The sequence below is a fragment of the Cellvibrio sp. genome (assembly GCF_046347455.1).
GTDB lineage: Bacteria > Pseudomonadota > Gammaproteobacteria > Pseudomonadales > Cellvibrionaceae > Cellvibrio.
Genome location: NZ_JAXMGC010000008.1, coordinates 57,672 through 104,008, shown reverse-complemented (window position 1 = coordinate 104,008; position 46,337 = coordinate 57,672). Strand labels below are relative to the sequence as shown.

Genomic DNA, 46,337 nt, shown 5'->3' with positions numbered 1-46,337 from the left:
TCTTTTGGATTGCTTTGGAAATCTCTGAAGGCATCGGCAACTAAGTTCAGCCCGAGTGCGGATATTTGGCCGGATGAAAGTAGATGTGAAACGTAGGTTAAAATCGATGTGAACCCTGTTAACCAACTCTCCATATACATACGTTGCGGAGGTGCTTCTCCAAACCAAACTAGAAAGCCTGCGTTGAATAATGTGTAGTCATCAATCGTTGTATAAGGTGCACCAATACCTATAAGCGACAGCTTAAAATACAGAGATATGCCAAGGGCGGTTGCTACCAAGACCAAGGCTAAATATTTATCCAGAAAACTTTGCTGCATGCTTATGCGCGCCTTTTGTTTAAACAATATTTATTGAATGTAACTGCTATTAATGTCTTCCTTGCGACGAGCCAAGGTCCATTTGAAGTAGAAGAAATTTTTATTCGCTGCAAGACGGCCGATTTTAAAAAGTGATGTCTTTTTTATTGTCGCGTTTCGTCCCATAAGACCATAGGTGTAACCAAGATTCTGTGCTATTTGTATGACGCCTTGGTTAATATCCTCAGGTCTTCCATTCGGATAACAAATTCCCATTGGCAATATTCCTAGATGTTGGCGGATAGCCTCGGCTGAAATGCCTAATTCGTAATTTAAGTCTTCCTGATTCAATGAGCTCAAAATAGGATGGCTGACAGTGTGGCTGCCGACATCCAGTCCATCTCTAGCCATTTCATTAAGTTGAGTCCAGGTTATCGAATGAAACGGTGGCTGCGGAGATGTCGGCAAATCGACGTGTGCTTGATTGGCAAGGGCTCGTAAAAATTGGTTGCGCTCATCCGTTTTGAGTGTGAGACAGTAATCCCCAAGCTTGTGCCAGCTTTTGTAGAGATCGTCTTTTTGGGTTGAAATAGTTCCTAGATGTGAAGCGTTCGCGCATTCCAAATTCAATTGGGGAGCTCTACTGTTTATCAATATATGTTTCAGTAGGTCTGGCCATAACCATGTTGTGCCATCGACAAACCCGGTTGTGACGTAAATGCTTGCAGGTAAGTTGTATTTTTTTAAAATCGGCCAAGCGTTTGCGTAAAAGTCGTAATGGCCATCGTCAAAAGTAAGCGCGAGACTGTAGGGCTGAAGGCTGCCCTGAACAAGGTCATTGATCAGTTGTTGAAGGGGCACAACCTTGAAGTGCTTATTTATATAAATTATCTGACGTTCGAACTCTTCAGGGGTTAGCCCGCTGACAAAAGGATGATCGATAATTCGGTGATACATGAGTACCACCGGTTCATTTTTTTTGAGCAAGCGCATGATATAAAAGCCGCCAAGGAGCTCAATAAAATGGAGTAATAAGGCCTTTATGGCTCTCATGTTTAGCATCTACCCAGAAAAAGTTTAACCAAGACTTTCCAGCCATATAATTTGCCCGGGTCTAGCGCTAAACCGTGTAGTATTTTTTTGAGCGGTTTAAAAAATTGCTTTTCATTTCTGGCGTAGACGGCTGCTTCCCGCATATACATATCAGCCCATGCTTTGCGGACGTATTTATGGTCCAGTTTATTACCATGTTGGCTAACAAATTTTTTTAGAATACGATTTGCATGATCGTATCTTCCGCGATAGTTGTTTGACATCTGCCCTGACCAAACGCGATAAACATAGGTTTGTTGCGGAACATATACAAATTCCCATTCGAGCGAATAACGAAGCCATAAATCCCAATCTATGCCCATACGGAATTCTTCGTCAAAGATTCCATTTTGGTTGATGCACTCACGACGTATGACCGAGGTTCCGAAAGGGACAAAATTTTCGATAAGCATTTGGTTGGTGACTTTGCCAGAGTACCGCACTTCGTGGTCGTCTTTGGTATATCGGTTATTATGCTCATCGATAAAACTTACTTCGCTATAAACCACGCCAACTTTGGGGTTTGCGAATTGGGGTATTTGTAGTTCTAATTTATTTTTTTCCCAAAAATCATCTGCATCACAAAAAGCAATAAAATCGCCCTTGGTATTTTTAATGCCGCAATTTTTGGCCTTTGGTTGACCTTGATTCTCATTTTTAATGTAAATCACTTTAGTGTTGTCGCGGTACTGCGCCATAACTTCTTCTGTGCTATCGGTTGATCCATCGTCTACCACGATAACTTCAAGATTCTTCCATGTTTGTTGCAAGATAGAGTCTATAGCCAGACTAAGGTATTGCCCCATGTTGTAAGTGGCAATAACGACACTGACAAGAGGTTGGGTGGATGTTAGATCTTGCATATGGAAAACCTGTATTTGCCTGACTTTTCTTGGGGTATTTTTCTAACGTCGTTAATTATGAAATTCACATCGCTACCGAACACCCGTTGAAATTCTGCGACGAGCTCGTTATCGGTGGCGAGGGTATATTCAGGTCCTTTTACTCTGTTGATAATGATTTCGTAGAGTTTTTCCTGCACTAATTGCATTTGTTCGATTCCTGCAATTTTTGTTAGCGTGCGCTCTACTAAAGAAACTCCGGCGACTTGTCCGCCATCAGGCTTTTTGAGGAAATCTGCAACGCGTCCCTCCAAGCGCTCCAGCAGCGGTGTAGTACGACCGCAACTGCATTGGCGGTTGCTTAAAACGCCTACGTCCTCGACTCTGTAGCGAATGAGCGGCATTCCCATATTGTTTAAATCGGTAATGACTAACTTGCCGGGCTGCCCCGCAGCGACGGGTTGGTTATTTTCATCAAGACATTCAAGAATAATATGAGAGCTGTTGATATGCATGCCTTCGTGCTTCTCACATTCAACGGCAATTAAGCCCACTTCCTCACAACCATAGCGGTTGCTCACTTTGCATTGAAATGCGGATTCGATTATTTCTCTTTCATGATCCAGTAGCATCATAGAGGTTGCGACTATTCCGCGAGGACGAAGATCAGTGATTTTATTGTCTCTGATGTATTTCGCGAAAATGTAAATCGAGTGCGAATGTCCAAAAATCATCTCTGGTTCAAAGCTTCGCCATCTCTCAACAAATGCACCCATGGATTGCTCATTTAAATCCATGGTGTCCAGATATATCATCCGCTCGAGCAAGAATGATCTTAATTTGGCTTTAAATGTTTTGGGTACTGGCGGATTTCCCCAGACCGCAGCAACACGAATGCCGGGTGTCCAACCGCTAAATGAATCCGCGAACATCTGGGCTCCGTTACGCAGTTTTTGACAGTTCTCATCAAAAAATAAATTCAAAGATACGCCTGTTGAGCCGCCAGTTTTAGCCTTAGGCATTTTATCAGCGTTGTAACTGCTACTAATGAAGGAATTCAGGTTCTCGCGAATGTCGATTTTGGTTGTAATTGGAAAGCGCGCCAGATCTTCCAGCGTAACGGGTCTGTTTATGTCGAGACCAATTTTTTCTATGACCTTCTTATACCACTCACTGGTAGTGTAGGCGTGCCTGACTAAGTTATTAAATCGCTGAGATTGCAGTGCTTTTATACGCTCTTGCGGCCAGTACTGTTGTTGTTTGAGTTTGGAGAATTCACTTAGCCGGACACTACCTTCTTTGGCGTCCCATAAAATGTAAGCAATTTTGCCAATTATCGAATCAAGTAATTTCAAGTGCAGTCTCCTTTGTAATTGTCGAATATGTTGTTAATTAACCAACACGTGGTTTCCACAGTACAATTTTTTCGCCCTTGATGAATTTTAAAAACGCCATTGCAGAAGCAATGTTGATAAGACAAAAATAATTTGCAAGACCGAGCCAGCGATTGTTTGTGCCATCATTCAAGGATACGAATGCGGCGCCGACGTAAAAAATAATTTGAATTAAAAAGGTAAAAGAGTAAAAGCCGTTGTAGGTCAGGAATCCATTGCTTAAGAAGGCCAAAATAAGCGGGATAAACGCAAGGTAGCGCAAAAGTTTATGCGAAGTTAATTGAAGCGAAAAAAGTCCGTATTTAAAAGGATTAAACAAATGTTTCATATCCTTCATCGCCCAGTAGGCGCGCAAAGAAACACGCACGCGCATGCGGAACTCGGATTGTGAGTTGCTGAGAGACTCTTCGTTGAGTAGGGCAGATTCGCAATAAATGACACGTTTGCCTTGTGTGACGACTTTTAACGGCAGAACGAAGTCTGGTAATTGATCTGAATTCATGGGTTGATATAGTTCTTTGCGAATAGCGTCAATGCCACCATCGACTCCCACTACTGAGTCCACTTGGGTCTCCAGCGCGCGCATGTAGTTTTCATATTTCATGTAAGCGCTGCACCCGTCGCCAATCAAGCTTCCGTCACTGTTAACGTAAACCATTTTGCCTGTGACATAACCTACCTGCGGATCGCTAAAACAATTGACGAGCTCTCTGAGTCCTTGGGTTTCGTAATGACTGTTTGCATCAGAAAAAACGATAATTTCTCCCTGTGCATGCTGCATTGCCAAATTTAGACCCGCAGTTTTGCCTTGGCGAGGTACTTGGCGTATAAGCTTTAAGCGAGGTTCTGTTGCAGCGAGCTGCGTAACTATTTCATCTGTGCCATCTTCTGATTCGTCAGAAATAACGATGACCTCTAGCAATTCTGCCGGATAATCTTGCGAGAATTTATTCTTAATAGTTCCTTCAATAACCTTTGATTCATTGAATGCGGGAATGAGAACGGTAACCTTGGGTAAATTGCTCTGATGGCTAAAATGGAGCGGCTTTTTTGGTAGATAGCGCAGAAGAATTGGATAGCCTATGTAAATATAAAAAATAATTAAAGCGCTTAGCCAAAATAAAAGTGTCATGGATCGTCTCGGACTTTTTGGGCAATTTCTATTGCAGGGTTGAGTTCGCAAAAACATCCGTTGCGTTATCTATTAATTGCTTACCAGTGGATGAGCAGTCTATTTGTACACAAAGGCTTTGTAAGGTAACAATACGGAAGGAATTTGCACCCTTTAGTAATGCAGGTATTTGTAAGAATTTAGCTGTGGTTACTGATGTTGCATTATAGCCACCAACCTCCAGCCATTGGAGCTGGATAACTCTAATGTCAGAAGCTTTTCTTTTGAACGTGGACAGTTTCACTTTTTTTGCGGACAAGTTTTCTATGGATGAATCAACCAAAAGCCACTCATCTGAATTATAGAGCTTTGGTATATAGGGCACTAGCTTGTCATTTGCTGTGGCACGTTGATATTGATCGACTTGTGCGTATATCTGAAAGTTGTCTCGATCGAATAAGACGTTTTCCTTAAAGCTGCCCTCTGGAACCAGAACACTCATTGGCATTTTTCGTTCAGGGATAAGTTCAGATTTTGACGAGAGGACTTTCGTGAAATTGTGCTGGGTTGGTGTGCTGGAAAGCAGTAGGTTTAGTAATGGACCTATTGCTAATACGCATATAGGGATTATTAGTCGCGGTTTTAGCGAGGTCTCTTGATTGTTGGATAGGCTGATAGCGGATTTATTGACGGGGGCCAAGTAGATAGTGGGTAAGCACATTACTCCAAATAACATCCAGCCAAAATATTCGTGGTTGGCCATGAGTGAGCTTGTCATTTTGGATTCGTAACCAATAAGAACGAGAATAAAAATACGAATCCAGTTTGCAATTAGTCCGAGAGCGCCCGCGATGACGAGGGCAATTAAAAGTTTTCCTTCTTTATAATTGTTTAGCAGGCTGATGATGTAGGCGAGTGCCAATGCAATCTCGAGGTAGCGTAACCCTGAGCAGCCATCTGCAATGACAATTTGTCCGTAGGGAATAAAAATGCTGTTGCCTTCAATAACAGCGGGTAATGCGGTAAGCTGAATTAATTTGCCAACTACTAAGCCGCTCAGATTGACTAAGGGGGTTGTCAGTTGATCCCAAACGGGAATGGTAAAAATCGGGAGCAACAATAAAAGTCGCAGAGAAAACGCCGTCTTTAATCCATAAACTGCGGCATAAAGACCAAAAAGCAGAGCAAGCAATAAAGTTTGTTCCAATACGGAAATGCTTGCAGTGCGGAAAAAAAACCAACTGATGGAGCAGAGCCCAAGCCCTAAGAGAACAACAGCTGAAACTGCTTTTGAATTTTGGTGAACCTTGAATGTAGTGCTTTTGAAGATCAAATAGACAAAAAATGCATTGACTAATAGTCCATGGGAAAGTGATTCATCCCACTTAATCCAGCGTTGAAATAAGCTCTGAAAAGACGGAAAAAAAAAGGCTACCAACAGCGCAATTAATAAAACGGGCAGATAGGAAACGTAGCGTTTATTGTTGTTCACCGCGGGTCTTTCGATAACTTCCATTCGCCAGCATCCGAGCAAAAAAATTCTGTGAAGTCTACCCGATCTAGGGTGTATTTAATAGATTGATCTGTTTTTGCTGAGCAACAAAAAAGCCGACCAAGGTCGGCTTTTTTTCTGGAGCTTAACTAGCTAATTAAGCTTTGATGCGACGACGAGCAGCGCCCAAACCTAACAAGCCCAAGCCCATCAATAGGATTGAGCCTGGCTCTGGAACAGAACCAACGGTGATATCGTCGATACCCCAGCCGTCATTAGAGTCACTTGCTTTAAACGTGAAGGTGCCACCAACGATAGAAGAATCACTCAATACGGTTACATAACGAACGTTGCCGTTAGCGGTTCTATTGGTTGTGATAGTTTCAAGATCGAAGTCTGCTGTTGAAGCATCTTTAAACTTAAGGGTTAATTTACCAGAGATGTCTTGTGCATCGAACAAGTAAAAGCCAAATGCATTGTAACTGCCGCTAAGAGGTGCGCCCAAGGTCCAAGTTACTAATTTCGCATCATTGCTATCCAGCCACTGATCGTCTATTGACTTGAAAGATTCTCTACCGAACTCACCGGTATTACCGTTTTCAATCATTAACAAATTGTTGGCAGCGTTGGTGCCATTGTTCCATGCAGTACCGCCTTGACCTGGGGTGGTCAGTGCAAAAGTACCCACTGCTGTGTTAAAGCTGCTGCTTGCTGAAACCCATTTTGTGTTTTGGTTGGTGCCAGCAGGATTTGGATTAACAACCGGGATTGACTGAAAATTCTCGGCAACGCTTGGGCCATTCAGAGAACTCAAAAAAGAAGCTTCTGCCGCTTGAGCTGCTACACGTGTAGCGGTGAGATCAACTGTTGAGCCACTAGAGTAAATAAGGTCGCTAATTTGTAAATTGATGGTCGCAGCGCTAGCTGCAGTGGAAGCGAAAATGGCAGAAGCCAAGAGCGCTGAAGATAATAAACGTTTCATAAAATAATCCTTTCATGAGTTCTGGTTGCAGTTAGAAAAGGCTGATTGTACCTACCAGAACTGACAAGCAGATTGCATGCCAATAAAAAAACGTGTTATTTTTCAATAAGTTAATTATTGTTTGTATTGATAAAAAGTGGTTGCTGTAAAAAAAACCGACATAAAAACGAGGATTGCTTCTCATTTTTTTTGAGAATCAATCCTCAATCTTGGCTGTTATGTGGATCAATGCGGAGGAAGGTCCACAAATTTGCTGAACAATTTGTCCTTATCATAAGCAGCTATTTGGAAGTCGTAATCGCCCAAAAGGTTGGGAATGATATATGAAGTTGCTGTTCCGTCAGTGACGTATAAAGACAAGTAAGTGGTGCTGGTTTTAAGCTTATAGCGAATCACATACCCGCCTAAATCGGTGCTCATTAGTGTTGAATCGTCTTCTCTTTGCGTTGGCGCAACCCAATAGAATGTGACATCTCCATTGGTTGAGGCCGAAGGGGTAGAAACGTTGAGGGTTTTGCGCGTTAAGGACACATTCCCTGCGCCATCCACCGTTTCTATGGCATACACGTAAGCTTTGTTCGGGATTACATTGGTATCCGAGTAGCTAAGAACGGTTGACTTCACAGACGCTTGGAGCAGGTCGTCGCGATAAATGCGGTAGGCTGCTACCGACTGGTTATCGGTTCCTTCAGTCCATTCTAAATCCACTTGAGAGGAGGCCAAAGCTTTGGTTGTAAGGCTCAGTGGTGCTTGCGGCGGTGTGGTGTCAGGGGCTGCAGATGATGAGGTCGACGAGGTTAGGCTGCTAGCTTGGCTCGATGAAGACGCAACGCTGCTTGCAGCGTTAGAAGTAGAGGATGAGCCTAGGCTGCTAGCCTGCGTTGAGCTTGCTGATGATAGAAGGCTGGATGAGGTGCTTGCGCTAGATAGTGAGCTGACTGTCGAGGTGCTGCTAGATGAGCCGGGGTAGACCGGCGCTGACGGCGTACGCACGGATAGAGTTTGCAGCGGAGAGGTATTGCCAACGGCATCCACCGCAGCAATACCGTATGTATAGTTTCTGTCGGGTGCGACATCAAAATCCAGATAGGTGAAATCTACTTCACCTGCGTCGCCAATTTGGACGTTGTCTCGGTAGATTTTGTAGGACACCACTGCGACATTGTCAGTCGCGGCTACCCAATTCAATCCAATTGCATCGTAAATTTTAAGTCCTACTTCGAAGTTCTGCGGTGCCGTAGGTGCAGTAAAGTCTGGCGTACGCACCGAGCTGCTGGATCCATTTGCGGGTATGCTACTTAATGAAATGCTTGTTGAACTAGCCGCTACACTGCTGGCGCTGTTAGCACTAACCGAGCTCTGTGATTTTATAATAGGCGTGCTGGAGGTAAACCCGCCACCGTCGGTTCCACCTCCGCTTCCTCCGCCACCGCACGCAGTAAGCACATTTATAACAAGCGCTATAAATAATGTGGATTTTAATGGAGGGGTTAGTTTAATCATTGATAATCAACCTACTGCGTGCTGCATTAGAAGCGTTCGATCTGAGCTGCCCAGACCACGCTTTTCGTTATTTGTAGCAGTGTTATAAACATTGGGGCGACTTTGCTAGGGCAAAATTGCAATTTGGAGAGCCAATGCGCGAATTTTGTGATGAGTAGTTTTACCCGAACATAAAAGATATAGCATATTTTGTTATAAGTGTATTTAGGCGACGAGAGATTACCAGATTAACTTTCGTCGAAGTTCGATATGCCGATTTGCATGTCATACTTCTTGATCAAATCGTAAAAGGTGGGGCGTGTGATGCCCAGCAGTTTTGCTGCTGCAGAGACATTATGATCCGTCATGCTTAATGCGCGTAACATGGCACTTTTCTCAGCTTCCTGGCGGACATGGCGTAAGTTGAGTGAAAGCTCACCCGCCTCAGCTAAGCCCAAATCCTCGCGCGTAATGTATTTTCCTTCTGCCATGATGACAGCGCGTTTTACTTTGTTTTCCATCTCCCTGATATTCCCCGGCCAGTTGTATCCTTCGATGGCTTCAATGGCATCAGGCGTAAAGCCGGTCACGTTTTGGCTATGCTCTTTTGCGAATTTCAATTGGAAATGGCGAGCTAATAGAGCTTTGTCGCCTTGCCGGTCGCGGAGCGGCGGGATATTGACTGTCATTTCGCAAATGCGATAGAACAAGTCCTCTCGGAATGTTCCTTCGCGAGACATCTTTTCCAAATCTTTATTGGTGGCGCAAATCACACGCACGTCCACGGGGATTTCTGCGCGTCCGCCAACGCGCTCAATAACGCGTTCCTGTAAAAAACGAAGTAGTTTTGCCTGCAAATTCAAAGGCATATCGCCGATTTCATCGAGGAAGAGTGTACCTTCGTTGGCGGTCTCCACCTTGCCTAGAGTGAGTTTGTTCGCACCCGTAAAGGCACCTTTTTCATAACCGAAAAGTTCACTTTCAATGAGGTTTTCCGGCACAGCGGCACAGTTAATGGCGACGAAGCGTTTGTTTTTGCGCGGGCTCAACTGATGAATAGCACGTGCCATGACCTCTTTACCTGTTCCGCTTTCACCCAGAAGGGTGCATGTCACGGTGGTAGGAGAAATTTTTTCCAGCTGTCGGCAGATCTTCAGCATTTGCGGATCGTTGCTGATTAGCCCCTCTAGGGGCGCTTGGTTGGTTATGGTGAGGCGGCGATTGTCAGCTTCGAGGTCGAAAATATGGAAGGCGCGTTGAACGATTAGGTCGAGCGTCGTTGGATCAACGGGTTTGTGGTAGAAATCGTAAGCGCCCATGCCGACAGCGCGAATGGCGTTTTCGTGGTCGGTTTTACCCGTCATCACAATAATTTTGCTGGAAGGCGCTATGCGCAAAATATCTTGGATGCACTTAAAGCCTTCATCCACACCATCTTCATCGGGTGGTAAGCCTAGGTCCTGAATAACGACGGAAGCCTCATGAAGTCGCAGTGCTGCAACTGCGTCTGCGCGGTTTTCGGCGAAGATGGTTTCGTATTGATCAAAATGCCAGCGTAGTTGGCTTTGCAATCCCAAGTCGTCTTCAACAATTAACAGGATGGGCTTTTGATTTACAGGTTTGTTCATGCGGGTGGCTTAGTCCATCTTATTCATTGGAAGGGAGATGGTGATTGTGGTGCCTTCGCCTACGGTACTCATCACGTTGAGCGAACCGCCCAATTCGCTGATGTACTCACGCGACAGGTAAACCCCTATACCCATTCCCTTGCCGGATTTTGTGGTTTCGAACGGTTTGAATAAGCGGTTGTGGATGAAATCCCAATCCATGCCGGAACCGTTGTCTTCGATAGTGATGACCGCCCGATTGTTGTTGTAGGTGAGTGTAACATGAACTCTGCCGCCGGTTGGTGTGGCTTCCAGTGCGTTTTTGATGAAATTCGTGATGGTCATCACCAAACGAACTTGGTCGGCATTCAGGGTATAGTCCCCCTTTTCGATGCTGCTGGTTAGCTGCGGATTGTTGCGACGACATTCAGAAACTGCCGTTTCGACAATCTCGGTCATGCTCAGACATTTCACCAGATCAGACTCATCGCGGCGTAGCTTTTTCAGCAAGTTGTTCATGCGGTCAACCGAGTTGCTAATGGTTTTGATGGCGTCTTCTACAAAAGCAGGGTTGTCTTTGTGCTTCTCGGCGTTTTTCACCATGAGTGCTTGCTGAGCAATCAGGTTGTTCAAATCGTGGATGATAAAGGCGACCAGCTTATTGTATGTGTCGAATTGTTTACCTTCCGCCAGCTGATCCGCTTGGTGGTGGCGCTTAAGATAGCTGGCAATTTGGCGGCCAATGGTTTTCAGAAGATCCAAGTCTTCCCAAGTAAGAGCTGTGTCATCAGCGGGCTTGGTAAGCGCCATGAATCCCACCAGTTCTTCACCCACGATCAGCGGGAATATCAGCCAAAGGTTTGGAAAATTTCGCGCCCAATAGGGCAAAAGATGGTTATTTTGGCTCAGCGCTTCGTTGTCACCGCTATCGGGGAAATATACCCATTCCAAATCCAAAAAGGCTTGGCAGAAGAGGCTGTCTGCAGGCTCTTCCTCCAAATCGACAAGTCTGGGTAAATTGACTTGGTATACAGGTTCGTAAAATCCTTGTTTGAGCAACCAGATAGCCCCGCCCGGTGCCTTGGTGGTCGAAGCCACGGCGAAAAAGGCCCGCTGGTTTACTTCGCTTGCCTCTGCTGGTTGCGCCAGATAGTTAATGATGCGGAGCCATTCGCTACGGTAATCATATTTATGGCGGAACAGATGTTTGTTGATCAATACCGAAAGTTTTGAGCGCAGGCTGTTTGACACGAAAACCATAGCGATAATCAATACCGCCGCTACCAAGACGAAGCTATAAATCACCGTGCCCCAGTTGCCGCCATACAAACGTACGTAATATCCACCGAGCGAAAGAGAAGTGATAAGAAGTCCGACACCTATCAATGAGGTCGTGTAAAAAGCGATTGGACGAGAGATATTAAAGTTTGCAGCCCGCTGGGATTGTTGAAGGGGAACCAATCCACCCAACGCCATAAACAGGCAGGTAGCTATGGCGACTGCCGCACGAGATTGCCATAGCTGCGGATCAACACCCTGAAAAATGAGGCCTTGTGTATAAAGGTATATGTCGTAAATAAAAACCGCGCCCAGATTCATGCACAGTAATTTGATTTGGCGATCATTGCTCGCGGCATAACGATAAAGTTGCTCCACACTGACCAAACTGATAACAGCAAGTCCAAGAGCAAACCAAGGAGTGAAGGCAAAAATAGTGCTGTTGTTTGTTAAGGCTAAAGCCAGAATCAAGCCGGTGAGGGGCCAGCCAATTCCAAATAGAATCTGAAGGCTGCGCGGGAACTGCTGCTTTTGACTGTGTTTACGTAAGCTGAGTGCAATTGCCAAAACCCAAATGTTGTAGTGCAAACACTCAATAAATAGCAGCCAATTGGTTGTTAAATGGCGATCCGTGTAGGAAAGTGCGATAGCTGCCAAATGCAGGGTATTTATGGCTGCCGCAACCGCAAAAGCACTCCCGCGTTGCTGATGCCAAAATTGGTATAGATAGGTAACGGTTAGTAAGGTGGAAACGATGGCGGCGCTAAGGTAAGCCGTAAAAGTGACTTCTGCGTATTCCATATGGCGATGATTTCCGAAGTTATTATTGACCTAAGCATAACATTGAGGCGATCCAGATCAAAACGACGCGGCGAAAGCCCTGCTAGACTGCAATTAAGCTCGAAACAGGGGTAAGCAATAAACGAGGCTTTTCGCTATAATGGCTGGGAGCCGCTGGATGTCAGCAGCAATTACAAATGCGCTTCAGTCGCGTAAAGATATCGATGAGGAAAAAACCGTGATCCCAATGAAGAAATTGTTAGGAATGTTGATGGTTGCCGGCTTGGTGGCTGCATCTGGAGTTGCCTACAGCGAGAGCAAAGCCGTCGATACGGTTAAAGAGCGTATTGCACCCGTAGGTAAGGTTTGTATGTCTGGCGAGCCGTGTGCTGCCGCGCCAGCTGCTCCCGCATCCGCTGGGCCGAAATCGGGTAAAGACTTGTACTCAAGTGTATGTACTAACTGCCATGGCACCGGTGTTTTAGGTGCGCCAAAGTTTGGGAATGCAGGTGACTGGGGGCCACGTGTGGCCAAGGGGCTGGATACACTTTATACCCACGCGATTGGTGGTTTCAACAGTATGCCACCAAAAGGTACTTGTGCGGCCTGTACCGATGATGAAATCAAAGGTGCTGTTAAATATATGGTGGACGGAAGCAAATAACCTTCCTCCGTTCGTAGAAAGGAGCCAGCCATGCGCTGGCTTTTTTTATGGCTCGAATGAGGTTAATCGAAAAGGTTTAACAGGCTGGATATAGTTTCCTTGCCCTGAGCTGTGTTTTTTTCCACGCTGCTTTCGCCGAAGCCCTCGTATTCAACATCTTCCTTTGGCAGCTCATCCAAGAATCGGCTCGGGGTGGTTTCGCTGAATTCGCCAAACTGTTTGCGTTTGCCGGCAAGTGTCATGGTTAGGGTTTTTTGGGCGCGGGTGATGCCTACGTAGGTTAAGCGGCGTTCTTCTTCTATATTGTTGTCGTCGATGCTATTGCGATGAGGCAGCAGATCTTCCTCCATGCCCACCATAAACACGTGCGGAAATTCCAGCCCTTTAGAGGCATGCAACGTCATAAGCTGAACTTGGTCGCTCTCGTCTTCCTCCTCTTGGCGCTCGAGTAAATCCCGCAGTACAAGTTTGGCAATCGCGTCTTGGATGCGTTTTTCGTCATCTTCATCCTCGTCCACTGTTTTATCCAAACTTTTCTGCAGTGATTCCACAAGGTAAAACACGTTTTCTATGCGCTTTTCTGCCGCCTTGCTGCTGGGGGAGTTCTGATGCATCCAGCCGACGTAATCAATATCGTCAATCATCTCGCGCACGCCGCCGATGGGGTCGCGGGTTGTGCAGTTGATTGCCACTTGCTTCATCCAATGGGAAAAGCGTAGTAAGCGTTCTAGGTTCTTTTCGGGGATATGGCTCTGCAACCCCACTTCATCTAGCGCAGCAAATAAGCTGATGTGGCGTTGGCTGGCGTAGCTGCCCAGAGCTTCCAAGGTGCTTGTGCCTATTTGGCGGCGAGGTGTGTTGACGATGCGCAAGAAGGCGTTGTCATCGTCAGGGTTCACCAGCAAACGCAGATAGGCCATGATGTCTTTAATTTCGGTCTTGGCGAAAAAAGACGAGCCGCCGCTGATTTTGTACGGGATCTGGTGCTGTTGAAGCTTCATTTCCAGCAAGCGCGACTGGTGGTTGCCGCGGTAGAGTACGGCGTAATCGCGGAATTTATTCTGTTTGCGCAAGCGCTGGGTAAGGATTTCTGTAGCGACGCGTTCGGCTTCGGCGTCTTCGTTTGCACAACGCACCACGCGGATTGGGTCGCCTAACCCCATTTCACTCCAGAGCGCTTTATCAAACTCGTGCGGGTTATTGGCGATCAAATGGTTGGCGACGCGCAAAATGCGGCTCGTTGAACGGTAGTTTTGCTCGAGCTTAATCACGCGCAGTTGGGGGTAATCAACTTTGAGTTGTGCCATGTTTTCTGGCCGCGCGCCGCGCCATGCATAAATAGACTGATCATCGTCGCCTACCACAGTGAGTGCGCCGCGATTGCCCACTAACAACTGAACCAAAAGGTATTGGCTTGAGTTGGTGTCCTGATACTCGTCCACCAATAAATAACGGATTTTTTTCTGCCAGCGTGAAAGAATTTCAGCGTGCTGCCGAAACAAGTCCACGGGAATCAGGATGAGATCATCAAAGTCCACGGCGTTGTAAGCGCGTAAGGCTTGGTTGTATTGCTGGTAAACCAAGGCGATGGTTTGCTCGCCGGGGCTTTGCGCCAGTTCCAGTGCGCGTTTGGGGGTGATGAGATCGTTCTTCCAATTTGAGATTTGGTTTTGCACCAGATTCAGATGATCACTATCGAGATCGCCATCTTTCAGCATCAATTCCTTGAGCAAGGAGCGAGCATCCTCGGCGTCAAAGATCGAAAAGCCGGGCTTAAATCCCAGGCTTTTGTACTCCCGGCGAATGATATTCAGCCCCAAATTGTGGAAAGTCGAAACGGTTAGGCCTTTGGCCGCGCTACCGCGTACCAGATTGCTTACACGCTCTTTCATCTCGCGGGCGGCCTTGTTAGTAAAGGTCAGCGCCGCTATATGGCGCGCGGGGATTTCACATTTTTGAATGAGGTAGGCAATCTTGCGGGTAATTACACTGGTTTTACCGCTTCCCGCACCAGCCAATACGAGGCATGGGCCGTCGATATAAAGTACGGCTTCTTGTTGGCGGGCGTTTAATTGAGTCACGTTTGTAGCTGTCAGATGCGCGAGAGGGAGGCTATTGTAACAACGAAGGTAATCGATGCAATTGTTCGTTTTTAATAATCTATACTTTTAAAAATAACGACATCCTCTTGATTTGTTATATGTAACGGAATGTTATTTATTATCGTCGAGGCAGCGTGTAGAGTCTTTGGCAATAACCCTATAAAACACCCGAGAATAAGCTTCAACCTGCCGTCAGGTTGCTAAGCCACTGAGGTTATAGTCAGCCAGTTTATGGAAAGAACCATCAAAATTTTATTTATTGACCGTGAACACGGCGAGTATTTGCTGATTGCAGATATTTTGTCGCACGTGCGCAACGTCAACTATGAACTGGTTTGGTGTGACCAGCTGGACACGGCTGCCTCAAAAATTCTATCGGGTGAATATGATGTTGTGTTGCTGGACTTTTATTGGGGTGATTTGAGTGCGCGTGATCTGCTCAATAGCGTAAAAGTGCAAGCCAATAAAACACCTATCGTCATTATGACGGATGAAATGGAGATTGAAGTTGACCGCGATGTGATTCGCACAGGCGCTTCAGATTACCTCATTAAAGGCCAAATCGATCATCAGTTGCTTGAACGCACCTTGCGCTACGCCATTGAGCGCAAACAAACCGAAATGTATTTGGCTCGCCTTGCACATTACGATCAGCTCACCGACATTCCCAACCGCATTTTATTTCGTGATCGCTTGGAACATTTAATTCATTTGGCGAATCGCGATAAAACATCCTTCGCGTTGTTGTTTATTGATCTTAATGGCTTCAAACAAGTTAATGATAATTTTGGTCACGATGCGGGCGATGCCATCATCCGCATTTGCGCTGAGCGTTTAAGCGCGTGCATGCGCCGCAGCGATTCCGTTGCGCGTATGGGTGGTGATGAATTTACCTTGCTGTTATCGCATATTGATAATCACACCGACGTTGCGCACATTGCGGAAAAAATTATTGCGCTCTTGTCGGAACCCGCAGAAATTAACGGTTATGAAGTTGTGGTCGGTTGCAGTATTGGGATTGCGATTTATCCGCAAGCTGGGCGCGATGCAGACAGTCTTTTAAAAAATGCTGACATGGCGATGTACAAAGCTAAGCAAGAAGATGGCAGCAGTTTTTGTTTCTTTACCGATGCGATGAACAAAAATGTTCGCCGCCAATTGCGTATGGAAGCCAACTTGCGCAAGGCGTTAAAGAAAAATCAATTTTTTTTGCAATACCAGCCGCGTGTGGATGTTGAAACGCAAAAAGTCGTCGCAGTGGAATCTTTACTGCGTTGGGATAGTCCTGATTTAGGTTTGCTCAATGCCAGTGATTTTATCGCCGCAGCGGAAGATACAGGTTTAATTACCGCCATCGGTTATTGGGCTATTCGCCAAGCGTGCAATGATTTAAAAGTGATTCATGCGCGCTTTGGCAACACCATCACCATGTCCATAAATATTTCCATGCGCCAATTTAAGGATGAGCGTTTGGTGCAGGAAATTGCGAGTATTTTTGAAGATTTTGATATCCAAGCGGGAGATGTTGAATTTGAACTCACCGAATCTTCTTTTATGGAAAATATCGATTTGGTGAGTTTGTGTATGCGCCCGTTGGCATTTTTCGGTATTAATTTCGCGCTAGATAATTTTGGTACTGGCAGTTCTTCTTTCTTGCATTTGCAACGCTTACCCATTAGCTCCGTGAAACTGGCATCGCGTCTGATGACGGAGCTGCAGCGTAATTCCAGTGATCGTCGCTTGGTGGCCGCTATGATTAATCTCGCGCACAATCTTGGCAAAATTGTTGTTGCAGAAGGCGTCGAAACGGTGGAGCAAAAACGTTGGCTGCAAGAGACTGGCTGCAATCAAATGCAAGGTTTTTATTTCGCTCCACCGCAATCGCTGGAAGATGTTTGCGCTACGCTCGAGCGCTACCAGACCGATGATGCCGAATCTTCATTTATTGACGATCAAGCGTGCGATAGCTCAATGCTTCGCTGATATTTTCGGTATCGGGATGCGATTTGTTTTGCATGTCGGCGAGTGTTCTCGCTACTTTTAATACGCGATGATAAGCGCGGGTTGATAAACCCATTCTATGAATCGCATGTTCAAGTAAAGCTTTGTCCGCGTCTTTTAATTCACAATATTTTTCCAATTCAGGTGCGCTTAACAGATTATTCGCTTTTCCTTGTCGAGCGATTTGGCGTGCACGACTTTCTTCAACGCGAACTCGAATGTCTGTACTACTTTCACCATCACTTTTTCCATGCAATTCACCTTGCTTGAGTGCGCGAACGGGAACGTGCATGTCGATCCTATCTAACATGGGGCCCGAAATTCGATCGCGGTAACGGCGTACTTGATCGAGTGTACAGCGACAGCGATCATCGTTGTTGCCGTAATAGCCGCACGGACACGGATTCATCGCTGCGATCAGCTGAAAACGTGCAGGAAAGGTTGCTTGAGTTTTTGCGCGCGAAATTCTTACTTCGCCACTCTCCAAAGGTTCGCGCAATACCTCCAAGACTTGTCGATGAAATTCGGGAAGCTCGTCGAGGAAAAGTACACCGCAATGCGCGAGCGAAATTTCCCCCGGTTTGGGATTACTTCCTCCACCTACCAATGCAATTGCCGACGCGGTGTGGTGCGGCGCTCGAAAAGGGCGGGTGCGCCATGATTGATGATGACTTTGCGCTGCAACCGAATAGACGGCAGCTACTTCCAACATTTCACGTTCGCTCAAGCGCGGCAAAATTGCAGGAAGTCGGCTAGCGAGCATGGTTTTTCCGGTACCTGGAGGGCCAAAAAATAGGAGGTTGTGTCCACCGCTCGCCGCAATTTCCAATGCGCGTTTGGCTTGGGCTTGGCCTTTTACATCCTGCATGTCGGTGAGGTGTTCTAAATCCAGAGCTTCTACGGGCTGTGCTTGGAACAAGTGTTCACGGTCGTGCAAATGCGCGCAAACCTGCAAAAGACTTTGCGCTCCGAAAACGCGGGAGCTCGTGCTCAGCGCGGCTTCGCTGGCACTTTGATTGGCGATAATTAATTCACGTTTTTGCTCTGCACACGCAAGCGCTGCAGGTAGGGCACCGCTGACAGAGCGTAACTCTCCGGAAAGCGCCAATTCGCCTAAAAATTCGTAGTGTTTTAAGGCGGCAACGGGAATCTGCCCCGAGGCGGCGAGAATGCCTAAAGCAATCGCCAAATCGAATCGGCCGCCTTCTTTTGGTAAGTCAGCGGGGGCTAGATTGACCGTGATCCGGCGCGCGGGAAATTCGAGGTGGCTGTTCAGGATGGCGCTGCGCACACGATCCTTACTTTCTTTTACTGCGGCTTCGGGCAAGCCGACAATCGAAAGACTTGGTAAACCGGCAGAAAGGTGGACTTCAACGGTGACGAGCGGTGCATTAACGCCTAATTTTGCGCGTGTGAAGACAATAGCGAGTGACATGCGTATTCCTTTACAGAGTGAGCGGCTCCTAGCCACTTAGGTTTATTAAATCAGGGGTGAAATATAACCAACTTGATTAGCGAAAGCAAAGTAGCAGCTTATTCAGCCGATTTGTTTAAGCTTTGCTCCATTTCGGCGCAGCGCAACTCCAAGGCTTCCAATTTTTGGCGGGTGCGTTGGAGTACTGCGGTTTGCGCATCAAATTCTTCTCGGGTAACTAGATTCATTTTGGATAAGGCCGCCTGTAAGCCTATTTGTAGTTCTTTTTTTGGGATGAGTCCGCTAATAAAGGGGATCGCATCTTGCAATTCTTGGCTTAAACGCTGGGCTAGTTGGCTAATCATGGGAATTTCCTCGGCGCGGATCGGCGTAGTTTGGTGCAGTTTAACGGCTGATCGGTGTTAGCGTCACTGAGTTTTCAAAGTCCACGATCTGAGCTCTTCATAAAGGCTTGATTCTGATGATTTAGGTGACATCACCTTCGTTCTATTGCGATCCATATCGCATTTATCTTTCGCTAACACCAATTTGGTGCTGTGCGCACGGGGTGATGCATTAAGTTGGTGCGATTTGTTTAAAAAGAGATCATCGAACATAGGCTACAAGCGCTATGGTGTTGTATAGGTTATTGAATTTTAAGGGTAAGTTGCAATTGGCCTGCAATATGCAAAACCGTCTCTGAATATAAAGGCGTATTCCAAACTGAGTCCGACGGGGCTTGATGGTGCGGCTTTTGTGGATTCCATCTTTAAATAAAGTGGTATTTCCGGTGCTTTCTGCCCTATGGGTGCAGGATTTTTTGAGGAGTACAAGAATGAAGTTAGTAACAGCAGTCATTAAGCCGTTCAAGCTCGATGCAGTGCGTGAAGCATTGTCCGAGATTGGGGTCCATGGGATGACAGTAACAGAAGTGAAGGGTTTTGGTCGTCAGAAGGGACATTCTGAACTCTACCGCGGTGCAGAGTATGTGGTGGACTTTTTGCCAAAAACCAAAGTGGAAATTGCTGTATCCAGTGCTGAAGTTGATCGCGTGGTTGAAGCAATTACCAAAGCCGCCAACAGCAGCAAAATTGGCGATGGGAAAATCTTTGTGTCGAGTCTGGAGCAGGTAGTACGTATCCGTACCGGCGAGACTGGCGAAGAAGCACTTTAAAACCAATAACAGATGCAAACCGGGGCAACCCGCTGTATCAGATAATCACTTAGGAGTATTCCCGTGAATAAAATTGTTGAAATGAGCCGTAAGCTCGTCGTGATATTGGGCATTTTCGCCCTCGTATTGGGGGCGGGTAGCGTATTCGCTCAAGATGCAGCATCCGCCAGCAGTACAGCCGCTGAAGTTGCAGCTCCCGCTGCTGAAGCCGCCGCTCCGGCCGCTGACGCTGCTGCAGCTCCGGCTGAAGCCGCTGCGCCTGCCGCTGCTGCACCTGAGTTTAACAAGGGTGACATCGCTTGGATGCTGACCAGTACCTTGTTGGTGTTGTTCATGGTGCTTCCAGGTTTGGCACTTTTCTACGGCGGTATGGTGCGTGCGAAGAACGTATTGTCACTGTCGATGCAAATTTTTGTAACCTTCTGCTTGATTGCGATTCTATGGGCAATCTACGGCTACTCTTTGGCGTTTACTTCCGGCAGCCCTTTTATCGGTGGTTTGGATCGCTTGTTCCTGAAGGGGATGCTGGACGCAGCTGGTAATTTGACGGCCGCGGCTACATTCAGCAAAGGCGTTTACATTCCTGAGTACCTTTACGCTGCATTCCAAATGACTTTTGCCGCTCTAACTCCTTGCTTGATCGTAGGTGCTTTCGCTGAGCGTATGAAGTTCTCCGCAGTGTTGGTGTTCATGGTGTTGTGGTTCACCTTCGCCTACTTGCCTATTGCGCACATGGTTTGGTTCTGGGCGGGTCCAGATGCTTACACCACTAAAGAAGCTGCTGATGCTGCAACTGCCGGTGCTGGTTACTTGTTTGCAATGGGTGCCTTGGACTTTGCGGGTGGTACCGTAGTGCACATCAACGCTGGTATTGCAGGTTTGGTAGGCTGTTTGATGTTAGGCAAGCGTAAAGGTTACGGAACTCAATCTCTTGCTCCGCACAGTGTGCCTTTCACTATGATCGGTGCAGCATTACTGTGGGTAGGTTGGTTCGGCTTTAACGTAGGTTCTAACCTCGAAGCTAACGCATTTGCTGCTCAAGTGTTCATCAACACCTTCCTGGCAACTGCCGCTGCTGTATTGGCATGGGCCTTCGGTGAATGGGCAATTCGTGGTAAACCAACCATGTTAGGCGCTGCTTCTGGTGCTGTTGCCGGTTTGGTTGCCATCACTCCAGCCTGTGGTTGGGTGGGTCCAATGGGTAGTATCGTAATTGGTTTGATCGGTGGTTTCGTCTGTATGCTCGCCGTGTTGAAGCTCAAAGCAATGTTGGGTTACGACGATAGCTTGGATGTGTTCGGTGTACACTGTATCGGCGGTATCCTGGGTGCACTCTTGACTGGTGTGTTCAACAGCCCAGATCTTGGTGGTACAGACGTATTTGACTATGTTGCAGGTACATGGAATGCATCACCAGGTATTGCTTCTCAAGTTTGGATTCAAGCCAAAGCAGTTGCAATCACCGTCATCTGGTCTGGTTTTGTATCTTTTGTCGCCTACAAATTGGTTGATGTAATCATCGGTCTGCGTGTGACAGAAGAAGTTGAGACTGAAGGTTTGGATACTGCTGAGCACGGTGAGCGTGCTTACCACTCATAATCCTTTGAGTTGACTGTATGAAAAAAAGCTCCTTGTGATTTAACCAAGGGGCTTTTTTTAACCCTTCAGGATGTAATTTGCGATTAATAGAGGATTCAAAAAGACGGTACATTATCCCTGTCGTTGCTTAGTGAGGTTAGGGACAGGTGCTTTTCCTAAAGCTAAGGTGTATCTTAGGTTTTTTTGAATTAGTTGAAGAAGACAATTTGGGCGTTCTTTTAACAAAAAGCGCTACACTCATGAGACCATAAACAAAGGAACAAACAATGAAACTAATAACCGCTGTTGTTAAACCTTTTAAATTAGATGATGTCCGCACGGCACTTTCAGAAGTTGGCGTGACTGGCATGACCGTGACAGAGGTAAAAGGCTTCGGGCGTCAGAAAGGCCACACCGAGTTATACCGCGGCGCTGAATATGTTGTAGATTTTCTGCCAAAAGTAAAATTGGAATTGGCGGTAGACGATTCAATGGTTGAGCAAGCCGTAGAAGCTATTAGCAAAGCTGCACATACTGGCAAGATTGGCGACGGTAAAATTTTCATCGCGCCGCTGGAAGAAATTATTCGTATTCGCACGGGTGAAACAGGCCCGGAAGCGATTTAAGATCGCAGACCTAAAACGCGCACTTTGTAGTGCGCTTTTTTTTGCCTGCAATTTACGTGTTGGCGCAAAAGTGTGTGTTTTTGGGGTGGTTCTGTGTAAAAAGCGAGCACCATTAGGTCATTAAAAACAGATTTTTATTTTAATTTTGCTTTTTAGCTTAAGTTTTACAAGAGCGTGATTGCGCTTGGCAATTGGAACAGTAAAATGCGGCGTTCAGCGGGCGACAGAGCTAAGCGTTGCACTGGTTGACCTAAAGAGAAAAAAAGACTAAAAATTGACTGTGGTATCCGTGACGTTTTACAAAGTCTGGACTATATACTAGAGCAAAAGATCAGGATTAAGAGTTGGCACCAAGCTCAAGTCCTTTGGCTGATCTAATCGTGTCGATGTAACTAGTGAAAATGAACATGCAGGTGAAAGTATGAGCGATGATCTCATTAACGAAGAAGACGAAATCGAAGAGCCCATTGAAGATGGTGAAGCCGAAGATACCGATGATGAGCCATTAGACAGTGATGAAGCGAGCTACACCGCAAGTAGTAAAGCGGCCGCGGTAGAAGCGCTTGAAGATTTCAGTATCGCATCACGTCAAAAGATTCGCGATGAATTGGAAGATCAAATTGCAGCCTTTTTAGCGCGTGGTGGCAAGATTAACGAAGTGCCTGCAAATGTCACCGCAGATCCACCAAAAAAGCCAAGCCCTGATTACGGCGGTCGCCCCATTTAAGAACATTTAAAAGAGCAACCGCTCCGCATTTGACCCCGCTTTTCGGGGTCAAATTGTTTTTATTCCCTTATTTTTTTCCGTTGATTGATTTCTCGGCGCAATGCTGGATTTTGCCGGGTAAAACTCTTTAAAATGCCGCGTCTTAAGCGCTTGGGAATTTTTCACCAACTGAGTTCACGTTGGTAAATTTTTTGCAAATAAGTCCAATAATAAGCGCGTTGTCCCTTCGTTCTGAAGGAAGGCTTTTCTCCCGTTCATAGTTGTATCGCAAATGTCTCGCACTCGCGATGACGTGCCCTTGAGATGGAGAGCGGTCAAGTTGCAGCGCTTTATCCACGAAATTTAATTTCCGGAGGTTTGATTTCATCATGCTACTAGGCTTGGTTTTTCTTTATCTGCTGGTCACTATCGCTATAGGTTTGTGGGCTGCGAAGCGCGTAAAAAATACGGCGGACTTCGCTATTGCGGGTCGTCACTTGCCGTTGATTATGGTGGTTACCACTACTTTCGCAACTTGGTTTGGCTCGGAGACGGTGCTGGGGATTCCTGCGCGTTTTGTAGAGTCAGGTTTAAACGGTATTGTTGAAGATCCCTTTGGTGCGGGCACTTGTTTGATTTTGGTGGGATTATTCTTTGCTGCCAAGCTCTACAAAATGACGCTGCTCACCATCAGTGATTATTACCGCGAACGTTACGGCCGCACGGTGGAAATTGTTTGCTCCATCGCCATTATTTTGAGTTACCTCGGCTGGGTATCTGCACAAGTAACTGCCTTGGGCTTGGTATTTAATTTGTTATCAGCGGGCGCAATTAGTGTATCGCTCGGTATGGTAATTGGAACGGTATCTATTCTTGCTTACACTTTATTTGGTGGTATGTGGTCAGTAGCAGTTACCGATTTTGTGCAAATGATTATTTTGGTTGTGGGCTTATCGATCATTGCATTTGTGGCAGCAGATTTGGCAGGCGGTGCGGGCAAAGTGATTGAGCTTGCGCAAAGCAAAGATTTATTCCGCTTCTTGCCAGAACCAAACGCAAGCGATGTTATGTTCTTTGTGGCAGCTGCCATTACCATGATGTTTGGTTCAATTCCGCAACAAGATGTATTCCAGCGTGTGATGTCAGCGAAAGACCAAAAAGCGGCGACTCGCGGACCGATCATCGGTGGTGTTAGTTATATCTTATTTGCGTTTGTCCCTATGTTTTTGGTGACCAGTGCTTTAATTATCATGCCTGAAAAAGCGCAAGAATTAATTTCGGAAGATCCACAAAAAGTTATTCCAACATTGGTATTGGAGCACATGCCGTTTGTAATGCAAGTCGTATTTTTTGGAGCGCTTTTATCTGCTCTCAAGTCAACTGCATCTGCAACTTTGCTCGCGCCTTCGGTGACGTTTGTCGAAAACATTTGGCGACAATTTGTTCCGCGTATTAGCGATAAAGAAGAACTGCTTACTATGCGCATTGCTGTATTACTGTTCAGTGTTGCGGTGTGTACTTACGCAATTGCCTTAGAAGGTACGTCCATTTATGAAATGGTATCCAGCGCTTATCAAGTTACTTTAGTGGCGGCCTTTGTTCCGCTCGTATTTGGTTTGTATTGGAAGCGCGCTACCACCCAAGGTGCCATCTTCTCCATCGCGCTTGGGTTGATTTTCTGGATAGGTGTTATGGTGGCCGGTTATGGCGAAGTATTTCCAGCGCAGTTGGCGGGTTTGGTCGCCGCTTTGGTGGGGATGTTGGTGGGGTCTTTGATGAAGCAAATTATTGTCAATCGCCATGGTCAGCATTACAAATTGGCTGGGCAAGCCTAGATCTCTTGAGAGATATGTCGATCTTAAAACGCCAGGCTGAGTCCTGGCGTTTTTTTTTGAGGCTCATCCAGTTTTTATTTCATCAGCAAGGTGGCTCTGCGGCCTCATTGGTTGCTGATCTCCGCTCTGGTATGATTCGCCACAATTCTGTTGTTAGCGAAGTTTATTATGTCCGCCTCACCCGCCCGCCTGCGCATCGCCACCCGTAAAAGCCTGCTCGCCCTGTGGCAAGCCGAATATGTAAAGGCAGAACTTCTTAAGCATCACCCCGACTTGAGTATTGAATTGGTGCCGCTAACCAGTCGCGGCGACAAAATTTTGGATGTGCCACTCGCCAAAGTGGGTGGTAAGGGCTTGTTTGTGAAGGAGTTGGAGCAGGCGTTATTGGATGGCCAGGCCGACATAGCGGTGCACTCCATGAAAGATGTTCCCATGGAATTCCCCGAAGGTTTGGGCTTGTGTGTGATTTGCCCACGTGAAGACGCGCGCGATGCCTTTGTCTCCAATCGATACAACAACTTTGATGAGCTTCCCACCGGTAGCGTTGTGGGTACCTCAAGTTTGCGCCGCCAGTGCCAACTTTTGGCCGCACGCCCGGATTTAACCGTAAAGTTCCTGCGCGGCAACGTGCAAACCCGTTTACAAAAACTGGATGACGGCGAATACGATGCAATTATCCTCGCCGCTGCGGGGCTGATTCGACTTGAACTGAGCGAGCGGATTCGTTCGTATATTAGCGTGGAATTTTCCCTCCCAGCAGGTGGGCAAGGTGCGGTTGGTATTGAATGCCGTATGGATGACGATGCAACTCAGGAGTTATTGTCCCCCTTACACCATGAATTAACCGCACAACAAGTGATTGCCGAACGCGCTATGAACAGACGTTTGCAGGGCGGCTGTCAGGTGCCCATTGCGTGTTATGCCGTTCACACCGATGAAGGCTTATGGCTGCGTGGGTTAGTCGGCTCACCAGACGGCAAGCAAATGCTCAGCGATGAAATTCGCGGCAAGGCAACCGACGGTGAAGCTATGGGAATTGCATTGGCAGATCGTTTGCTCGCTGCTGGCGCAGACAAAATTCTCGCCGAGGTTTACGCCACGGGCGTCGCCAATTAGCCCCGTGAAATTCTACGGTTTAACGCATGGGTGAATTAACCGGATTACATATCCTTGTCACACGACCTCGCGCTCAAGCTGAACCTTGGGCTGAACGTTTGCGTGCGCAGGGAGCGACCACCAGCATCATTTCTCTTTTGGAAATTGTGCCGGTGAGCGACGAATCGCAAGTGCAAGCCATTAAAAATCGCATTCTGGATTTTGATCTTTATCGCAAAGCCATATTTGTTAGCCAAAATGCGGTGGAACATGGTGTAGATTGGTTGGAAAATTACTGGCCGCAAATTCCTTACGGAATAGAATTTTTTGCTGTGGGGGAAACCACGGCCAAGCAGTTGCAAGAACGTGGATTTAAGGTAACCGATTTGGCGCAGTCGCAAACAGGCGCCATGACGAGTGAAACTTTGCTCCAATCGCCAGCTTTGCAATCTGTTGCGGGCGAAAAGATTTTAATTTTTCGCGGCCTTGGCGGCCGGCCACATATAGGTGAGGTACTGAGCGAGCGCGGTGCTCAGGTAGATTATTGCGAGCTTTACGAGCGCGTTTTACCCAGCGAGTCTGCTGCGGAATTTACTCAGTTACTATCACAAAATATCGCCAATCTAGTAGTGGTAATACATAGCGGAGAAGCGCTGGAAAATTTACAAAAGATTGTTCGCCAGATGACGGTTTCGCCTGAGCAAATCATGCTAAAGATGCATGTGCTGGTGCCAAGCCAACGCATTCTGGAGCTGGCAAAAGCGGCTGGGTTTTCCAAAGTGGCTGCCGCGCAAAATGCAACGGAAGCCAGCATGCTGCAAGGATTACTCGATATAAAACGGGAATATGCGCTGGTTTAACACGCCTCTAATCCCATCTGTAAAAAATGAATAATCGATATTTTTAAACGCACGTTAAAAAAGGTATACAACTGTGAGTGACCTGAATACTTCGGCACCAGCTGATGAAACGCGATCAATTTCAACTCAAGTCAAAATGAAACCTGCGAAATCGCGCATTGGCCAATGGATTATGTTGGTGTTGTTAATGTTGGTAGTGGCTGTTGGTGTGCTCATGTGGTACCAGCATCAAGCTATCAAAAAACTAACTAGCGACATGCGCGAGCAGAACCAGTCTTTTGAATTAAAACGCAAAGCGCTGGAAAGCAAAGTTGCTGAAGATTTGGCAGCTCAAAATAAACAAGTGCAAGGCGATGTCACCGAACTAACCCAGCGTTTGGATAGTACCTCCTCCAAGGTTCTTGCTCTCACCAACATGAGTCATGACGATTGGAAGTTGGCTGAGGTTGATTTCCTGTTGCGCATGGCAAACCAACGCATATTGATGGAGCACGAGGCCACCAATTCATTGGCGCTTGCGCAATCTGCCAATAGCGTTTTGGCAGAAATGCAAAATGCGGATTTGTTTCCTGCGCGCAAAAAACTGAGTGAAGAAATCGAAGCATTAAAACTTGCGAGTAAAGTAGACCGCGAAGGTATTTATTTGCAATTGTTAGCGCTCACGCAACAAATTGAAGCTATTCCCCTTATTGAACCTCTGGTTGAAGAAGATGAAGAAGCGCTTGCTGCTATGGAGCAAGGTGAAGAATCCGCTAACACCAGCATGTTGCAAAGCGTGAAAAATATGGGTAAGCGCGTGTGGCATAAATTAAGTGCTTATGTACGTGTTCGCGACCAAGGTCGTCGTGTGGATGCAATTCTTCCGCCTGAAGATCAAATGTACTTAAAACAAAATTTGCGCTTGATGTTAGAGCAAGCACAAATTGGTTTGTTGCGCGAAGAACAACATGTTTATCAAGCCAGTTTAGACAAAGCTCAGAATTGGATTCGCGATTACTATCCGCTCAACGACCAAGCACAAATCGTATTGAATGATTTGGAGCAGCTTAAGAAAAATAACGTGCAGCAACCGCTGCCAGATTTTTCTGGCGCAGCTGCACTCGTTAAAGAATATTTGCGTCAAAAAGATCGCTTGGCATTTAGCCGTCACGGAGGCAGTCAATGAAAAAACTGATTGTCCTCTTTATTGCTTTAATTTTTTTAGCGCTCTGGGGTTTTGGGGTAATTTTGCCTGATGCGGGCTATGTGCTCGTTATCCTCGGACAAAAAACCGTTGAAACCAGTTTGTGGTTTGCCTGCTTTGCTGTTTTAGCCATTGCGGTAATCTGGTGGTTGGCAACGCGTTTTATTCACGTCAGCTGGTCAATCGCACAACGTCTCACCGACTTTTTTGTGTTTGGCACTACCGAGCGTGCGAGCAAGCGTGCTGCGAGTGGCATGATTGATTTTCTATCTGGCGATTGGGTTCATGCGCGCAAAAAATTATTGCGTACCGCCACCAAAGTAGAATCGCCTTTGGTGAATTACTTGGCGGCTGCGCGCGCCAGTTATGAAATGGGTGATCACGAAGAAGCGGTAAAAATCTTGCAAGAAGCGCAAAAGAAATACACGACTTTCGCTGTGCCTATTGGCGTCGCTCAAGCCAAAATGGAAATTCGTGATGGCCGTTATGAGCAGGCAAAAATTATTTTGCTAGGCCTACAGCAACGTGCTCCCAAAAATCCGCTGGTAATAAATTGCTTGCGTGAATTGTATGAGTTACGCAATGACTGGTTGGCATTGAGCGAACTTGCGCCTCTTGTTAAAAAATACAAGGTATGTTCTGTCGCAGATACCTTTGCAATGGAGTCGCTGATTGCAATCGGCCAATTAAAACAAGCGAGTGATTCAGCGGAGCGCTTAGCTATTTCTGAACGTGTTTATGAATTGCGTAAAGCCTGGGGCAAGGTGCCCAGCTTTTTGCAGCGCAACCCACGTGTCGTTGGCGCTTATGCGCAAGCCTTGATTCACAACTTGCAAGATCACGAAGCTGAAGTTGTATTGCGCAAAACCTTATCGAAAACTTGGGATGATGCTTTGATTGATCTCTACGGCATTCTGCGTGTCGTCGACGTCGCTGGTGCAATTAGCACCGCAGAAAGCTGGCTGAAATACTATCCGCAAAATCCTTATCTCCTACGCGCATTAGGTCGTTTGAATTTACGCAATCAACTCTGGGGTTTGGCGCGCGATTATTTCCAGCGCAGCCTGGTTGTGCAAAAAAATGCCGAAACCTATGCTGAATTGGCGCGCTTGTTAAATAGTTTGGGTGACGTGCAAAAAAGCACTGAGGTTTACCAAGCCGCTTTGCAACTCACTGTTCCTTCGTTGCCGGATTTACCGCAACCGAGCAAGTCTTACTAGTTGGATAAGAGTTACATCCTTGTTGCGTGGGATGTAACTCCGAAGATTGTCCCGCAAATTCCCCCACGCATAGCAATATGTACATTTAGCCAGTAAAATCCCGCTATCTCATTCTTCTCGTGTAAATACCATGGAACTCTCACATCTCCTCCAAGGGCTGAACGATGCCCAGCGCGAAGCGGTTTCGGCGCCCGCGTGTAATCAACTCATTCTTGCGGGAGCGGGTAGTGGGAAGACGCGTGTACTCGTGCATCGCATTGCCTGGTTGATACAAGTGGAGCAGCTGTCGCCTTATTCGATAATGGCGGTGACCTTTACCAACAAAGCGGCGCGTGAAATGCGCGCGCGCTTGGATGAACTCTTCTCCGAAAATCACACCCATGTAAACACCCGCGCCATGTGGGTGGGCACTTTCCATGGTATTGCGCACCGCATCCTAAAAGCCCATTGGCAAGATGCCGGACTACCGCAGAATTTCCAGATTCTGGATAGCGATGATCAGCTGCGCATGATCAAACGCGTGAGCCAAAACCTGAATATTGACGAAGACAAATGGCCGCCGAAGCAAGCGCAGTGGTATATCAATGCGCAGAAGGACGAAGGTTTGCGCCCGCAGCATATTCAGGAAACGGGCGATCCGTTTATTCGCACCATGTTGCAGATTTATCGCGCCTATGAAGCTGACTGTGAGCGCACCGGCACCGTCGATTTTGCCGAGATATTGCTACGCGCCCACGAGCTCTGGTTGAACAAGCCGCATATTCTTGAGCATTACCGCAACCGTTTCCCCTTTATTTTGGTGGACGAATTTCAGGACACCAACAGCGTGCAATACGCCTGGCTGCGTATGCTCGCGGGTAAAGAATCCTGCGTGACAGCGGTGGGTGATGACGACCAATCCATTTACGGCTGGCGCGGCGCAAAGATTGAAAATATCCAGCGTTTTACGACCGATTTCAGCCACACCCAAACCATTCGCCTTGAACAAAATTACCGTTCGACGGGCAATATTTTGATGGCGGCTAACGGCGTTATCGCCAACAACTCCGGGCGCTTGGGTAAGAATTTGTGGACGGAAGATGACAAAGGCGAACCTATTTCGCTTTACGCCGCCTACAACGAGCAAGACGAAGCGCGCTTTATTGTTGAGCGTATTCAGGATTGGGTTCGCAAAGGCAACCCCAATAATTCCTGCGCGATTTTGTATAGATCCAACGCCCAGTCGCGGGTATTGGAAGAGGCGCTTTTGCGAGAAGGCATCGCTTACCGAATCTACGGTGGTCAGCGTTTCTATGATCGCCTCGAAATTAAAAACGCTGTTGCTTACATGCGCCTGATCGCCAACCGCCACGATGATACCGGCTTTGAGCGCGTCATTAACACGCCTACGCGCGGCATTGGCGGTAAAACCGTGGACGACATCCGCGCCTTTGCGCGTGAGCAAGGTTGTTCCTTGTGGCACGCAGCGGAGCAAATGTTAGAAAAACGCGTATTTGCTGCGCGTGCGGGCAACGCAGTCCAAAGCTTTCTGAGTTTGGTGGACAAGTTGGCGCAGGAAGCCAGTGAAATCGATATCCACGGCGATGTGCTCAGCCTCGACCAAATCGCCCAAAAGGTGCTGGACGACACCGGCTTGCTCGTGTTCCACCAAAGTGAAAAAGGCGAAAAAGGTCAGGCGCGTGGCGAAAACTTGCAAGAATTGATAACCGCTTGCCGCGCCTTCGATGCCGACGAAGAAAACGAAGAGCTCAGCGTTCTGCAGCAGTTTTTGGATACAGCCGCGCTCGACGCGGGCGAAACCCAGGCTGACGAGTTTGAAGATGCCGTGCAATTGATGACCTTGCACTCGGCCAAGGGTTTGGAGTTTCCGCTGGTATTTTTGGCGGGTGTGGAAGAAGGTTTGTTCCCGCATAAGATGTCTGCTGATGACCCGGACCGTTTGGAAGAAGAACGTCGCCTCTGCTACGTGGGTATTACTCGCGCTATGCAAAAACTTTACATCTCCTATGCTGAAACCCGTCGCTTATACGGCAGCGAAACATTTAATCAGGTGTCACGTTTTGTGAAAGAAATTCCGTCCGAATCCATTCAAGAAGTCCGTTTAAAAGCGGCGGTAACGCGCCCGGTGTCGTTCAATCGCCCCCTCACTCAAGCCTCTAATCGCCAGCCCATGTACGACACCGGCGAAGGCACCGGCTTCCGTTTAGGTCAGCGCGTAAAACACGCCATTTTTGGTGAAGGTGTGATTTTGCATTTTGAAGGAACTGGTGATAACGCCGTTATCCAAGTGAATTTCAGCGACGTCGGCTCCAAGCGATTGGTGATGCAATACGCCAAATTAGAAGCGCTGTAATGCCACCCTTAAAAACACTCAAAGCCCCGCCAAAGTAGCGGGGCTTTTTTTTGAGATAGTTCACATCCTGAGGTTCAGGTTTAAGTATTGCGGAAGTTCAAACGACGGTTTTGGTGGCTTTAGCTAGCTTGTCTACTCACAACAATATGCCTTGGGACCTAGTGCTATCGCACGGGTAATCACGAGGCAAAGGAGAGACAAATGCAACCTCGTTTTTTATCACCCATTAAGTTGGGCGTGTTTATTGTGTCCGGCACTTTGCTAAGCGCCTGTGGTGGCGGTGCTGGTGGTCCCAACGCTTCATTTTCGCCAGATTCCACAGCGTCCAGTAGCATGGCGGTAATCAGTTCAAGTTCGGCTTTGAGTGTGCAAGCATCAAGCTCGAAGCGTTCCGCATCCTCTATTGATTCAGTGTCTTCCGCTGCGAGTTCTTTGAGCAGCCTCGCCAGTTCGATAGAGACCAGCTCTGCAAGCTCTGTTCAGCAGAGCAGCCAGCAAAGCTCAGCAGTAGTTTTGCAAAGTTCTGTTTCCAGTTTGAGTTCGAATTCTTCCCTAAGCAAAAGCAGTCAAACGAGTTCTTCCCTATCGACGAGTTCCTTAGGCAGCACTTCCTCAAACAGCGCTGTGTCTAGCAGTTCGCCAAGCTCAAGTTCTCAAGCTTCGTCGAGTTCGTCTTCGGTTACGGTCAGTTCAAGCAGCAGCCAATTGAGTTCAAGCTCATCGTCTCTTGCTCTTAGCTCCAGTAGCTCATCGTCATCCAATAGTTCCACCAGTAGCGCCGTCTCAAGTATCTCAGTTTCAAGTACTTCAGTTTCAAGTACTTCAGTTTCAAGTACTTCAGTTTCAAGTAGTTCTGTATCGAGCAGCGCGTTAAGTTCAAGCTCGAGTTCCGTGGTAAGTCCTTACAAATGCTCACCCGCCATTACGACGCCGACCCCGAATACGCAAAAGTTGATTGCTAAAGGCAGCAATTGTGCGAGCTTGGGCTATTCAGAATATGTTCCCGCAAATTACGCCAACCAGTCCAATTGGCCCGTGATTATCTTCCTCAACGGGAATGGTCAGGCTGGAACGGGGAGCGCGACTGATATTCAATTGATTGACGATGATGGCTTGCCCAAACAGGTTGCCCAGGGAACTTGGGACCCGGCCAAACGGTTTGTGGTGCTCGCCCCCCAAATGAACTGGCAAACCCGCACGGCAGCGGATCTGGATAAGTTCATCCAGTTCGCCAAAGCCAACTACAAAATCGACCCCAATCGCATTTACCTCACCGGTATTTCCGGTGGTGGCGGGCCATTTTTTGCGTACTTGGAAGCCTACAGCGGCGGTGATATTGCAGCGGCAGTGCCTATTGATACGCTCTACAGCTTCTCCGGCAGCCCCGCGCCTTGCATGTGGAAGAGCGTCCCTACCTGGTTATTCTTCGGTGAAAATGATGGCACCGCGCAAGTCTTTAGCCATGCCACTGCGCCCTATGACGGCCTGAAAGCTTGCCCCGCGCCTGTAGCCCCCAAGCTTACGGTTTATACCGGTGTGGGACACGATGGTTGGACGCAAACCTATAACTTGTCGGGCATGACGAGCGCAGTGGTTACGGGGCGGGATCGTTACAGCATGAGCGTCTACGATTGGATGCTGCAATACACCAAGTCCGCGGTGGTCGCTTCCAGCAGTTCGAGCTCAAAAAGTTCGTCTTCCGTGAGTTCATCTTCCCTTGTCGTCAGCTCCAGTAGCTCGTCGTCCTCGAGCAGTTCTTCCAGTAGTGTCGTCGTTATCAGCTCGTCTTCCAGTGTTGCATCAAGCGTTTCATCCAGTATCGGCTCAACCAAAATTGACCCCGAGTTTGGCACGCTGACCTTAGTGGATAGCTTTGACCCCGTGTCACCGGGCACCCGCGAAACCCAAATGGAACCCGCAGGCGCTTTTACCACGCCGACAATTTTGGGTCGCCAAGCTTTAATGCTTACACCACAAAACACCGCGGGCAGTATGAAGGCGAGTTACGCGGCATTTTTGGTGGGCAAAAACAAAGGATTGGTGGCAGGCAAAGCCTACGTATTGGAGTTTGATTACCCGGACGATGCAGCACGCCATATGGTGTTTTTAAATCGCGGGGCGGACTTGGTGCGCACAGTCGCGACGGGTAAAGAGCTTGGCGATAACCGCGAACAGTATGCTTATCCCAATCCGGAATCTATGGCTTATCCACTCACCAACCAATGGAAAACCTACAGGTTCTATTTCACTTTGCACGATCGTTTCCAACCTTTAGCGGCGGTGCGCAACGAGGTGGATACCAAACGCCCCTACGGGCCTGCGGATGGTTTTTGGGTGGCGGTGGGTCAATTTAACCCCTATGGCAACCCAACGAACGAAGGTGCGGTTATGGGGCAAGTGCGGCTCTACGCTGTTAACGATACCGCCAGTGCGACGCTTGCGATTAACTATCCACCGGGTAATTTGCCGCACAGGCGCACCTTCTGGCGTGAGGAAATGAACGACAGCACCGCGCTTTGTCAGCGTGGCGATAGCGTGGTGAATACAGATCCTACTTCCGCGACCTACGCCAATGCGGGCGTCTGTAACCCCGCCACGGGTACCAGCCCGGGCACGACCACCAACACTTGGTTGGAATACAAAATGAAGCTCTCCAAGGTGTTGGGTTTCAATGTGTTCACCAAAGATTTGCTGGAGTTTGGTCACAACCAAGGCTTCAACACCAGCAACTATGGTGGCAGCCAGTGGTACTACTCTGCGCGCGTGGCCTTCTGGCCGGAGATGGTTCAGAAAGCGGCGACCTATGGCCTCGAAGTCATGCCTTACTTTGAGTATTACGGCGCTATGGGCGATGGCCAATTCAGTACCACCAGCTGCCCAAGCGAAGATACGGCCGGCAACAGTTTCTGCGCTTCCAACCTTCTGGATTCGGCTTACCAATGCAAAAAGCCTTGGGGGCAAACCCAGGCCAAATGCTTTATGCCGAGTTATGGCTCGCAGAAAAATTGCGAACCCTTAACCCGTGTGGAAAAGCGCTACACACCTTACTCATGGGCTGAAACAGCCTGTGTGGATGTCAGCGATCCTAATGCCTTGGTAGATGTGAAAAAACTCGTGGCTGCCAACGTGTTGGATTTAAAAGACACTGCCAGTTTTGCTGGTGTGTGGTTCCGCACTCGGGTTGGCTCCTGGCCGATCAGCTTCAGCGATGCAACCCGCGCCCGCTACGCAGCCGACCGCAATGTGGTTACACCTACCAAAGCCGATCTGCGCGCAAGCAGCAGTCTGCGTGCAGATTACTACGTGTGGTGGAACGGCAAACGCAAAGCCTATCTCACCGCCATTCGCGATTATCTCCGCGCGGGTAAAGCCGGTAACAATGGTGTGGCCAATGCCGATGTACTTTTCACCAGTTACCACGAAGAAGGCTTGCCGATTCCAGCGCCCAACTATGGCGATACACGCGTGGTGACTGACGATACCAATTCCTGGTCTATCATCAATGGTGATAGCCGTTGGCAGTATCGTTACAGCCCGATCAGCTACCTCACCTGGCTTAGCGACAAGCGCTATGAAACCACCTTATCAGCCATGAACTTGCCGACAGATGCGCAATTTGCCGGCACGGGTTCCTACGACGAAATGGCACACGGTACGCCACCGGCAGACCCGGTGAACTACCAGAATGGCGAAGGTGTGCTTATGACCATGCCTTATGGTCGCCAATACACGGTTGCAGACCCTGCGCTCTTGCAGAAATTTAGCACCCAGAAGGGTATGGCACTGGTGCATCACTTCCCGCTCAACGAAGACGATGGAACTGGCAATTTCACCAACGATAGCGCCAATGGCTCCTTCAAAAATTGGCCAATGAGCGGGCATTTCGGCTATTTTGTTAGCGATGTTGAGCGCAGCACGCCTTACACCATGCTGGCGGAAGTGAAGGGGGTCGCCAACGCTGATCCCTACTGGATTGGCTACCTATCTAGCAACTCATTTAACACAGGAGCACCACAGGATTTGCGACGCTTTAATGCGGCTTACCTCGCGTGGCCTGCTCAGCCGAGTTTGAAGGTTGCTGCAGCCAGCTCAACCAGCGGGGTGATCGTACGCGATATGGTGACGTCCGCCGGTAAGTTTGTCGCGGTGTTTAACACGGATATGACGGCTAAAACTGGCGTACAGATCAATCTTGGCGCTACGCGCATGGGGTCGGTAACGAGCGTGCAAGATCGTGTGACCTTGCAGAATCTGCCTGTCACGGGTGGCAAGATAACTTTGGATTTGCAAGTCGCTGACTTTAAGGTCTTTTATGTTCCTTAGCCCTTAGCCCTTAGCCCTTAGCGCGGTACAAACCGCGCTATCGCCTGTTTGTTTCACTTGCTTTTGTTTCACTCCCTCGTAGCACTACTGCCCGCTTCGGCGGGCTTTTTTATTTGCTGGATGGTTTGCTGTCTGGCTTTATCAGCGTCCAGTGAACAACATCTGGATGAAAGAAACCACATTCGCGGTAGGCGCGGGCGATGGTTCCTTTGGATTCAAGCTGGGAAAGTCCGCTTTCCAAGGCTTGATAGAAGGCTTCTCCATCGGGATGCTTACGGCTAACTGGCCAGTGTCTTGAACCTGAAATAGCGACTTTGATGCCGCGAATCGGGTAGAGGACTACATCTCCCACGGTAATCGTCATGTGGTCGGTGGTTTGGAAGGGGGCGAGAGTGATATCAGCGCGGTCAGCACCGAGCATGCGGGTTATGTTCACCCAGTTGGGTGAGTAGGTAATGTTGTTAAAACCCAGATTCTGCAGGGTGTCTACATCACTCTTCCACTGGGAGTTGGTGACCACCTTCAGGCTTTTGATTTGTGCGATGGAAAGCCGATTAAAGCGCTCAATGTTTTTTTGCGGCGTGTAAATTCCCACGATAAATTCGCCATCCTTCACTAAAGGTTGGCTGATATGTAGGTTTGCGCGCAGCAGATCTATGTCGTTTTTCCACATTAGTGCACCGGAACTGACAAACCGGCCATCGGCAACGCCGCGCAATAAGCGTAAATAGCTTGGCTCAACCCGTAATTCAATGGGTTTGTGGAATCCCCCCAAATGAAGGGCTTGCATCAAAAGAGTGAGTTCAACGATATCGCGACGGGCACCGTCAGTGTCAAAGGTTTGAACGTCCAGTGGATTGCGGCCGTTTAGAAATCGGCGGTAGTCGGCGGGAATATCTTCGTTAACGGCAATGAGTACGGGCTCCTCAGCAAATGCTGCCGAGAACCCAAATAGGAGGCTAAAGAAAAGTGTAAGACCTGAAAGAAGTCGGAGCATAGCTTCGGATTTTTATTAGAGGTATTCACCGATCATGTGGCAAATACCCCTGTGCGTCCAGCGGGTTAACCAAAATTAGCGTTTAAAATAACTATTCTGAGAGCCAAGAGGCATTAATTGATGTGATGATCCATGTCTCTGGCCGGTTGCACGCAGGGGCTAGCGCCCACTTCACGGGCAGGAACACCCGCCACAGTCGTACGTGGGGCCACGTCTTTTAAGACGACGCTACCTGCGCCGATTTTTGCGCATTCGCCAATTTCAATATTGCCTAATACCTTGGCTCCGGCACTAATCAGCACGCCGCTGCGCACTTTAGGATGGCGATCGCCATGCTCCTTGCCCGTTCCGCCCAAGGTGACGGATTGCATAATGGAGACGTTATCTTCCACCACCGCGGTTTCACCAATCACAATGCCTGTGGCGTGGTCGAACATAATGCCCTTACCGATTTTGGCGGCCGGATGGATGTCTACCGCAAATACGCTGGAAATACGGTTTTGCAAAAACAGGGCGAGCGAGTTCCGGTCTTGCGTCCACAACCAGTGGGCAATGCGGTACGACTGAAGCGCATGAAAGCCTTTAAAAAACAGGAAAGGCGTGACCAGTGAGCAGCAGGCGGAATCGCGCTCGCTTACGGCCATTAAATCCGCGCGCACGGCAAGGCTGATCCCCGGGTCCGCAGCGAGTGCTTGTTCAATCACTTCGCGCACCAGCATGGCGGGTAGTGCTGGGGTATCCAGCTTATTGGCGAGGTGGAAACTCAGGGCAGCTTCCAAGGTATCGTGATTCAGAATGGTGGCGTACAAAAAACTCGCCAACACAGGCTCCTGCTCGGCTTGCTTGCGCGTTTGGCTGCGAATGGATTCCCACAGGGTGTCCAGTGGAAGCGCGGGTGCAGTGGCGTTCATGGGGGTGACCTCGGCGGATCAATGACCGAAAGATAAGAAGATTATTGGGCTTGGCTAATGCGCTGGCAAGTGTTGAGTGTCACCGGGTTAATCCCGGTTACCTTTCTGAAACAACCGTTGCTTGTCACGTGCCCAATCCCGTTCTTTTTCGGTTTCGCGTTTATCGTGTTCTTGCTTACCTTTGGCGAGGGCAATTTCGCACTTCACCAGGTAGTCCTTCCAGTACATAGCGGTGGCCACAACGGTGTAACCTTTTTGTTGCGACGCTTCTTGCAGCTTGGTGATTTCGCGCCGGTTGAGCAGCAACTTACGGGTGCGCATAGGGTCTACCACGTGGTGGGTAGATACGCTTTTAATGGGTTGGATTTGTGTGCCCAAAAGCCAAGCTTCGTCATTTTTGAAGAATACATAGCTATCGGTTAGCTGTAATTTACCGGCACGAATACTTTTGACTTCCCAGCCCAGCAAAGCCACGCCCGCCTCATAGCGGTCGCTTAGGTGAAATTCAAATTTGGCTTTTTTGTTCAGGGCAATCGTGGTGCCGCTGTTTTTTTGCGAATTCTTTTTAGCCATAAGGTCGGTGAGACTCCTATTAACAGGCGCTCTACGTTCAAAGGGTGAGCGCCTCGCCTATGCGTAGCAATCGCCTTGCTCATGAGTTGAGTCAAGGTCTGCGCTGGGCAGGGGGCGCATTATACGCAGACTTGCGCGGAAATTTCGCGCCCTTGACCTATAAGTCTCTGGGGGCGTGAACTGGGCGCACTTATGTTGTGCCCATATTCCCGTTACAATCCCAGCCCTGAGGTTTCCATTTGGAGTTTTGTGCGTGAAGCGACTTAAACAACATGCGATATGGGGGCGCGGCAGCTTTATTCTAGCGGCGACCGGTTCAGCAGTTGGCTTGGGCAATATCTGGAAGTTTCCTTACATCGCCGGCGAAAACGGCGGTGCAGCCTTCGTGCTTTTATACCTTGTCTGCGTTTTGCTGGTAGGCATTCCTATTATGATGGCCGAGATCATGCTCGGCCGTAAGGGTCGTTCAAACCCTATCACTGCAGTCGACAATATCAGCCGCGATGCCGGCGCTATGCGCTCTTGGTCAATTATCGGTTGGATGGGTGTGGTCGCGGGTTTTGTGATTTTGTCCTATTACTCGGTTATTGCGGGTTGGACGCTCGATTATCTTGTCTCTGCCCTGCAAGGCAAATTCGCCGGTTTAAATGGCGATTCTTCCAACGAATTATTCAATGGCCTCTTGGCAGATAAAAGCCGTTTGGTGCAATGGCACACCGCTTTTATCGCCATCACAGCCTTAGTATTAATGTTCGGCGTAACCAAGGGTTTGGAAAATGCCGTACGTTTTATGATGCCCTGCCTCTTTTTGTTGCTGTTAATTCTGCTCGGCTATGCCTACACCACCGGCGAGATGGTCACTAGCGCGCGCTTTATGTTCAGCTTTAACCCAGCGGATTTATCCTGGAATTCGGCGCTTATTGCGTTGGGGCATGCGTTCTTTACCTTGAGTATCGGCATGGGTGCGATCATGGCGTACGGTGCCTATATGCCCAGCACGGCGGCTATTGGGAAAACAGTTATCACAGTAGCGATTTTGGATGTCATGGTCGGCTTGCTCACCGGTGTGGCGATTTTTGCGTTCGTCTTCGCAACCCCCGGCATTCAACCCAGCGGTGGCCCCGGTTTAATGTTTGTAACCTTGCCCGTTGCTTTCGGCGCTATGCCGATGGGTACAGTGGTTGGTATCGCTTTCTTTGGTATGGTGGTGCTGGCGGCGTGGAGTTCGACTATGTCGCTGCTGGAACCGGCGGTGGCGTACTTCCACGAGCGTTTTGGCTTCCATCGCATTAGCGCCAGTTTGTTGGTAGCGGGTGCAGCCTGGTTGCTGGGCTTGGGGTCGGTCTTGTCTTTCAATGAATGGTCTGAGCAACAACTGCTGTGGGGAATGAATTTCTATTCCTGTTTAGATTTCTTCACCACCAATTTGCTCTTGCCGATTGGCGGCTTCCTCACCGCGATTTTCGTGGGCTGGAAAATGAAGCGCGAGGTCATTGCCCATGAAATGCAGCAAGATCACCCGCGCTTGTTAGCCATTTGGCGCTGGGTGTTGCGTTACGTATCGCCCATTGCGGTGCTTGCCATCATCATCAATTTGTTTTTCCCCATTGCGACACGGGTCGCGGAGTAGGGTCTGTGTCGCATATTGTTAATCGCTCCGCGCTGGTGAATTACTCCGCGCAGCAAATGTTTGATCTCGTCAACGATATTGAAGCCTACCCGCAATACATGGACGGTTGCGTAGGTGCAAAAATCCTCAAACGCGAAGGCGATTGGTTAGAGGCTCGTTTAGATTTGAGCCGTGCCGGAGTTCACCAAAGCTTTATTACCCGCAACCAGCTACAGCCGCCGCTTCGCATGAGCATGAGCTTGGTGGATGGGCCATTTAAACGTTTGAATGGCGCTTGGACGTTCACGCCGCTGGGCGACAATGCTTGCAAGGTCAGCTTTGAGCTTGAGTTTGAAATGCAAAATCGCTTGATTGGTTTGGCGGTTGGCAAATTGTTCGAGACGGTTGCCAATAACCAAGTTGACGCACTTTGCGGACGTGCCCGTCAGGTCTATGCCTAACCATATCCACTGAGAAAACGACCGTGGCTGATTTCGATTTAATCCGGGTAGAAGTGGCTTACGCCTTACCGCATCAGCAAAAAATCATCGCCCTCTTGGTGGAACCTGGTACTACCGCAGCGCAGGCTGCGGAGCGCTCTGGCATTACCCGCTACTTCCCCGATCTTGATCTCGCCAACGCCAAAATGGGCATCTTCGGTCAAGCTTTGGGAACCAAAGGCTTGGAGTCGGCAGATCGCCATGTGCTGCATGAAGGTGACCGCGTGGAAATTTATCGTCCCTTGAGCGCTGACCCTAAAGAAGTTAGGCGCAAGCGCGCTGAAAAAAGCGCTACCAACAAGGTATAGCCCCCGTTTGCGATTCTCCTGTCAATAAGGCCGCCCTAAAGACTCGCAGCCAGTATTTTCTGGCCTTAGTCGTGGCCAAATCCATGCCCGTCTAAAAATCTGCACTACACTGAATAGAGAACCCCAACGACCTTATGGGCGCTGGCTTTTTGTATGCATGAGATTATCGATGGAACTACAGAATAAGGCATTTTATAGCTGGTTGCCCTGGGTGATTTCCGTGGTGGTCTCGGTTCTGTTTGCATTGCTGCTCAAGAATGAGCTGACGCATCAGGAAGAAGATTGGCACAACCATCTGCGTATACAGCAAGCTGGTGCCGAGTCGGCGCTAAATGTTTCGCAACAGCACTTTCTTCAACAAGCAAGCGGCTATGCACAGCTCATATCGCACGACAAAGATCTGCTCGCTCAGGTGCGGCGCGCTGCAGAAATATACGCGGCGGAATCCCACAACGACAACGCGGAAAAAGTCGCAAAAGCACGTTTGCAACTGCAGCAGGTGCTTGATCATTATTGGAAAGACATAACCCCTCTGGGGGTACGCGAGCTCAATATACATTTCGCCAGTCAGGCCACGGTTTTTCTGCGTATGAATAACCCAGACCGCTTTGGCGATAGCCAGACACAAATTAGCCCATTGCTCGCTCAAGCGTTGAAAATGGGCGTTGCTACCAGCGGTATGGAACTCGGGCATTACGGTGCAAATTACCGTGCGTTCTCGCCAGTGACGGCGTCTGATGCATCCAGCGAGGTGATTGCAGCCGTTGAGATTGGTATGGGGTTAACTCCCAAACAAGGCATGCGTAATAACCAAGGTCAGGCGGTGCTGATTAGTTCGACTGTTGCAAACCAATTTCTCTGGGATTCAGCCCAACGACAAACTATTGCAAACTCCAAGAACCGCATTAGCCCTTGGTATGTGGAGTCGAGCAGTCACCCGCTGGTGAAAGCCTGGCAGCAAAGCGGTGTTTTCGATGATGTGACTAAACGAACTCCAACGCCTCGAATCATCCAGGAAGATGCCAAAACCTACATGTTCAGTGTTTTGCCTGTTGAGGGTTTTGCTTTACCCCAATCACTTGCGACAACACCTCAAATATTGCTTTTGGCTTGGAGCGATATCACCCAAGAACAAAAAGCCTTTGACCATAGTTTTAGAAACACACTAAAAAAATACCTCTCGGGTTGGTTATTTACTGTGGTGGTACTTTGGATTTTGTTTCGGTTCAATCGCAAGTACGTTGTGCAACTCTTGCGCGAGCACAGCAAACAATTGCAAAAAGAACGCGACCTGAGCGATCAGGCTCGGCATCGTCTAACGCTCGCGCTGGTTAGCAGCGAATCAGGTTTTTGGGAATGGAATATAGCAACCAATCGTGTGACATTTTCGAAAGAATGGCGTGAGCTGTGTGGGTTGCCAATGGTTGCGAATGCGGCGAGCGACGGCAGTGCTGACGTGGAAGAATGGTTGATGCGCGTTCACCCGAGCGATAAGCGCACTAGCTACTCAGAAATGATTCGCCATGTAAAAGGCGAAACCCCCATGTTTGAAAACGAATATCGGCTACGTGTGGCCGATGGTAGTTATAAATGGATTTTTACGCGCGGCAAAGTGGTGGAGTGGGCACCCGATGGAAAAGCTACCTTGATGCTTGGCGTCTACACCGATATCACCCAGCGTAAGGGTAACGAAATTATCGTTGCGCGCCAGCAGGCGGCGCTGCGCGCACTTAATGAAATTGCTTCGCTACCCGCCCCCAATGTTGAAGCACAATTGCGCAGCGCGCTCGAAGTTGCGGCGCGTTGTTTAGGTTTACCTCACGGTACTTTGGCGGAAGTTCATGGGCACCAATACCAAATAAAAATTGAATTGGGAAAACAGCGTGATCATGCGGAAATCACGCCGCTTTCTAATTATTATTGTGAGCTCGCGTTAAACAAAAAAGATATTTTTTGTTGTGATCAACTATCAAAAAGCGAATATATCGACAGCTACGCCTATAACACCCAAAAAATAGAAAGTTACATTGGTGTGCCCGTATGGACTCACGGAAGAATTTACGGCGTAGTAAGTTTTGATTCCGAACGCAGCCGCCACCAAGACTATGATGATCTTGATCACGACTTCATGAATCTTTTTTCGCGCTGGGTTGGCGTTACTCTTGAGCGCTGGCAATACCAATCCGAACAGACATCGCTCATCAAACGCTTTGAAAAATTATGCAATCAACTGCCAGGTTTCCTCTATCAATTCCAGTTGAATGTTGATGGCACCAGCTTATTCCCGTTCGCTAGCTCAGGCATTACAGAAATTTACGGTGTGACACCGGAAGACGTGGCGAGTGACGCAACGGCGATATTTTCCACCATTCATCAGCACGATCTGGGTTGGGTGGGTGAAAGTATTTCAACGTCTGCGGCGACTCTTAAAGATTGGACTGCAACTTACAGAGTTATGCATCCGCGACGTGGCGAAATTTGGGTGCGTGGTGAAGCGCGGCCTGAGCGATTGAAAAGCGGCGCAACATTATGGAATGGATACATCCAGGAAGTGACCGAAGAAAAACTTGCTGCGATTAAGCTGCAGGATATTAACGCCCTCCGCGAAGCCATTTTTAATGCTGCCAGTGTTGCGATTATTTCTACGGATCCAAACGGCATTATCAAAACATTTAATCAGGGCGCAGAAGATCTTTTAGGTTATTCTGCCGCAGAAGTGATAGACAAAATGACGCCCGCGCCCTTTCACCTTCCGGAGGAAGTCGGCGCGCGCGCGCGATCACTAACGCAAGAGTTCGGTGTAGAAATACAGCCAGGGTTTGATGTCTTTGTCGCGAAATCGCGTGAAGGCAGTGATGATGAACATGAATGGACGTACGTTCGAAAAAATGGTTCGCATGTTCCCGTCCTATTGTCTGTTAGTACGCTGCGCAGTGCAGACGGTGACATTACCGGTTTTCTTGGGCTCGCGCGCGACATCAGCGAACTCAAACGCATTGATCGGATGAAAAACGAATTCATATCAACGGTAAGTCATGAGCTGCGCACCCCGCTTACGGCTATTAGTGGTGCCTTGGGTATTATTGTCAACGGGGCTGCGGGTGCAATTCCCGATACCGCCGTTAAGATGCTCAACATCGCTCACAAAAATAGTTTGCGCTTGATCCATTTGGTAAACGATTTGCTGGATATGGAAAAGCTAACGGCAGGAAAAATGCACTTTGATACCAAAGCGCAACCACTCGAACCCATAGTCGCCCAATCACTCGAAGATAACGCAGCCTACGCCGCGCAATACAATGTGAAGTTTAAACTCGACAGTCGCATTCGTCCCGATATTCGAGTGAATGTCGATGCTCAACGCTTACTGCAGGTGCTTGCTAATTTTATTTCAAACGCAGCTAAATTTTCACCGCCAGATGAAACCGTAGAATTGCGAATTGAATATGTTTTTAACACGGTTCGCGTGTCGGTAATTGATAATGGTCCCGGCATTCCCGAAGAATTCCGCAGCAGAATTTTTCAGAAATTTTCGCAGGCAGATTCGTCCGATACTCGTCAAAAAGGTGGAACGGGTTTGGGTTTGGCGATTTGCAAAGAAATCATTGAGCGTATGGGCGGCAAAATAGGTTTTATGTCAGATGGGGTAAAAGGTTCGCAATTTTATTTTGATTTGCCCACAGAAGAATATGTATCCACCCAGCCAACCCAAGCAGCGCGTTCGCCAACTGGAGAACGCTTGCTGGTAGTTGAGGATGACCCCGAGGTCGCGGAATTATTTGCGACTATGCTCCGCAATCAAAATTATCGTGTCGATATAGCATACTCCGGGCAATCGGCAATGGAACGCTTGGCGTTATATACCTATCACGCCTTAACAATGGATCTGGAGCTACCCGATATAAATGGAATAGAGCTTATTAAACAATTGCGTAGCGATGCGGCCACAAAAGATATTCCGATAATTGTTCTCTCCGCTAACCTGGATTCAGAACGCATGGCACACAGAAATTTAAACACCTTCGTCGGTGTGCAGTGGCTGCAGAAGCCCCAGTCCGCAGCCGCCATCATCGCCGCTGTGAAAACAGCCATTAATCAGTGAGAGCCGGACAATGAAAGCGCAATTACCCGGCAATGAAGCCCTTCGTTTAAAAGCACTCCAAAATTTAGCAATTTTGGATTCCCCGCGCGAGCAGAGTTTTGATGATATTGCTCTGGCCGCCATGCATGTTTGCAAGGTGCCTGTTGCAGTTGTTTCCCTGGTTGATAAAGACCGCCAGTGGTTCAAAAGTTGTCTGGGGTTAGATGCGGAAGAAACGCCTCGAGATGTGGCTTTTTGTGCGCACGCTATATTAACGCCCGACGATGTTTTGGTTGTGGAAGATGCAACAAAAGATCAGCGTTTTTTCGATAACGATTTGGTAACGGGGCCGCCCTATATACGCTTTTACGCAGGTGCGCCGCTTGTTACGAGCGAAGGATTTGCACTGGGTACTTTGTGTGTCATTGATTATGTACCTCGCCAGTTAAGTCAACCTCAGCGCGATGTGCTCTTGGCCTTGGCGCGCCAAGTGGTGCAATTATTGCGCCTGCGCTCAGCCCATGATCTTATTGTGGAAAAAGAAAAGTTGGTAAGCAGCTTGTTAAAAAATTTTCCCGGCGCTGCTTACCGTTGTCTTGCAGATAAAGAGCGCACATTGCAGTTTTTAAGTGAACAGGTGGAGCAATTGACTGGCTATGGTGTCAGCGCATTTATGCATTCGCCGCGCAAGAGAATCGTCGATCTTATGCATCAGAGCGATGTGATGCGTCTGGATGAAATATCGAAAGAGGCGCTAACCAATAAAACCGCCTTTGAACTCGAATATGCGCTTCAACGTGCAGATGGTACCTGGCGTTATGTACACGAAATAGGTCGCGGCGTTTATAACGAGAAAGGCGAGCTGGAATTTATTGATGGCTTTATTTCGGATATTCAAGCACGAATCAATGGCGAATATGAAAAGCGCGCCATGGCGAACAAACTCGCGCAATTTTTTGAATCGGCCTCAATCGGCATTTTGCAGGTAGGCGACGATGGAAAAATTCTAGCGGCCAACCCCGAAATATCGCGTATGTTGGGTTACAAACCATCTGAATTAAAATCCATGCACTTTTTGGATATTACCCCCGAGCAGGATTGGTGGAAGAGTAACCAGAGTGTTGAGCAAATTAAAGCAACCGGGCGCTTTGGCCCGTTTGAAAAAAATTACCTCCATAAGAACGGTGCCATAGTTCCGGTAGAAATCAGCGGATTCCTTATTAATATCCACGAAGGTCACGGTCAGGCTTGGTGGACGCTCGTTAAAGATATTCGGGAACAAAAACGTATAGACCGTTTGAAAAGTGAATTTATTTCCACTGTGAGTCACGAGTTGCGAACTCCGCTAACCTCCATATCGGGCGCATTGGGTTTGATATCGAGCAGTGTTTTGGGCGAATTGCCGCAAAAAGTCAAAAGCATGTTGGATATTGCTTACCGAAACAGCCAGCGTTTGAGTTTTTTGATTAATGACTTGCTTGACATGGAAAAATTAATTGCTGGAAAAATGTCATTTGACATTGCCGAACATGCTGTAGCAAAGCTGGTACAACAAGCGGTAACCGAAAACAGTTCTTACGCCGATAAATATCAGGTTAGTTTTGCATTGGATGATCGCGCACCCGATGTACGGATATCGGTAGATGCATTCCGCTTTCAGCAGGTATTGAATAATTTTTTAAGCAACGCCGCCAAATATTCTCCACCGCATTCGCAAGTGGATGTTGTTATCGAGAATATTCACGCTAATGTTCGTGTCACTGTTCGGGATAAGGGGCCTGGAATTCCGGAGGAATTTAAATCCCATATTTTTCAAAAATTCTCGCAGGCTGATTCGTCAGATACGCGCGAAAAAGGTGGTACGG

Annotated in this window: 34 protein-coding genes (1 of these 34 only partly in view); 18 read left to right on the top strand and 16 right to left on the bottom strand. The window is 48.1% G+C overall.

Translation table 11 applies throughout. The features are described 5' to 3' along the window. The 10 genes from U1F02_RS14485 to prsK form a co-directional block, all read right to left on the bottom strand. The coding region (locus U1F02_RS14485; RefSeq protein ID WP_409991121.1) for a hypothetical protein at window positions 1–320 on the bottom strand (320 nt) is incomplete at its 3' end. Between the two features lie 30 nt (window positions 321–350). Further along, entirely contained in the window at window positions 351–1,352 is a 1,002-nt protein-coding gene (locus U1F02_RS14480; protein ID WP_409991120.1) for a polysaccharide deacetylase family protein, read from the bottom strand. 2 nt (window positions 1,353–1,354) lie between these two features. After that, window positions 1,355–2,254 (bottom strand): glycosyltransferase family 2 protein, encoded by a 900-nt coding sequence (locus tag U1F02_RS14475; protein WP_409991119.1) that lies wholly within the window; start codon window positions 2,252–2,254, stop codon window positions 1,355–1,357. Further along, window positions 2,242–3,588, bottom strand: coding sequence for a phenylacetate--CoA ligase family protein (locus U1F02_RS14470; protein ID WP_409991118.1), 1,347 nt, complete (start codon window positions 3,586–3,588; stop codon window positions 2,242–2,244). The genes U1F02_RS14475 and U1F02_RS14470 overlap by 13 nt, the downstream gene beginning before the upstream one ends. A gap of 37 nt (window positions 3,589–3,625) precedes the next feature. Then, entirely contained in the window at window positions 3,626–4,759 is a 1,134-nt protein-coding gene (locus tag U1F02_RS14465) for a glycosyltransferase family 2 protein (protein WP_409991117.1), read from the bottom strand. 28 nt (window positions 4,760–4,787) lie between these two features. Then, window positions 4,788–6,254 (bottom strand): exosortase, encoded by a 1,467-nt coding sequence (gene xrt, locus U1F02_RS14460; RefSeq protein WP_409991116.1) that lies wholly within the window; start codon window positions 6,252–6,254, stop codon window positions 4,788–4,790. Between the two features lie 133 nt (window positions 6,255–6,387). Beyond that, on the bottom strand, window positions 6,388–7,212 hold the full coding sequence (locus U1F02_RS14455) for a PEP-CTERM sorting domain-containing protein (protein WP_409991115.1): 825 nt from the start codon (window positions 7,210–7,212) through the stop codon (window positions 6,388–6,390). A 225-nt stretch (window positions 7,213–7,437) separates the two neighbouring features. After that, the gene (locus U1F02_RS14450; protein ID WP_409991114.1) at window positions 7,438–8,715 is read right to left on the bottom strand and encodes a hypothetical protein; all 1,278 of its coding nucleotides are present in this window, start codon (window positions 8,713–8,715) and stop codon (window positions 7,438–7,440) included. Between the two features lie 227 nt (window positions 8,716–8,942). Continuing rightward, window positions 8,943–10,322: a PEP-CTERM-box response regulator transcription factor gene (gene prsR, locus U1F02_RS14445; protein ID WP_409991113.1), complete on the bottom strand. Its 1,380-nt coding sequence runs from the start codon at window positions 10,320–10,322 to the stop codon at window positions 8,943–8,945. 9 nt (window positions 10,323–10,331) lie between these two features. Beyond that, a complete protein-coding gene (prsK, locus tag U1F02_RS14440) occupies window positions 10,332–12,380 on the bottom strand; it encodes an XrtA/PEP-CTERM system histidine kinase PrsK (RefSeq protein ID WP_409991112.1) in 2,049 nt (682 codons plus the stop codon). Window positions 12,381–12,537: 157 nt separating this feature from the next. Between prsK and U1F02_RS14435 the strand changes: the two genes are divergently transcribed. Next, on the top strand, window positions 12,538–13,023 hold the full coding sequence (locus U1F02_RS14435; protein WP_409991111.1) for a c-type cytochrome: 486 nt from the start codon (window positions 12,538–12,540) through the stop codon (window positions 13,021–13,023). 62 nt (window positions 13,024–13,085) lie between these two features. On the opposite strand, the gene rep is transcribed toward U1F02_RS14435, so the two are convergent. After that, window positions 13,086–15,104, bottom strand: coding sequence for a DNA helicase Rep (rep, locus tag U1F02_RS14430; RefSeq protein WP_409991110.1), 2,019 nt, complete (start codon window positions 15,102–15,104; stop codon window positions 13,086–13,088). Window positions 15,105–15,356: 252 nt separating this feature from the next. Between rep and U1F02_RS14425 the strand changes: the two genes are divergently transcribed. Then, entirely contained in the window at window positions 15,357–17,108 is a 1,752-nt protein-coding gene (locus U1F02_RS14425; RefSeq protein ID WP_409991109.1) for a putative bifunctional diguanylate cyclase/phosphodiesterase, read from the top strand. On the opposite strand, the gene U1F02_RS14420 is transcribed toward U1F02_RS14425, so the two are convergent. Together U1F02_RS14420 and U1F02_RS14415 are read right to left on the bottom strand one after the other, a co-directional pair. Beyond that, the gene (locus tag U1F02_RS14420) at window positions 17,068–18,561 is read right to left on the bottom strand and encodes a YifB family Mg chelatase-like AAA ATPase (RefSeq protein WP_409991108.1); all 1,494 of its coding nucleotides are present in this window, start codon (window positions 18,559–18,561) and stop codon (window positions 17,068–17,070) included. The two genes, U1F02_RS14425 and U1F02_RS14420, sit on opposite strands and share 41 nt — an antisense overlap. Window positions 18,562–18,659: 98 nt before the next feature. Beyond that, on the bottom strand, window positions 18,660–18,905 hold the full coding sequence (locus U1F02_RS14415) for an accessory factor UbiK family protein (protein WP_409991107.1): 246 nt from the start codon (window positions 18,903–18,905) through the stop codon (window positions 18,660–18,662). Between the two features lie 470 nt (window positions 18,906–19,375). Here U1F02_RS14415 and U1F02_RS14410 point away from each other — a divergent pair, with 470 nt between their 5' ends. The 11 genes from U1F02_RS14410 (at window position 19,376) to U1F02_RS14360 (ending at window position 35,493) form a co-directional block, all read left to right on the top strand. Beyond that, a complete protein-coding gene (locus tag U1F02_RS14410; protein ID WP_409991106.1) occupies window positions 19,376–19,714 on the top strand; it encodes a P-II family nitrogen regulator in 339 nt (112 codons plus the stop codon). A 63-nt stretch (window positions 19,715–19,777) separates the two neighbouring features. Further along, entirely contained in the window at window positions 19,778–21,313 is a 1,536-nt protein-coding gene (locus U1F02_RS14405) for an ammonium transporter (protein ID WP_409991105.1), read from the top strand. Window positions 21,314–21,579: 266 nt separating this feature from the next. Beyond that, a complete protein-coding gene (locus U1F02_RS14400) occupies window positions 21,580–21,918 on the top strand; it encodes a P-II family nitrogen regulator (RefSeq protein ID WP_189419813.1) in 339 nt (112 codons plus the stop codon). Between the two features lie 421 nt (window positions 21,919–22,339). Next, entirely contained in the window at window positions 22,340–22,645 is a 306-nt protein-coding gene (locus U1F02_RS14395) for a hypothetical protein (protein ID WP_409991104.1), read from the top strand. A gap of 368 nt (window positions 22,646–23,013) precedes the next feature. Next, a complete protein-coding gene (locus U1F02_RS14390; protein WP_409991103.1) occupies window positions 23,014–24,459 on the top strand; it encodes a sodium:solute symporter family protein in 1,446 nt (481 codons plus the stop codon). 168 nt (window positions 24,460–24,627) lie between these two features. After that, window positions 24,628–25,575: a hydroxymethylbilane synthase gene (gene hemC / locus U1F02_RS14385; RefSeq protein WP_409991102.1), complete on the top strand. Its 948-nt coding sequence runs from the start codon at window positions 24,628–24,630 to the stop codon at window positions 25,573–25,575. A 26-nt stretch (window positions 25,576–25,601) separates the two neighbouring features. Continuing rightward, window positions 25,602–26,414 (top strand): uroporphyrinogen-III synthase, encoded by an 813-nt coding sequence (locus U1F02_RS14380; RefSeq protein WP_409991101.1) that lies wholly within the window; start codon window positions 25,602–25,604, stop codon window positions 26,412–26,414. A 73-nt stretch (window positions 26,415–26,487) separates the two neighbouring features. Further along, window positions 26,488–27,579 carry a uroporphyrinogen-III C-methyltransferase gene (locus U1F02_RS14375; protein ID WP_409991100.1) on the top strand — a complete coding sequence of 364 codons (1,092 nt, stop codon included), beginning with the start codon at window positions 26,488–26,490 and terminating at the stop codon, window positions 27,577–27,579. Beyond that, window positions 27,576–28,817, top strand: coding sequence for a heme biosynthesis HemY N-terminal domain-containing protein (locus U1F02_RS14370; protein ID WP_409991099.1), 1,242 nt, complete (start codon window positions 27,576–27,578; stop codon window positions 28,815–28,817). Before U1F02_RS14375 ends, U1F02_RS14370 begins: the two co-directional genes overlap by 4 nt. Before the next feature lie 130 nt (window positions 28,818–28,947). Beyond that, a complete protein-coding gene (gene uvrD, locus U1F02_RS14365; protein WP_409991098.1) occupies window positions 28,948–31,170 on the top strand; it encodes a DNA helicase II in 2,223 nt (740 codons plus the stop codon). A 201-nt stretch (window positions 31,171–31,371) separates the two neighbouring features. Continuing rightward, on the top strand, window positions 31,372–35,493 hold the full coding sequence (locus tag U1F02_RS14360; RefSeq protein WP_409991097.1) for a hypothetical protein: 4,122 nt from the start codon (window positions 31,372–31,374) through the stop codon (window positions 35,491–35,493). Window positions 35,494–35,602: 109 nt separating this feature from the next. Here the strand turns inward: U1F02_RS14360 and U1F02_RS14355 are convergent, their stop codons facing one another. The 3 genes from U1F02_RS14355 to smpB form a co-directional block, all read right to left on the bottom strand. Then, on the bottom strand, window positions 35,603–36,490 hold the full coding sequence (locus U1F02_RS14355; protein ID WP_409991096.1) for a hypothetical protein: 888 nt from the start codon (window positions 36,488–36,490) through the stop codon (window positions 35,603–35,605). A gap of 113 nt (window positions 36,491–36,603) precedes the next feature. After that, a complete protein-coding gene (cysE, locus tag U1F02_RS14350; RefSeq protein WP_409991095.1) occupies window positions 36,604–37,401 on the bottom strand; it encodes a serine O-acetyltransferase in 798 nt (265 codons plus the stop codon). An 87-nt stretch (window positions 37,402–37,488) separates the two neighbouring features. Next, window positions 37,489–37,974 carry an SsrA-binding protein SmpB gene (gene smpB, locus U1F02_RS14345; RefSeq protein ID WP_409991094.1) on the bottom strand — a complete coding sequence of 162 codons (486 nt, stop codon included), beginning with the start codon at window positions 37,972–37,974 and terminating at the stop codon, window positions 37,489–37,491. 253 nt (window positions 37,975–38,227) lie between these two features. On the opposite strand from smpB, the gene U1F02_RS14340 reads away from it, so the two are divergent. From U1F02_RS14340 to U1F02_RS14320, 5 genes are all read left to right on the top strand, one after another. After that, window positions 38,228–39,604, top strand: a complete 1,377-nt coding sequence (locus U1F02_RS14340; RefSeq protein WP_409991093.1) for a sodium-dependent transporter — start codon at window positions 38,228–38,230, stop codon at window positions 39,602–39,604. A gap of 5 nt (window positions 39,605–39,609) precedes the next feature. Continuing rightward, entirely contained in the window at window positions 39,610–40,044 is a 435-nt protein-coding gene (locus U1F02_RS14335; RefSeq protein WP_409991092.1) for a type II toxin-antitoxin system RatA family toxin, read from the top strand. Between the two features lie 23 nt (window positions 40,045–40,067). After that, the gene (locus U1F02_RS14330; RefSeq protein WP_409991091.1) at window positions 40,068–40,391 is read left to right on the top strand and encodes an RnfH family protein; all 324 of its coding nucleotides are present in this window, start codon (window positions 40,068–40,070) and stop codon (window positions 40,389–40,391) included. Window positions 40,392–40,560: 169 nt separating this feature from the next. After that, on the top strand, window positions 40,561–44,493 hold the full coding sequence (locus tag U1F02_RS14325) for an ATP-binding protein (protein ID WP_409991090.1): 3,933 nt from the start codon (window positions 40,561–40,563) through the stop codon (window positions 44,491–44,493). 10 nt (window positions 44,494–44,503) lie between these two features. Continuing rightward, window positions 44,504–46,337, top strand: the 5' portion of a protein-coding gene (locus U1F02_RS14320; protein ID WP_409991089.1) for an ATP-binding protein. The gene runs 149 nt beyond the window's last position; only the first 1,834 of its 1,983 coding nucleotides appear in the window; it begins with the start codon at window positions 44,504–44,506; the stop codon falls past the right edge of the window.

Coding starts and splice junctions, on each gene's coding strand:
- U1F02_RS14480 (WP_409991120.1), bottom strand. CDS start 1,352: ATGAGAGCCATAAAGGCCTTATTACTCCATTTTATTGAGCTCCTTGGC.
- U1F02_RS14475 (WP_409991119.1), bottom strand. CDS start 2,254: ATGCAAGATCTAACATCCACCCAACCTCTTGTCAGTGTCGTTATTGCC.
- U1F02_RS14465 (WP_409991117.1), bottom strand. CDS start 4,759: ATGACACTTTTATTTTGGCTAAGCGCTTTAATTATTTTTTATATTTAC.
- xrt (WP_409991116.1), bottom strand. CDS start 6,254: ATGGAAGTTATCGAAAGACCCGCGGTGAACAACAATAAACGCTACGTT.
- U1F02_RS14455 (WP_409991115.1), bottom strand. CDS start 7,212: ATGAAACGTTTATTATCTTCAGCGCTCTTGGCTTCTGCCATTTTCGCT.
- U1F02_RS14450 (WP_409991114.1), bottom strand. CDS start 8,715: ATGATTAAACTAACCCCTCCATTAAAATCCACATTATTTATAGCGCTT.
- prsR (WP_409991113.1), bottom strand. CDS start 10,322: ATGAACAAACCTGTAAATCAAAAGCCCATCCTGTTAATTGTTGAAGAC.
- prsK (WP_409991112.1), bottom strand. CDS start 12,380: ATGGAATACGCAGAAGTCACTTTTACGGCTTACCTTAGCGCCGCCATC.
- U1F02_RS14435 (WP_409991111.1), top strand. CDS start 12,538: ATGTCAGCAGCAATTACAAATGCGCTTCAGTCGCGTAAAGATATCGAT.
- U1F02_RS14425 (WP_409991109.1), top strand. CDS start 15,357: ATGGAAAGAACCATCAAAATTTTATTTATTGACCGTGAACACGGCGAG.
- U1F02_RS14420 (WP_409991108.1), bottom strand. CDS start 18,561: ATGTCACTCGCTATTGTCTTCACACGCGCAAAATTAGGCGTTAATGCA.
- U1F02_RS14415 (WP_409991107.1), bottom strand. CDS start 18,905: ATGATTAGCCAACTAGCCCAGCGTTTAAGCCAAGAATTGCAAGATGCG.
- U1F02_RS14410 (WP_409991106.1), top strand. CDS start 19,376: ATGAAGTTAGTAACAGCAGTCATTAAGCCGTTCAAGCTCGATGCAGTG.
- U1F02_RS14400 (WP_189419813.1), top strand. CDS start 21,580: ATGAAACTAATAACCGCTGTTGTTAAACCTTTTAAATTAGATGATGTC.
- U1F02_RS14395 (WP_409991104.1), top strand. CDS start 22,340: ATGAGCGATGATCTCATTAACGAAGAAGACGAAATCGAAGAGCCCATT.
- U1F02_RS14390 (WP_409991103.1), top strand. CDS start 23,014: ATGCTACTAGGCTTGGTTTTTCTTTATCTGCTGGTCACTATCGCTATA.
- hemC (WP_409991102.1), top strand. CDS start 24,628: ATGTCCGCCTCACCCGCCCGCCTGCGCATCGCCACCCGTAAAAGCCTG.
- U1F02_RS14380 (WP_409991101.1), top strand. CDS start 25,602: ATGGGTGAATTAACCGGATTACATATCCTTGTCACACGACCTCGCGCT.
- U1F02_RS14370 (WP_409991099.1), top strand. CDS start 27,576: ATGAAAAAACTGATTGTCCTCTTTATTGCTTTAATTTTTTTAGCGCTC.
- uvrD (WP_409991098.1), top strand. CDS start 28,948: ATGGAACTCTCACATCTCCTCCAAGGGCTGAACGATGCCCAGCGCGAA.
- U1F02_RS14360 (WP_409991097.1), top strand. CDS start 31,372: ATGCAACCTCGTTTTTTATCACCCATTAAGTTGGGCGTGTTTATTGTG.
- U1F02_RS14355 (WP_409991096.1), bottom strand. CDS start 36,490: ATGCTCCGACTTCTTTCAGGTCTTACACTTTTCTTTAGCCTCCTATTT.
- cysE (WP_409991095.1), bottom strand. CDS start 37,401: ATGAACGCCACTGCACCCGCGCTTCCACTGGACACCCTGTGGGAATCC.
- smpB (WP_409991094.1), bottom strand. CDS start 37,974: ATGGCTAAAAAGAATTCGCAAAAAAACAGCGGCACCACGATTGCCCTG.
- U1F02_RS14325 (WP_409991090.1), top strand. CDS start 40,561: ATGGAACTACAGAATAAGGCATTTTATAGCTGGTTGCCCTGGGTGATT.